General features: G+C 64.6%; 53 protein-coding genes (2 of these 53 cut by a window edge). 28 read left to right on the top strand and 25 right to left on the bottom strand.

Annotated elements, in window-relative coordinates; translation table 11 throughout:
• The 3 genes from ACODSU_RS01025 to ACODSU_RS01015 form a co-directional block, all read left to right on the top strand.
• On the top strand, positions 1–620 hold the 3' portion of the coding sequence (locus ACODSU_RS01025; RefSeq protein WP_488839391.1) for a response regulator. 37 nt of this gene lie to the left of the window's left edge; only the last 620 of its 657 coding nucleotides appear in the window; its start codon lies beyond the left edge, outside the window; it ends in the stop codon at positions 618–620.
• A complete protein-coding gene (locus tag ACODSU_RS01020) occupies positions 617–2,029 on the top strand; it encodes a sensor histidine kinase (protein WP_488839389.1) in 1,413 nt (470 codons plus the stop codon). Before ACODSU_RS01025 ends, ACODSU_RS01020 begins: the two co-directional genes overlap by 4 nt.
• Positions 2,030–2,128: 99 nt before the next feature.
• On the top strand, positions 2,129–3,340 hold the full coding sequence (locus ACODSU_RS01015; RefSeq protein ID WP_488839387.1) for a serine hydrolase domain-containing protein: 1,212 nt from the start codon (positions 2,129–2,131) through the stop codon (positions 3,338–3,340).
• A 24-nt stretch (positions 3,341–3,364) separates the two neighbouring features.
• Here ACODSU_RS01015 and ACODSU_RS01010 read toward each other — a convergent pair whose 3' ends face one another.
• Positions 3,365–4,300, bottom strand: coding sequence for an N-formylglutamate amidohydrolase (locus tag ACODSU_RS01010; RefSeq protein ID WP_488839385.1), 936 nt, complete (start codon positions 4,298–4,300; stop codon positions 3,365–3,367).
• Between the two features lie 164 nt (positions 4,301–4,464).
• The gene (locus tag ACODSU_RS01005; protein ID WP_056057580.1) at positions 4,465–5,430 is read right to left on the bottom strand and encodes a tripartite tricarboxylate transporter substrate binding protein BugE; all 966 of its coding nucleotides are present in this window, start codon (positions 5,428–5,430) and stop codon (positions 4,465–4,467) included.
• 107 nt (positions 5,431–5,537) lie between these two features.
• On the opposite strand from ACODSU_RS01005, the gene ACODSU_RS01000 reads away from it, so the two are divergent.
• A complete protein-coding gene (locus tag ACODSU_RS01000; RefSeq protein ID WP_488839383.1) occupies positions 5,538–6,461 on the top strand; it encodes a LysR substrate-binding domain-containing protein in 924 nt (307 codons plus the stop codon).
• Between the two features lie 9 nt (positions 6,462–6,470).
• Here ACODSU_RS01000 and ACODSU_RS00995 read toward each other — a convergent pair whose 3' ends face one another.
• Complete coding sequence (locus ACODSU_RS00995; RefSeq protein WP_488839381.1) at positions 6,471–6,992, bottom strand: MarR family winged helix-turn-helix transcriptional regulator; 522 nt, start codon at positions 6,990–6,992, stop codon at positions 6,471–6,473.
• Between the two features lie 140 nt (positions 6,993–7,132).
• Here ACODSU_RS00995 and recA point away from each other — a divergent pair, with 140 nt between their 5' ends.
• Both recA and recX read left to right on the top strand, forming a co-directional pair.
• Positions 7,133–8,209, top strand: a complete 1,077-nt coding sequence (gene recA, locus ACODSU_RS00990) for a recombinase RecA (protein WP_015016298.1) — start codon at positions 7,133–7,135, stop codon at positions 8,207–8,209.
• An 84-nt stretch (positions 8,210–8,293) separates the two neighbouring features.
• A complete protein-coding gene (gene recX / locus ACODSU_RS00985) occupies positions 8,294–8,752 on the top strand; it encodes a recombination regulator RecX (protein ID WP_476017950.1) in 459 nt (152 codons plus the stop codon).
• Positions 8,753–8,807: 55 nt separating this feature from the next.
• Here recX and argC read toward each other — a convergent pair whose 3' ends face one another.
• Positions 8,808–9,740 (bottom strand): N-acetyl-gamma-glutamyl-phosphate reductase, encoded by a 933-nt coding sequence (gene argC, locus ACODSU_RS00980; RefSeq protein ID WP_488839378.1) that lies wholly within the window; start codon positions 9,738–9,740, stop codon positions 8,808–8,810.
• 203 nt (positions 9,741–9,943) lie between these two features.
• On the opposite strand from argC, the gene sucC reads away from it, so the two are divergent.
• From sucC to ACODSU_RS00925, 11 genes are all read left to right on the top strand, one after another.
• The gene (sucC, locus tag ACODSU_RS00975) at positions 9,944–11,104 is read left to right on the top strand and encodes an ADP-forming succinate--CoA ligase subunit beta (RefSeq protein WP_015016295.1); all 1,161 of its coding nucleotides are present in this window, start codon (positions 9,944–9,946) and stop codon (positions 11,102–11,104) included.
• Between the two features lie 15 nt (positions 11,105–11,119).
• Positions 11,120–12,016 carry a succinate--CoA ligase subunit alpha gene (gene sucD, locus ACODSU_RS00970; RefSeq protein ID WP_015016294.1) on the top strand — a complete coding sequence of 299 codons (897 nt, stop codon included), beginning with the start codon at positions 11,120–11,122 and terminating at the stop codon, positions 12,014–12,016.
• 144 nt (positions 12,017–12,160) lie between these two features.
• Positions 12,161–12,847 (top strand): TerC family protein, encoded by a 687-nt coding sequence (locus ACODSU_RS00965; protein WP_015016293.1) that lies wholly within the window; start codon positions 12,161–12,163, stop codon positions 12,845–12,847.
• Between the two features lie 269 nt (positions 12,848–13,116).
• A complete protein-coding gene (locus ACODSU_RS00960; RefSeq protein ID WP_488839375.1) occupies positions 13,117–15,750 on the top strand; it encodes a CHASE2 domain-containing serine/threonine-protein kinase in 2,634 nt (877 codons plus the stop codon).
• 17 nt (positions 15,751–15,767) lie between these two features.
• Positions 15,768–16,556, top strand: coding sequence for a Stp1/IreP family PP2C-type Ser/Thr phosphatase (locus tag ACODSU_RS00955; protein ID WP_015016291.1), 789 nt, complete (start codon positions 15,768–15,770; stop codon positions 16,554–16,556).
• Positions 16,557–16,597: 41 nt separating this feature from the next.
• Entirely contained in the window at positions 16,598–17,248 is a 651-nt protein-coding gene (locus ACODSU_RS00950) for an FHA domain-containing protein (RefSeq protein WP_015016290.1), read from the top strand.
• A gap of 72 nt (positions 17,249–17,320) precedes the next feature.
• Positions 17,321–19,585, top strand: coding sequence for a CHASE2 domain-containing protein (locus ACODSU_RS00945; protein ID WP_488839373.1), 2,265 nt, complete (start codon positions 17,321–17,323; stop codon positions 19,583–19,585).
• 10 nt (positions 19,586–19,595) lie between these two features.
• Positions 19,596–20,384 carry an MBL fold metallo-hydrolase gene (locus ACODSU_RS00940; protein ID WP_488839371.1) on the top strand — a complete coding sequence of 263 codons (789 nt, stop codon included), beginning with the start codon at positions 19,596–19,598 and terminating at the stop codon, positions 20,382–20,384.
• A 319-nt stretch (positions 20,385–20,703) separates the two neighbouring features.
• The gene (locus tag ACODSU_RS00935) at positions 20,704–21,189 is read left to right on the top strand and encodes a pilin (RefSeq protein WP_488839369.1); all 486 of its coding nucleotides are present in this window, start codon (positions 20,704–20,706) and stop codon (positions 21,187–21,189) included.
• Positions 21,190–21,250: 61 nt separating this feature from the next.
• The gene (locus tag ACODSU_RS00930) at positions 21,251–22,963 is read left to right on the top strand and encodes an O-antigen ligase family protein (protein WP_488839367.1); all 1,713 of its coding nucleotides are present in this window, start codon (positions 21,251–21,253) and stop codon (positions 22,961–22,963) included.
• A complete protein-coding gene (locus ACODSU_RS00925; RefSeq protein WP_488839366.1) occupies positions 22,960–23,703 on the top strand; it encodes a hypothetical protein in 744 nt (247 codons plus the stop codon). The genes ACODSU_RS00930 and ACODSU_RS00925 overlap by 4 nt, the downstream gene beginning before the upstream one ends.
• 8 nt (positions 23,704–23,711) lie before the next feature.
• Here the strand turns inward: ACODSU_RS00925 and moaC are convergent, their stop codons facing one another.
• Positions 23,712–24,233: a cyclic pyranopterin monophosphate synthase MoaC gene (moaC, locus tag ACODSU_RS00920; protein WP_488839364.1), complete on the bottom strand. Its 522-nt coding sequence runs from the start codon at positions 24,231–24,233 to the stop codon at positions 23,712–23,714.
• A gap of 186 nt (positions 24,234–24,419) precedes the next feature.
• On the opposite strand from moaC, the gene ACODSU_RS00915 reads away from it, so the two are divergent.
• Positions 24,420–25,898 carry a M48 family metalloprotease gene (locus ACODSU_RS00915; RefSeq protein WP_488839945.1) on the top strand — a complete coding sequence of 493 codons (1,479 nt, stop codon included), beginning with the start codon at positions 24,420–24,422 and terminating at the stop codon, positions 25,896–25,898.
• On the opposite strand, the gene ACODSU_RS00910 is transcribed toward ACODSU_RS00915, so the two are convergent.
• From ACODSU_RS00910 to ACODSU_RS00900, 3 genes are all read right to left on the bottom strand, one after another.
• Positions 25,866–26,219 carry a phage holin family protein gene (locus ACODSU_RS00910; protein ID WP_060984484.1) on the bottom strand — a complete coding sequence of 118 codons (354 nt, stop codon included), beginning with the start codon at positions 26,217–26,219 and terminating at the stop codon, positions 25,866–25,868. The genes ACODSU_RS00915 and ACODSU_RS00910 overlap by 33 nt on opposite strands.
• Positions 26,220–26,288: 69 nt before the next feature.
• Positions 26,289–26,747 carry a hypothetical protein gene (locus ACODSU_RS00905; RefSeq protein ID WP_295936730.1) on the bottom strand — a complete coding sequence of 153 codons (459 nt, stop codon included), beginning with the start codon at positions 26,745–26,747 and terminating at the stop codon, positions 26,289–26,291.
• Positions 26,748–26,838: 91 nt separating this feature from the next.
• The gene (locus tag ACODSU_RS00900) at positions 26,839–27,594 is read right to left on the bottom strand and encodes a TerC family protein (protein WP_015016280.1); all 756 of its coding nucleotides are present in this window, start codon (positions 27,592–27,594) and stop codon (positions 26,839–26,841) included.
• A gap of 523 nt (positions 27,595–28,117) precedes the next feature.
• Here ACODSU_RS00900 and ACODSU_RS00895 point away from each other — a divergent pair.
• Both ACODSU_RS00895 and ACODSU_RS00890 read left to right on the top strand, forming a co-directional pair.
• Positions 28,118–28,564 (top strand): DUF3717 domain-containing protein, encoded by a 447-nt coding sequence (locus ACODSU_RS00895; protein WP_488839362.1) that lies wholly within the window; start codon positions 28,118–28,120, stop codon positions 28,562–28,564.
• Between the two features lie 47 nt (positions 28,565–28,611).
• On the top strand, positions 28,612–28,917 hold the full coding sequence (locus ACODSU_RS00890; protein WP_060984480.1) for a putative signal transducing protein: 306 nt from the start codon (positions 28,612–28,614) through the stop codon (positions 28,915–28,917).
• Positions 28,918–29,003: 86 nt separating this feature from the next.
• On the opposite strand, the gene ACODSU_RS00885 is transcribed toward ACODSU_RS00890, so the two are convergent.
• Together ACODSU_RS00885 and purB are read right to left on the bottom strand one after the other, a co-directional pair.
• Positions 29,004–29,564: a YaeQ family protein gene (locus ACODSU_RS00885; RefSeq protein ID WP_015016277.1), complete on the bottom strand. Its 561-nt coding sequence runs from the start codon at positions 29,562–29,564 to the stop codon at positions 29,004–29,006.
• A 101-nt stretch (positions 29,565–29,665) separates the two neighbouring features.
• Entirely contained in the window at positions 29,666–31,045 is a 1,380-nt protein-coding gene (purB, locus tag ACODSU_RS00880; protein WP_110960782.1) for an adenylosuccinate lyase, read from the bottom strand.
• Positions 31,046–31,176: 131 nt separating this feature from the next.
• Between purB and ACODSU_RS00875 the strand changes: the two genes are divergently transcribed.
• The 8 genes from ACODSU_RS00875 (at position 31,177) to ACODSU_RS00840 (ending at position 38,595) form a co-directional block, all read left to right on the top strand.
• A complete protein-coding gene (locus tag ACODSU_RS00875) occupies positions 31,177–31,791 on the top strand; it encodes a glutathione S-transferase N-terminal domain-containing protein (RefSeq protein ID WP_056643959.1) in 615 nt (204 codons plus the stop codon).
• 72 nt (positions 31,792–31,863) lie between these two features.
• A complete protein-coding gene (locus tag ACODSU_RS00870; protein WP_060985481.1) occupies positions 31,864–32,580 on the top strand; it encodes a TetR/AcrR family transcriptional regulator in 717 nt (238 codons plus the stop codon).
• A 213-nt stretch (positions 32,581–32,793) separates the two neighbouring features.
• Positions 32,794–33,378 carry a TRAP transporter small permease gene (locus tag ACODSU_RS00865; RefSeq protein ID WP_488839359.1) on the top strand — a complete coding sequence of 195 codons (585 nt, stop codon included), beginning with the start codon at positions 32,794–32,796 and terminating at the stop codon, positions 33,376–33,378.
• 27 nt (positions 33,379–33,405) lie between these two features.
• Positions 33,406–34,686 (top strand): TRAP transporter large permease, encoded by a 1,281-nt coding sequence (locus ACODSU_RS00860; protein WP_476017966.1) that lies wholly within the window; start codon positions 33,406–33,408, stop codon positions 34,684–34,686.
• A gap of 56 nt (positions 34,687–34,742) precedes the next feature.
• Positions 34,743–35,747 carry a TRAP transporter substrate-binding protein gene (locus tag ACODSU_RS00855; protein ID WP_488839357.1) on the top strand — a complete coding sequence of 335 codons (1,005 nt, stop codon included), beginning with the start codon at positions 34,743–34,745 and terminating at the stop codon, positions 35,745–35,747.
• A gap of 129 nt (positions 35,748–35,876) precedes the next feature.
• Positions 35,877–36,737 carry a shikimate dehydrogenase gene (locus ACODSU_RS00850; protein ID WP_043567043.1) on the top strand — a complete coding sequence of 287 codons (861 nt, stop codon included), beginning with the start codon at positions 35,877–35,879 and terminating at the stop codon, positions 36,735–36,737.
• 37 nt (positions 36,738–36,774) lie between these two features.
• Positions 36,775–37,674 carry a VOC family protein gene (locus tag ACODSU_RS00845; RefSeq protein ID WP_110960786.1) on the top strand — a complete coding sequence of 300 codons (900 nt, stop codon included), beginning with the start codon at positions 36,775–36,777 and terminating at the stop codon, positions 37,672–37,674.
• A gap of 15 nt (positions 37,675–37,689) precedes the next feature.
• Positions 37,690–38,595 carry a sugar phosphate isomerase/epimerase family protein gene (locus tag ACODSU_RS00840; protein ID WP_422848098.1) on the top strand — a complete coding sequence of 302 codons (906 nt, stop codon included), beginning with the start codon at positions 37,690–37,692 and terminating at the stop codon, positions 38,593–38,595.
• Positions 38,596–38,607: 12 nt separating this feature from the next.
• On the opposite strand, the gene ACODSU_RS00835 is transcribed toward ACODSU_RS00840, so the two are convergent.
• The 15 genes from ACODSU_RS00835 to glnE all read right to left on the bottom strand — a co-directional run.
• Complete coding sequence (locus ACODSU_RS00835) at positions 38,608–39,063, bottom strand: nuclear transport factor 2 family protein (protein ID WP_015016267.1); 456 nt, start codon at positions 39,061–39,063, stop codon at positions 38,608–38,610.
• 6 nt (positions 39,064–39,069) lie between these two features.
• Positions 39,070–39,852 carry an SDR family NAD(P)-dependent oxidoreductase gene (locus tag ACODSU_RS00830; protein ID WP_309828060.1) on the bottom strand — a complete coding sequence of 261 codons (783 nt, stop codon included), beginning with the start codon at positions 39,850–39,852 and terminating at the stop codon, positions 39,070–39,072.
• Complete coding sequence (locus tag ACODSU_RS00825) at positions 39,849–40,388, bottom strand: DUF3833 domain-containing protein (RefSeq protein WP_210436207.1); 540 nt, start codon at positions 40,386–40,388, stop codon at positions 39,849–39,851. The genes ACODSU_RS00830 and ACODSU_RS00825 overlap by 4 nt, the downstream gene beginning before the upstream one ends.
• A 20-nt stretch (positions 40,389–40,408) precedes the next feature.
• On the bottom strand, positions 40,409–41,701 hold the full coding sequence (locus tag ACODSU_RS00820) for an MFS transporter (protein ID WP_488839353.1): 1,293 nt from the start codon (positions 41,699–41,701) through the stop codon (positions 40,409–40,411).
• Positions 41,698–42,231 (bottom strand): chalcone isomerase family protein, encoded by a 534-nt coding sequence (locus ACODSU_RS00815; RefSeq protein ID WP_015016263.1) that lies wholly within the window; start codon positions 42,229–42,231, stop codon positions 41,698–41,700. Before ACODSU_RS00815 ends, ACODSU_RS00820 begins: the two co-directional genes overlap by 4 nt.
• Positions 42,232–42,292: 61 nt before the next feature.
• The gene (locus ACODSU_RS00810) at positions 42,293–43,516 is read right to left on the bottom strand and encodes a class I SAM-dependent methyltransferase (RefSeq protein ID WP_488839943.1); all 1,224 of its coding nucleotides are present in this window, start codon (positions 43,514–43,516) and stop codon (positions 42,293–42,295) included.
• Between the two features lie 23 nt (positions 43,517–43,539).
• Positions 43,540–44,343, bottom strand: coding sequence for a DUF1365 domain-containing protein (locus ACODSU_RS00805; protein ID WP_488839351.1), 804 nt, complete (start codon positions 44,341–44,343; stop codon positions 43,540–43,542).
• Positions 44,340–45,650: an NAD(P)/FAD-dependent oxidoreductase gene (locus ACODSU_RS00800; protein ID WP_488839349.1), complete on the bottom strand. Its 1,311-nt coding sequence runs from the start codon at positions 45,648–45,650 to the stop codon at positions 44,340–44,342. The genes ACODSU_RS00805 and ACODSU_RS00800 overlap by 4 nt, the downstream gene beginning before the upstream one ends.
• Before the next feature lie 244 nt (positions 45,651–45,894).
• Positions 45,895–46,479, bottom strand: coding sequence for a glutathione peroxidase (locus ACODSU_RS00795; protein ID WP_295936783.1), 585 nt, complete (start codon positions 46,477–46,479; stop codon positions 45,895–45,897).
• A 338-nt stretch (positions 46,480–46,817) separates the two neighbouring features.
• Positions 46,818–48,029 (bottom strand): HD-GYP domain-containing protein, encoded by a 1,212-nt coding sequence (locus tag ACODSU_RS00790; protein WP_488839347.1) that lies wholly within the window; start codon positions 48,027–48,029, stop codon positions 46,818–46,820.
• 105 nt (positions 48,030–48,134) lie between these two features.
• Positions 48,135–51,275: an efflux RND transporter permease subunit gene (locus ACODSU_RS00785; protein WP_488839345.1), complete on the bottom strand. Its 3,141-nt coding sequence runs from the start codon at positions 51,273–51,275 to the stop codon at positions 48,135–48,137.
• A 12-nt stretch (positions 51,276–51,287) separates the two neighbouring features.
• The gene (locus tag ACODSU_RS00780; protein WP_488839343.1) at positions 51,288–52,502 is read right to left on the bottom strand and encodes an efflux RND transporter periplasmic adaptor subunit; all 1,215 of its coding nucleotides are present in this window, start codon (positions 52,500–52,502) and stop codon (positions 51,288–51,290) included.
• Positions 52,503–52,612: 110 nt separating this feature from the next.
• Positions 52,613–53,995 carry an efflux transporter outer membrane subunit gene (locus tag ACODSU_RS00775; RefSeq protein ID WP_488839341.1) on the bottom strand — a complete coding sequence of 461 codons (1,383 nt, stop codon included), beginning with the start codon at positions 53,993–53,995 and terminating at the stop codon, positions 52,613–52,615.
• A 7-nt stretch (positions 53,996–54,002) separates the two neighbouring features.
• The gene (locus tag ACODSU_RS00770) at positions 54,003–54,686 is read right to left on the bottom strand and encodes a CerR family C-terminal domain-containing protein (protein ID WP_488839339.1); all 684 of its coding nucleotides are present in this window, start codon (positions 54,684–54,686) and stop codon (positions 54,003–54,005) included.
• A 256-nt stretch (positions 54,687–54,942) separates the two neighbouring features.
• Positions 54,943–55,766 carry the end of a bifunctional [glutamate--ammonia ligase]-adenylyl-L-tyrosine phosphorylase/[glutamate--ammonia-ligase] adenylyltransferase gene (glnE, locus tag ACODSU_RS00765; RefSeq protein ID WP_488839337.1) on the bottom strand. It continues 1,942 nt past the right edge of the window, so 824 of the gene's 2,766 nt are visible here — the last part of the coding sequence; the start codon falls outside the window, past its right edge; it ends in the stop codon at positions 54,943–54,945.

Below are 55,766 nucleotides of genomic sequence, written 5' to 3'. Positions count from 1 at the left end.
GCCAGGCCCTGCTGCAAGCCCTGCAGCAGGGCGGCTTCACGGTGCAATGGCTGCGCAGCGTGGCCGCCACGCCGCCCCTGCCCGACGCCAACGAGGTCGCCGCCGTGCTGCTGGACCTGACCCTGCCCGACGGCCAGGGCATGGCGTTGCTGCGTCGCTGGCGCCGCGCGGGCCTCAGCCTGCCGGTGATCGTGATCACGGCCCGCACCGCCTTGCAGGACCGGCTTGACGGCCTGGACGGCGGTGCCGACGACTACGTGCTCAAGCCCTTCGATGTGCCCGAGCTGCTGTCGCGCTTGCACGCCGTGCTGCGGCGCAGTGCCCGCCAGGCCAGCGAGGAGTGGACGCTGGGCGCGCTGCGCGTGGCGCCCCGGCGGCACGAGGCCTGGCTGGGCGACGAGCCCCTGGCGCTGTCGCCGCGCGAGTTCCGGCTGCTGGTGGAGCTGGCGCGCGAACCCGACAAGGTGGTGGCCAAGAACGTGCTTGCCCAGCGGCTCGAACCCCTGGGCGACGCGCTGGACGCCGCCACACTGGAGGTGCATATCTCCAACCTGCGCAAGAAGATCGGCGCAGAGCGCGTGGTCACGGTGCGTGGCGTGGGCTACCGGCTGCAGCCATGACACCACCGACCGAAACCACCGCGCCCCCACGCGGCTGGTGGGGCCCGAGCCTCATGCGCCGCACCCTGCTGGCGCTGCTCGCGGCCATGGCGCTGGTGTGGCTGGTGCTGCTGGGCCAGGCGGCCATCACCCACTACCGCGCCATGGACACCAACCCCGGCGTGCGCCAGCTCGCGCAGGGGCTGGCAGGGGCGCTGGCCACGCTGGAGCAACCCGCCGAGGCCCGCGCGCTGGTGCACGGCATGGCCCACACCCTCAACGCCATGCGCGCCGATGTGGACCTGCTGCAGGGCACCTCGGTGCTGCTGCAGCTGCAGGACCGCACAGGCCAGCTGCTGCACAGCAGCACGGCCGGTGTGCACGCGGTGGTGCTGGCGGGCGACGCAGGCCATGCCGCGATGGACGTGGCTGGCACACCCCATTGGGTGGCGTGGGAAAGCACGGGCCCCTGGCGCGTGGTGGTGGCCGAGCCCCGCCTGGCCGATGCGCGGCTGCTGGGCTTCATGGGCGAAGATCTGGCGGCCTCGGTGCTGCTGGCGCTGCCGCTGGTGGGCTTGCCGCTGTGGCTGGCCGTGCGCACGGGGCTGCGCCCGCTGGCGCGGCTGGATGCCCAGATCGCCGCGCGCTCGGCCCACGACCTGCGGCCGCTGCAGCACCTGCCGCCCCAGCGCGAGCTGCACGGCCTGGCCCAGTCGTTCGACCAGCTGCTGGCCCGCCTGCGCGCCCACCTGGCGCGCGAAAAGGCCCTGGTGCATGACGCTGCCCACGAGCTGCGCACGCCCATGGCCGTCATCGCCACCCAGGCCCATGTGCTGGCGCAAGCCCCCGAAGGCCCCGCACGCGCGCAGGCCAGCGAGGCGCTGATGCGCGCCGTGCAGCGCGCCGCGCACCTGAGCGAACAGCTGCTCACGCTGGCGGCACTGGAAGAAGCCCCCGCGCTGCACCCCGCCGCGTCCCAGGACCTGATGGCGCTGCTGCAGGACTGCCTGGCCGAGCGCGCGGACTGGGCCGAGGGCCTGGGCGTGGAGCTGTCGCTCGATGGCCCGGACACGCTGGACCTGCCGTTGGACCGCCAGCTGCTCTGGTCCGCCCTGGGCAATGTGCTGGACAACGCGCTCAAGCACGGCTGCGGCCCGGGTGCGGGGCGCGAGGTGCAGTTGCGGGTGCGGCAGGAGGGCGGCGACGTGGTGGTCTGGATTGCCGACGACGGCCCGGGCATAGCGGCCGGTGAGCAAGACCGGGTGTTCGAGCGCTTCTGGCGCTCGCCACGCGCGCGCAGCAGCGGATCGGGCCTGGGGCTCACCATTGCGCAGCAGGCCATCGGCCACCTGGGCGGGCAGGTCCGCCTGGGGCCTGGGCTGCACGGGCGGGGCGTAGGCTTTACGCTGCGCTGGCCGGTGGCAGGCTGACAAGTCGCGCCCGGCAGCCGCCCCTCTGCGCCAATCTTTGGGTTTGCCCAAGGTTGGCGTTTCAACAATCCCGGCATCTTCTTCACTTCACGAGATGCCATGAACCCTAACCGCCTTGTCACCCCGTCCACTGCGCGCAGCGCCCCCCTCCTCTCGCGCCGCCACTGGCTGGCCGCCGCAGGTCTGTCCACGCTGGGCAGTGTGCTCACCGCCTGCGGTGGGGGCGACGACGACGGCCCCCGCGAAGCCCACAAGCGGGTGCAGACCCTGGCCCAAGGGCTGGTGAAGCAGGGTGTGGTGGGCGCCGCAGCCGGGTGGGCGGACCCGCGCCAGATCCGCACAGCCGTCGCGGGGCTGCGCCGCCTGGCGGGCAATGCACCCCTGGCCACCGGCGACCTGATGGCCATCGGCTCCAACACCAAGGCCATGACGGCCTGCGCGGCCGCGAGCGTGGTGGACCAGGGCCTGCTGCGCTGGGACAGCACGCTGGCCCAGACGCTGCCCGAGCTGGCACGGAGCGCCCTGCCCGCCTACCAGCAGATCACGCTGCGCGACCTGCTGGACCACCGCGCCGGGGTGATGGGTTTTTCAGCCATCGAAGACGTGGACCTGTTCGTGAATGCAGTGGGCCCCGAGGTGCTGGCGCGCTGGCAGCAACCTGCGCAGGCGGAGGCGTTCTTCCTGCAGTGGCTGCTGCGCCAGCCGCCCGTTCGCGGGACAGGCGCGGACCCCGGCTTTGCCTACTCCAACGCAGGCTATGCGCTGGCGGCCCGCATGCTGCGCGCGGCCACGGGCCTGGGGTGGGCGGATCTGCTGCGCCAGCGCGTGGCCCAGCCCTTGGGCCTTTCGCTCTTTGTGGGAGAGCCGATGCGTGCGGGCAGCCAGCAGCCCGCCGGGCATGAAATCCTGGACGGGCGGCTGCAGCCCCTGCCGCTGGCTGAGGCGCCGGAACGTGTGTGGCTGGAGGTCTTGGACCCGGCAGGCGCCGTGAGCCTGACGGTGGACGAGGACGCACGGTGGCTGCAGTGGCATCTGCGGGCATTGCGCGGCGACGCCACCCCCTTGCCGCGAAGCTACCTGAAGGGTCTGCAGGACCTGGGGCACGCCCCCGCAGGCCGCTATGGCCTGGGTTGGCTGGTGCATGCGGCGCACGGCACAGGCTGGTTGCTGCACAACGGCCAGGACGCGGGCTTTCAGGCCATGTCGGTGGTCGCACTCGATGGCTCGCGCGCGGGCCTGGCCCACAGCAACATCGCCACGGCAGAGAGCATGGGCCTGCTCTACGAAGGGGTCGCCACGCTGGTGGCCTGAGCCCGCCAGGCCCGCGCCGGGTGCTCAGCGCGGGTCGTGCGCCAGCAGCTTGTGTACCAGGGCTTGCAGGTCGGCCTGCAGGCGGGCCATGCCCTCGGGGTGCTGGGCGAGCGTCTGCTCGTCCATGTAGAGCTTGCGGTTGATCTCGACCTGGATGCTGTGGCGGTGCTGCGCGGGGTTGCCGTAGCGGCGCACCAGCTCCACGCCCTTGTAGGGGTGGTTGTATTCGACGCTGTAGCCGCACGCGCGCAGGTGCTCGCAGATCAGCGCCGACAGCGCCGGGCTGGCGGTGGTGCCGTCCCGGTCGCCCACTACGAAGTCGGCATGCTCCAGCCCCGGAAACTCGGTGGCAAAGCGCCCGGCCACAGCGGGCATGGAGTGGCAGTTGAGGTGGATGCTGTAGCCATGCCGTGCGTGGGCGGCATCGATGGCCTGTGCCACGGCGGCGTGGTACGGGCGCCAGCAGCGGTCAATGCGCGCGCGCACCTCGGCCACGGTGAGCTGGCGCTGGTAGATGGGCTCGCCCTGGTCGGTGAACTTCCAGATCAGCCCCTTGCCCAGGCGCACCTTGCTGAGCACCTTGGGGTCGGTGGAGATGGGGTCGGGCCAGTCGCCGTCTAGCAGGCTGGTGTCCAGCTCGGTCGTATCGCGATTGGCGTCCAGGTAGATGCGGGGGAAGTGGGCCTCGACCCAGGCCACGCCGAGCGCGGGGGCAAAGGCGTAGATCTTTTCTACGTGGGTGTCTTCGGCCCGGCGCAGCGTGGCCAGGTCTAGGGCGGAACCAAATTCGTCGGGGTACTGGGTGCCGCTGTGGGGAGAGTCGAGCACCAGCGGGGTGCTGCCGGGCACCGCAGTGACGGTGGCGGTGCTGGAGGGTTGTGTGGCAAGCCCCGGCGAGCCGGTGACGCCGGGCTGGGCTTGCTGGAAGCGGTGGTGGATCAGTTTCAAGGCTGCATGCATAGGCAGAGTGTGCGCAAAGGAGGGCGGCTGGCCTAGCCGCCCAGACCGGGATGTGACTATGGTTATCCCTGAGACCTTGAGCAGGCCCGGGAAGCAGGCTTGCCTGCGTCGTCTCACCATCCCAGCTGTGGCCGTCCCCGGGCCCAGCGCCCGGGGAAATCAGGTCAGTCGAGCACCACCTTGGCGTAGGCCGCCACGCGCTTCATCTTGTCGATCTCGCTGGCGATCTGGGCCGTGAATTCCTTGGGTGTGGTACCCGAGGGGTAGAGGCCCTGGCCTGCCAGGCGCTCGCGCACGGCGGGCTCCTTCAGGGCCTGGGCGACGGCTTGCTGGATGCGCTCTGCCGCCGCCGGGGGCGTGCCCGCAGGGGCCACCAGGCCAAACCATGAAGGCTCGTTGGCCTGCTTGTAGCCCAGTTCGGCGTAGGTGGGCACATCGGGCAACACATCCAGCCGCTCGGGCCACGACACCGCCAGCGCCTTGAGCTTGCCCGATTTGACGTGCGGGAGCGACGAAGCCACCTGGTCAAAGTACACCGCCACCTGGCCCGCCAGCACGTCGTTGATGGCCGGGCCTGCACCACGGTAGGGGATGTGCACCATGGAGGTGCCGGTGCTGCTCTTGAACAGCTCGCCCCACATGTGGCCGATGGTGCCGTTGCCGGGGGTGGCGTAGGACACCTTGCCGGGGTTGGCCTTGAGGTACTTCACCAGCTCCGCAAAGTCCTTGACGGGCACCACGGCCGGGTTGATCACGATGACGCCCGGGGCCTTGACGATCTCGGTCACGCCGATGAAGTCCTTGGTCGGGTGGTAGGGCAGCTTGGTGTACACGGCGGGGTTCACGCCATGGGTGGACAGCGTGGCCACGCCCAGGGTGAGGCCGTCTGCCGGCGCGCGGGCAACTTCGGCCATGCCGATGGAGCCGCCTGCGCCGCCCCGGTTTTCCAGCACCACGGGCTGCTTGAGGATGCGCGCCAGCGACTCTTGCAGACTGCGGGCCGTGATGTCCGTGGCGCCCCCGGGCGGGAATGGAACGATGATGCGCAGGGGCTTCCCCTCTTGCGCCAAAGACATTCCGGGAGCGAAAGATACGGCGGCCAGCGCTGAGAGCAGGTGACGGCGTTGCATGGGCGTTTCTCCTATGGGTTGCATTGAGGTTACAGGATTCAATGCGCTCTACCAAGCAATGGATATGCCTGATAACATTCCTGTTTGGAATGATTTGATTGCTTACTATGTCATCCCTTCGCCGCCTCTCGCCACCCCTTCACCTGCTGCGGGCTTTTTCCACGGTGACGCGGTTCGGCGGGGTGTCCCGCGCGGCCGAGGCCCTGCACCTCACCCAAAGCGCGGTCAGCAAACAGGTCAAGGAACTGGAGACCTGGGTGGGCGTGCCGCTGTTCGAACGCAGCCGCAAGCGCCTGGCGCTCACCCCCGCCGGCGAGCGCTACGAAAAGGCGGTGCGTGGCGTGCTGGCGCAGCTGGAGGCCGCCACGCTGGAGCTGATCACCAGCGATGACGGTGGGGGGGCGCTGCACCTGTCCAGCCTGCCCACGTTTGCGGCCAAATGGCTCATCCCACGCCTGCCGCAGTTCCAGCAGCAGCACCCGCAAATCACGCTGCACTTTGTGCCCTATGTGCACAGCTACGACTTCACCCGCCCCGAGCTGGACTGCGCCATCCTGTTCGGCGACGGCCACTGGCCCGGTGCGCACGCCCACCACATCACGGGCAACGAGGTGGCGCTGATCGCCCCCCGCACCAAGGTGGCCGACTGGCCCATCCACACCCCGCGCGATGTGGCCCGCTACACGCTGCTGCGCCACGTGACCGTGCCCGAGGCGTGGTTGCGCTGGAGCGAGACGCACGGGGTGGAGGGCCTCATCGACCCGCTGGCCGGGCCGCAGTTCGACCAGTTTCAGACCATGATCCGCGCCGTGATGGCAGGCATGGGCCTGGCGCTGGTGCCGCGCTGCCTGGTGCAGGACGAAATCACGGCGGGCCTGGTGCGCGAGCCCCTGCCCGATGCCGACCTGCGCGGCGGCTACCGGAGCGATGTGGGTTACTGGTTCTGCTACCCCGAAGGCCGCACGCAGCTGCACGCGCTGCAGTGCTTCAAGGAATGGTTGCTGGCGTGCGCCGAGCCGATGGGGGCATAAAACCAGTTCTTAGACACCCGTATCTCCGCCCGCATAGGCTTCCAGCCCGATCGCCACCACGGTGGCCACGTCATGGCCCACCTCGGCGCGAAACTCTGCCTCGGCCTGCGCCACTGCATCCTGGAACGCTTGCAGCCACGCCAGGCCGGTGGGCGTGAAGCACACGCGGCGCGCCCGCGCATCCAGCGGGTCTGCCTGCCGTGTGACCAGCCCCCAGGCCTCGCACTGGTCCACCAGGTTGGCCATGGCCTGCTTGGTCATGCCCGCGCGCTGGGCCAGGTCGGTCAGCCGGTCGCCCTGCAAGGCCAGGTGCCGGGTGATGTGCACATGGGCGGCCGTCACCTGGTCGCGCGCCGCGAGGTTGGACAAGGCTAGAGGCACCTCCACGTTGCGCGCCATCAGCTGCAGCACCCGCGCGTCGAAGCGGCGCAATGCACTGCCCATCAGGCGGCCTAGGTGGGTTTGGCGCCAGCGGTCGTCCGCTCCCGGGGTGGGCGTGGCGGAGACGGTGGCAGGAGAAAAATCGGCCATGCGATATTGTCAGGCAAACTGACTAAAAATCGCTTTATCTGGATTTCATTGCTCGCATAAACTACTGTTCAAGCATCCAGCCTGTGATTAACCGCAGAGCGGTGCAAGCATCCAACCTGTTGTTTTTCAAGGAGTTTCTCATGGACGTCGCAGTCAAAGGCACCAACCCCGCATTGCCCGTGAACACCGAAAAGGCCAAGGCCCTGGCCGCCGCGCTCGCCCAGATCGAGAAGCAGTTTGGCAAGGGCACGATCATGCGCCTGGGTGAAGGCGAGGTGATCGAGGACATCCAGGTGGTCTCCACCGGCTCCCTGGGCCTGGACATTGCCCTGGGCGTGGGCGGCCTGCCGCGCGGCCGCGTGGTCGAGATCTACGGACCGGAGTCGTCGGGCAAGACCACGCTCACGCTGCAGGTGGTGGCCGAGATGCAAAAGCAGGGCGGCACCTGCGCGTTTGTCGATGCCGAGCACGCCCTGGATGTGCAATATGCCCAGAAGCTGGGCGTGCAGCTGTCCGACCTGCTGATCAGCCAGCCCGACACCGGTGAACAAGCCCTGGAAATCGTGGACAGCCTCGTGCGTTCCGGTGCTGTGGACCTGATCATCGTGGACTCGGTGGCTGCGCTCACCCCCAAGGCCGAAATCGAAGGTGAAATGGGCGACGCGCTGCCCGGCCTGCAGGCCCGCCTGATGAGCCAGGCGCTGCGCAAGCTCACCGCCACCATCAAGAAGACCAACTGCATGGTCATCTTCATCAACCAGATCCGCATGAAGATCGGCGTGATGTTCGGCTCGCCCGAAACGACGACCGGCGGCAATGCGCTGAAGTTCTATGCCTCCGTGCGCCTCGATATCCGTCGCACCGGCACCATCAAGAAGGGCGACGAAGCCATCGGCAACGAGACCAAGGTCAAGGTGGTCAAGAACAAGGTGAGCCCGCCCTTCAAGACAGCCGAGTTCGACATCCTGTTTGGTGAGGGCATCAGCCGCGAAGGCGAGATCATCGACATGGGCGTGAACGCCAAGGTCATCGAAAAGAGCGGCGCCTGGTACGCCTACAACGGCGAGAAGATCGGTCAGGGCCGCGACAACGCTCGCGAGTTTTTGCGTGAAAACCCCGACTTGGCCCGTGAAATTGAAAACAAGGTGCGCGAAGGGCTGGGCATTGCGCTGTTGCCTGGCGCACTGCAGGCCCCGGCAGCGGCTGCCGACGAGTGATTGACGGTTTTTGAAGCCAAATTGCCTGAAGGCGCACATTCCATATGCGCCTTCAGCTATTGAAAATATAGCGTTTGGTCAGCCATGGGATTCACTGCGCTCTCGCTCAAAGGCCGTGCACTGCGGCTGCTGAGCCAGCGCGAACATTCGCGGGCCGAGTTGCAGCGCAAGCTCAGCCCCCATGTGCAAGAGGGCGAAGACCTGGAGGCCGTGCTGGACGACCTGCAGGCCCGGGACTTCATCAGCGAGGCGCGGGTCGTGGAGTCGGTGCTGAACCGGCGCGCAGGGCGCCTGGGTGCATCGCGCATCCGACAGGAGCTGCAATCCAAAGGGCTGGGCGCCGAGGCCGTGCAGCAGGCAGTGGCCCAGTTGCAAGGCAGCGAACTGGAGCGTGCCCGCGAGGTGTGGCGCCGCAAGTTTGGCGAGCCCGCCACCGACCCGCAAACCCGCGCCAAACAGATGCGCTTCTTGCTGACGCGGGGGTTCTCGGGCGATGTGGTGCGGCGCGCCGTGCAGGGCGCCGACGATTCCGACGAGGGATGAGCGCACTGCTCACAAGCAGGGCTTTCGACCCACCTTCGCTAGGGCTGTGGTGTGCTTAGACGCCCAGCATCAGCTGCAGGTTCTGCACTGCGGCGCCACTGGCGCCCTTACCCAGGTTGTCCAGGCGCGCAATGACCACCGCCTGCCGGTATTGCTCGTTGGCAAACACGCGCAACTCCAGCTTGTTGGTGTCGGTCAGCGTGTCGGCCGCCAGCTTCAAATCGTCGGTGGGCGGCAGCACGCTCACCCATTGCTCGGGCGTGTTGGTGCGGCTGTAGTGGGCAGCCAGCGCGTCGTGCAGGTCGCTGGCCTTGGGGGCGCCGGGCAGCAAGTCCAGGTGCAGCGGCAACTGCACCAACATGCCCTGGCGGAAGTTGCCCACTGCAGGGATGAACACCGGGCGGCGCGTGAGCCCGGTGTAGCGCAGGATCTCTGGGATGTGCTTGTGCGACAGGCCCAGCGCATACGCTTCATAAGGTGCTGCCGTACCTGCCTCGTACGCTTCGATCATCGTGCGGCCACCACCGGAGTAGCCCGACACCGAGGGCAGGCTCAAAGGGTAGTCCGCAGGGATTAGCCCCGCATCGACCAGCGGGCGCAAGATGGCAATGGCCCCGGTGGCGTAGCAGCCGGGGTTGGATACGCGGCTGGCTTCGCGCACTGCTTGCGCCTGCGTTGCGGCGAGTTCTGGAAACCCGTACACCCAGCCATCGGCCGTGCGGTGCGCGGTGCTGGCATCGATGACCTTGACTTTGCGGCCCGAGCTGCGCTCGATCTCGTCCACCATGGCCACGGTGTCGCGCGCGGCGTCGTCGTGCAGGCACAGCACCACCAGATCCACCCCCGCGATCAGGTCGCGCTTGGCGGCAGGATCTTTGCGCAGCTCGGGCGCAATGCTGACCAGATCGATCTGCGGCATGGCCTGCAGGCGCTCGCGGATCTGCAGGCCTGTGGTGCCGGCTTCGCCATCAATAAAGACTTTGGACATGGAGGTGCTCCTGCAAAAAAGGACGGCAGCGTCTGCCGGCAAAAGGGATGGGAAAGGCTGCGACGCCAACCCTGGATGTAAGCCAGGCACAAGGATGGTGCGTTGCAGCATGATACAGTCGCGGGTTGCCATGTCCCAAGCCCGCGGCCAGACAACTGTTCATGGTAAACGGGTAACTACCACCCTTCCCTGAGAGAGACCTCATGAAGATTCACGAATACCAAGGCAAGGAAATCTTGCGCAATTTTGGTGTGCCCGTTCCGCGTGGCATTCCCGCATTCACGGTGCAAGAAGCCGTGGAAGCAGCCCAGAAGCTCGGCGGCCCCGTGTGGGTGGTCAAGGCCCAGATCCACGCCGGTGGCCGTGGCAAGGGCGGCGGCGTGAAGGTTGCCAAGACCATTGACGACGTGAAGGCTCGCGCCAGCGAAATCCTGGGCATGCAACTGGTCACGCACCAGACCGGCCCTGAAGGCCAGAAGGTCCGCCGCCTGTACATCGAAGACGGCGCCGACATCAAGAACGAACTGTACGTTTCGCTGGTCACCGACCGCGCCACGCAGAAGGTCGCCCTGATCGCTTCGAGCGAAGGCGGCATGGACATCGAAGAGGTGGCCCACTCCACGCCCGAGAAGATCGTCACCGAGATGATCGACCCGCTGACCGGCATCACTGAAGCGCAAAGCCGCAAGGTCGCTGCTGCCATCGGCCTGACCGGCGCTTCCATCGACCAGGCTGTGGACATCTTCGCCAAGATCTACAAGTGCTACATGGACACCGATGCGTCGCTGGTGGAAATCAACCCGCTGAACTGCGACTCCAAGGGCAACCTGATGGCCCTGGACGCGAAGTTCAACTTTGACGCCAACGCCCTGTTCCGCCACCCCGAAATCGTGGCCTTCCGCGATCTGGACGAAGAAGACCCTGCCGAGGTCGAAGCCTCCAAGTTCGACCTGGCATACATCAGCCTGGACGGCAACATCGGCTGCCTGGTGAACGGCGCGGGCCTGGCCATGGCCACCATGGACACCATCAAGCTGTTCGGCGGCGAGCCAGCCAACTTCCTGGACGTGGGCGGCGGTGCTACCCCCGAGAAGGTCACCGAAGCCTTCAAGATCATGCTCAAGAACCCCAAGGTCAAGGGCATTCTGGTCAACATCTTCGGCGGCATCATGAAGTGCGACACGATCGCCACCGGCGTGATCACCGCTTGCAAGGCCGTGAACCTGAACGTGCCGCTGGTCGTGCGCATGAAGGGCACGAACGAAGAGCTGGGCAAGAAGATGCTGGCCGAGTCCGGCCTGCCCATCATCGCTGCAGACACCATGGCCGAAGCTGCGACCAAGATCGTTGCTGCCGTCAAGTAAGCCCGGAGAACACACATGTCGATCTACATCAACAAAGACACCAAGGTCATCACCCAGGGCATCACGGGCAAGACTGGCCAGTTCCACACTGAAAAGTGCCAGGAATACGCGAACGGCAAGAACGCTTTCGTGGCGGGCGTGAACCCCAAGAAGGCGGGCGAGTCGATCTTCAACATCCCAATCTACGCCTCCGTCAAGGAAGCCGCCCAGCAGACCGGCGCCACCGTGTCGGTGATCTACGTGCCTCCAGCAGGCGCCGCAGACGCGATCTGGGAAGCCGTGGAAGCCGACCTGGACTTGGCCATCTGCATCACCGAAGGCATTCCCGTCAAGGACATGCTGATGGTGCGCAACAAGATGAAGGCCAAGGAAGCTGCTGGCGGCAAGAAGACGCTGCTGCTGGGCCCCAACTGCCCCGGCCTGATCACGCCTGACGAAATCAAGATCGGCATCATGCCCGGCCACATCCACCGCAAGGGCCGTATCGGCGTGGTGTCCCGCTCGGGCACGCTGACGTACGAAGCCGTGGCCATGCTGACCGAAGTCGGCCTCGGCCAGTCGAGCGCCGTGGGCATTGGTGGCGACCCCATCAATGGCCTCAAGCACATCGACGTGATGAAGGCCTTCAACGACGATCCAGACACCGATGCCGTGATCATGATTGGCGAAATCGGCGGTCCTGACGAAGCCGAAGCCGCCCAGTGGTGCAAGGCCAACATGAAGAAGCCCGTGGTGGGCTTCATCGCTGGCGTGACCGCTCCTCCCGGCAAGCGCATGGGCCACGCAGGCGCCCTGATCTCCGGCGGTGCTGACACGGCCGACGCCAAGCTCGCCATCATGGAAGAGTCGGGCTTCGTCATCACGCGCAACCCGTCTGAACTGGGCAAGCTGCTCAAGGCCCAGCTGAAGTAAGTTGCCTGGCCCCGCCGCGACCGTAAGCACAATTACGGACGCGGCGCTCGGCACAGACCGCTAGACTGGCGGCTCCAACAAAAAGAGAAGCGCTCGGAACCCCGGTTCCGGGCGCTTCTTGCATTCATAACAGTGGAGTCAGTCATGGAGTTTCTGCAAAGCGCCGATTTCTGGATCGGCCTGGTGAAGATCGTCTGGATCAACATCATTCTTTCGGGCGATAACGCGGTGGTCATCGCGCTGGCCGCCCGGTCCCTTCCCCCCCATCAGCAAAAGAAAGCCGTGTTCTGGGGCTCCGGCGCTGCCGTGGTCCTGCGGATCTTACTGACGGTGGTGGCGGCCAAGCTGCTGGAGCTTTCGTTCCTGCAGATCGTGGGCGGTTGCCTGTTGCTGTGGATTGGTTTTCAGCTGCTCAGCGACGACGAGGAGGAAGAGGGCGAGTCCAAGACCTATGGCAGCCTGATGGCCGCCGTTCGCACCATCCTCATTGCCGACCTGGTGATGAGCCTCGACAACGTGATCGCCGTGGCCGCTGCGGCCCAGGGCAATGTGGTGCTGCTGGTGCTGGGCTTGGCCATCAGCATTCCGCTGGTCATCTTTGGCAGCACCCTCATGATCAAGCTCATGGAGCGTTTCCCCATCATCGTGGTGCTGGGTGCTGCCCTGATTGGTTGGGTGGGTGGTGAAACCATCGCCAGCGATGCCATCTTGCACGACTATGCGGTGGCGCATCCCGCACTGCACTATGTGGCGGCCGCACTCGGCGCTGCGCTGGTCGTTGGCGTCGGCAAGTTCTGGCGCAAGGGGTCGAACAGCGCCTCCGCCACTTGACGGCTGGAGTTGCGGCCGGGGCTTGCGCGCAGGCCTCGGCTGCTGTGTCAGATACAACGTGTGACAAAAATGACACGGCAGTCACTTCCCATGGAAAGGCTGCGTGACAAGAACGGCACCTGACGCTGCCCCGGGGGCCGATTCGCCGCCCATCCCCTTGTCTCTGCTGTCCCGACTGCCTGAGTTTGCCTGGGCGCGGTTATTGCTTGAAACCCACCCAATACTGAGTGGAACAACAGCAAGTGGGACGAAAAACCTCGGCGCGGCGGATGGGTGGATGGCGTACCGATGGCTTGTGGGGCGGATTGGTGGCATTGGCTGTTGCAGGCCTGTGCGCAGTGACGGGCGCATCGCTCACGCTTGAACTCAAGCTATACGACGCGGCCATCCGTACTTCGTCACCCGCCCCGCTGGCCGACGTGGTGATTGTGGGCATCGACGATGCCAGCTTGGCTGCACTGGGCCCGTCGCCCTGGTCGCGCGACATCCATGCCCGCTTGATTGATCGCCTGTCCGCAGCCGGTGCCCAAACCGTTGTTTACACCCCCGCGTTCACGCAGCCCCAGAGTGACAGGGGGTTGGCCTATCTGCGCAAAATCCGCGACACCCTGTCAACTTCGACAGAAACAACCCCGCTGACAGCCGAACTGGGCCGCGTGGTGGGAGAGGCAGAAGCCGCACTCGACGGGGATGCGCGTCTGGCGGCATCCATCCAGCGGGCGGGTAACGTGTTCCTGGCCTCGCGGTATGAAAATGCGGGTGCTGCTGCCCCTCTGCCCGCGTACGTACGCCGCAGCACGGCACCCGACCCGGGTACGACTGCCACCACGCTGCAATCCGCGCAGCACCCCATCCCGTCGCTGGGAACGGTGGCTGCGGGAGTGGGGCATGTGTATGCAGAGCCCGACAACGACGGCCGTGTGCGCCAGATTCCTCTGCTGCTTCGCTACGACAGCGTCGGGGTGCCGTCCTTGGCGTTGCTGGCGGTACAACACAGCCTGCACCTGGGCCTGGATGACCTTCGGGCGCTGGATGCGTTGGAGGGCTTGCGCCTAGGCGGGTTGAACATTCCCAGCAATGCAGGAGTCATGCTGCGCCCTCGCTGGCAGGTGTCCGGTGACGGTGCAGGTACATTCCCAATGCTCTCAGCTGCAAATGTGCTCGACGGAACGGCTCCCACCGGCAGCCTCAAGGGCAAGATCGTGCTGGTGGGCGAAATGACAGACGTGCCAGGCGCTGCCGCTGTGAGGGTGGGAGAGCGTCTCGTCCATCCCGTGGAGGTGCTTGCGCAAGCCGTGTCATCCATGCGTCTCGGATTGGGGGTGGTCGAACCAGGCTGGGCCATGCCGGTCACCTGTCTGGTGTTGGCGCTGGCGCTGCTCTATGTGGTGCTGGTGGCGCCCCGTTTGGCGCGCCCCTGGGTGGTGGCGGTGGGTGCCGGGCTCGTGCTTGCGGGTGTTGTCACAGAGTGGACGCTTCTGCGTTACGGAGGCTTGTGGCTTTCGTTGCTGTTGCCCGTTCTGGCCGTACTGACCGGTACCACCGTCGTGGCACTTTTGCACCAGGGGCAGCGCAGCGAAACCTCCGCGCGCTCTGCCGAAGCCGCCGAAGCGGACCGCATGATGGGCTTGGCCCTGCAAGGCCAAGGGCAGCTGGACATGGCCTTTGAGCGCTTGCGCAAGGTGCCTGCCAGCGGCGCGCTTCTGGACAATCTCTATCATTTGGCAGAGGACTTCGAACGCAAGCGCCACTTCGGCAAGGCGCAGGCGGTATACGAACATATCCTGCGCCACGACCGACACTACAAGGACGCTCGCAGCCGCTACAAGCGTGCCAAGGCACAGGCCCAAGGGGGGGCGCAAGCTTCGTTAGGCGCTGCAGACTCTTTGCCAGGCGCCTCCGCCGGAACACCCCGCCTGCCCGGTGACGCGAGCGTGGGTGTGCCCATGCTGGGGCGCTACCAGATTGACCGCGAAATTGGCAAAGGTGCCATGGGGGTGGTGTATTTGGGACGCGATCCCAAGATCGGCCGCGTCGTGGCCATCAAGACGCTGGCCTTGGGACAAGAATTTGAAGGCGATGCCTTGATTGATGCGCGCGCGCGGTTTTTCCGCGAGGCCGAAACTGCGGGGCGATTGCAGCATCCGAACATCGTCACCATCTTTGATGCCGGCGAGGAGCATGACTTGGCCTACATCGCCATGGAGTTCCTTAAAGGCCAGGATCTGACCCATGCTTGCGGCCAGGACCGGCTGCTGCCAGTCCCCACCGTGCTCTCCATTGCGGCCAGGGTAGCCGATGCGCTGGACTATGCCCATGCCCACAACGTGGTGCACCGCGATATCAAGCCGGCCAACATCATGTTTGACCGCGGCACCGACGCGGTGAAGGTGACGGACTTCGGCATTGCGCGCATCACGGATTCGAGCAAGACCCGTACGGGGCTCGTTCTGGGGACGCCCAGCTTCATGTCCCCGGAGCAATTGGCCGGAAAGAAGGTCGACGGGCGTTCGGATCTTTATTCGCTGGGTATCACCCTCTTTCAGTTGCTGACGGGCACACTGCCGCTGCGGGGTGCGTCCATGACCGAACTGATGCACAAGATTGCGAGCGTGGAGGCACCCGATGTGCGACAGCTGCGCCCTGAACTTTCAGCGGCTGTGGCCAAGGTGGTGGCGCTGTCGTTGCAAAAGCGCCCTGAGGCACGCTATCAGACCGGGCGGCAGTTTGCGGCGGACCTGCGGCAGGCCCTGGCGGGCGACGCGCAATCCAGCCCTGAGGCAGTCGTCTATGATGCGGACCGCGATGCAACAGGGCAAGAAATGGCGGATTTTCAGGAAACCGTGATGGAGCCCCCCGCCGTGCGGGGTGCGGCAGCCCCGCCGATTTCGGGCGCCCCATGACGCACGCCTCCACATCCATGACCTACGAATTCACTGCGCGGACCGATAAGGGCCGCGTGCGTTCCAACAACGAAGACGCGGTCGCCGTTGACCGCGATGCGCAGGTCGCGATATTGGCCGATGGCATGGGCGGCTACAACGCGGGGGAGGTGGCCAGCGGCATGGCCACCACCTTCATCCGTACTGAGATGGCCCGCTGGCTGGCCCAAGCAGGTGCAAGTCCTCAGTCCACGGACGTGCGCCGGGCGCTGGAAATCTGTGTCGAGAATGCCAACCACGCCATTTTGGGTGCGTCGCTCTCCAATCCGCAGTACGCGGGCATGGGTACGACGCTGGTGGTGGCGGTGTTCCACGGCAGCCGCCTGATCCTGGGTCATATCGGCGATTCGCGCTGCTACCGCCTGCGCGATGGTGCTTTGCAGCAGATCACGCGGGACCATTCCTGGTTGCAGGAGCAGGTCGATGCAGGTCTGCTGACGGCGCAGCAGGCGGCCCTGTCTTCCAATCGCAATCTGGTGACCCGTGCCCTGGGTGTGGAGCCCAATGTGCTGATGGAAGTCAACGAGTTCCAGGTGGCGCCGAATGACCTGTTCCTGCTGTGTTCCGATGGGCTCACCGACATGGTATCCGATTCGGATCTGGCGGAGCTGGTACGGGCGCCCATGCCTTTGGAAGAAAAAGCGACACTGCTCATTGACACCGCCAATGCCAACGGTGGTCGTGATAACGTGAGCGTGCTGCTGGTGCAGGCTGCCGCAGGAGGCAAGAAGCGTGGCCTCATGTCCCGATTGCTAGGGGCCTCTTGAGTGGCCCGAACTACAACAATTCATCACATCAGGAGTGGATCATGCCGAGAATGATCGTTTCAATCGACGGCGTTGTTATCAAGGAAGTGCAGCTGACCAAGGAGCGGACTACGCTGGGTCGGCGCCCATACAACGACATCGTGATCGACAACCTCGCGGTGAGCGGTGAACATGCGGTGCTCCACATGGTGGGACACGATGTGGAGATTGAGGATTTGGGCAGCACGAACGGCACCTACGTGAATGCCAAGGCCGTCAAGCGCCAGGAGCTGCGCAATGGCGACACGGTCGAGGTGGGCAAGTACAAGATCCGCTTTTTGCAGGATGCCGAAGGCCAGAATTTCGAGAAGACCATGATCTTCAAGCCCGGCATGGTGCCGCCTGCAGTGGCCGCCGCCAGGCCCGCGCCAGCCGCACCTGCGCCCGCTCCGATTTCTGCGGTGATTCGTGTCATGTCGGGCGCTGCAGCGGGGCGCGAGGTGTCCTTGCAAAAGGTCGTGACCACCATTGGCAAGCCGGGCGTGGCCGTGGCGTCCATCACCAAGCGGCACCAAGGTTTTGTCTTGGCTCACGTGGAGGGGCCTGAAATGCCCCTGCTCAACGGTGCGGCCATTGGTGCTTCGCCCGTTCCTCTCAAGCACGGCGATCGCCTGGAACTGGCCGGCACCGAGATGCAGTTCGAACAGACTTGACCTCTGGCATGGGCCCGCGTCGTGACTGCGGGCCTCTGCTGACCTGAACCTTATCTCCTTGCGTGCGGACCCATGCTGCAGTCCCTGTCGCACCTGTTCCGCCGACGCTGGCGGCGCATTGCAGTCACGCTGATACCGCTGGTTTTTGCACTGTTGCATGTGGCCGATGTGCTCCACCTGCAGGTGTTGGAGAGACTGGACAACATCATCTACGACACCCGCCTGCGGGTGACCATGCCTCGAACGCTCGACGAGCGCATCGTCATCGTCGATATCGACGAGAAAAGTCTGGGGCGTGTGGGCCAATGGCCCTGGCGCAGGGACAAAATGGCCGCGCTGGTGCGCGAACTGTTTGAGCGCCAGCAAGTGTCGGTGATCGGGTTTGACGTTCTGTTTGCTGAGGCCGACGAGAGTTCAGGTCTCTCTACGTTGCAAGAGCTGGCCCAAGGCCCTTTGCGCAGCCAGCCGGCCTTCCAGGAGCAACTGAAAAGACTGGCACCGTCGCTGGACTATGACGCGCTTTTTGCGCAGTCCTTGCGTGGGCAGCCCGTGGTGCTGGGTTACTACCTGTCGGGCGAAGACCGCGATGGCATCACGAAAGGCATGCTGCCGGACCCTGCGCTCCCGTTGGAGCGCTTACGGGGCCTGCCGCTGGGAGCAACCACCTGGCGCGGTTATAGCAGTAATATCGAGGCGCTGACCCGCGCGGCGCCTGCTGCGGGGTTCTTCAACTCCATCACGGACGAGGACGGGGTCGTTCGCTCCTTGCCGTTGTTGGCCGAGTACCAAGGGCAGTATTACGAGTCGTTGGCGCTGGCCATGTTCCGCACAGCCATCGGGTTGCCAGAAATCCATCCGGGCTTTGTGAACCCCACACCCGTTGGGACGCATGATTTGCTGCAAAGCATCGTGTTGCGCCAGGACGGTCGCACGCTGGCACTCCCTGTAGACCAGCAACTGGCCACCCTCATTCCTTATCGGGGACCGGGAGATGCCAAAGGGGGCTCCTTTCGGTACATCTCAGCGTCGGACGTTCTGGATGGCGTGCTCCCACCGGGCCAGCTCAAGGATCAATTGGTGCTGGTCGGGTCCACCGCGCCTGGCTTGCTCGATTTGCGTGTGACGCCAGTGGGCAGAACCTACCCTGGCGTAGAAACCCATGCCAACGTGTTGTCGGCATTCCTGGATGGCAAAAGCATCGTCCGGCCCGACTATGCCGCCGGGTTCGATGTGCTGCAGCTCCTCTGCGCAGGGCTACTTTTAGCGGTGGCATTGCCGCTCTTGTCTGCATCGTCGGCGGTCTTGCTGAGCGCCGGCGTGGTTTCTGCGCTTGTGGGGCTGAACCTGTGGATGTACATCGCCCAGGGTTTGGCGTTGCCGCTGGCGACGGCGGTGGTGATGTCCATGCTGGCCTTCGCGCTCAACATGGCATACGGCTATTTTGTGGAGAGCCGGTCCAAGCGCGAACTCGCAGCGCTGTTCAGCGCCTATGTGCCTCCAGAGTTGGTGGCCGAAATGGTCAAGCAGCCGGAGCACTACAGCATGCAGGCCACGAACCGGGAGCTGACGGTGATGTTCTGCGACATGCGCGGCTTCACCGCCATGTCTGAGCGGATGGAGCCTTTGCAACTGCAGGGGTTGTTGAATGAAGTGTTCAGCAAGCTCACCCATATCATCCGCAGCCACCGTGGCACCATCGATAAATACATGGGCGACTGCGTCATGGCGTTTTGGGGGGCTCCTGTGGCTACACCAGACCACGCGCAGTTGGCGGTGACTGCGGCCCTGGAAATGTCGCAGGCCATTGGGCAAATCAACGCCAATCATCGACAGCGCGGCCTGCCCGAGATCGGAGTGGGCATTGGGCTCAATACCGGTGTCATGTGCGTGGGCGATATGGGCTCGGACATCCGGCGCAGCTACACGGTCATCGGGGATGCGGTCAACCTGGGCTCGCGCCTGGAGGGGCTGTCCAAACACTACGGCACGTCGATTGTGGTGAGTGAATCCGCCATGCAGCTTGCCCCTCAGTTTGTTTGGCAGGCCATGGATCGCGTTCGTGTCAAGGGCAAGGCGCAGGCCGTACCGATTTACCAGCCTCTAGCGCCCCGGGATCAGCTACCCGCCGAACTCGCCGAAGAACTGGTGGTATGGGAGGGTTTTCTGCGAGCCTATGCGGCCCAGGAATGGGCACAATGCGACAAGCTGATGGCGCAGTTGCGAGGCCTCAGACCTCGTTGCACTCTTTATGAGTTGTATGCTGCACGGGTCGAAGGCCTGCGTGGGTTGCCTTTCAATCCTGACTGGGACAGCGCCACCATTTTCGACACCAAGTAGAAGGCTCTACATGAAGGTTCGCGTGCTGGGGTGTTCCGGCGCTATCGCCAAGGACTGTCGCACGACATCGTTCTTGATTGGTGACAGCATCTTGATTGATGCCGGCACCGGCGTGGGCGACCTGACGCTGGAAGAGATGGGCAAGATTGACCATGTACTCCTGACCCATTCCCACCTGGACCACATCGCCGCGCTGCCCCTGATGCTCGACGCGGTGTCGTCACAGCGCCGGCACCCGGTGCAAGTGCATGCCCTGGCTGCCACCATCTCTGCGCTGCAGACGCATGTCTTCAATAACGTTATCTGGCCGGATTTCAGTGCGATACCGTCTGCTGCATCCCCATTTCTGCAGTATCAAGCTTTTGTATGCGGTGATTTACTGAGCATCGCAGGTGTGCAGATCGAGGTGCTGCCAGCCCACCATACCGTCCCTGCCGTGGGGTTTGCGGTGCAAGGCGATACTGGCTGGTGGGTGTTCAGCGGCGATACTGAACGCAATCCTGCCTTTTGGACTCGCGTCAACCTATTGTCAGTGGTTTGCTTGGTGATAGAGACGGCTTTCAGCGATCGCGAAAGCGACCTAGCCTGCCGCAGTCTTCATCTGTCCCCTGCCACCTTGGCGCAGGAACTGGCTAACGTCCCGGTAACACAGCGCTATCCTATCTACATTACGCACACGAAGCCTTCTGAGACATCGCTCATCATGAACGAGATCCGACAGCTTGAATGCACCGCCATCGAGCGTCATGGCCCCCATGACATTCGGTGGCTGGCTGCCGGGCAGACGCTGGAGATTTGATTCCGTTGCGCGCCGTTCTGACAATACTGAACGACAAAAATGTAAAACTATGAAAAGTCTTGGGTCGTTGACTGTGTGAATTCGGGCGGTCTAGGTGGGGGATGGAAGCTTTTTGCATCACCTAGACGCGAAGGAGGCGTTTTCCTGGGGAACGCATCGAAAATCGGCTTGACTTCCGATGCACCTGTACAAGGCGTGGAGGAGTTCTCGCCTGTTGCTACGGCCTTTGGCTGCTCAAGTCCGAAATAGTGCTTGTTTGGGCACCAGGCACAGCAATTGCATATCCACCTCGCATCTGCAATTTTTTTAGGAGTTCTTCATGAAGCGTTCTATCCAAAAGGGTTTTACCCTGATCGAACTGATGATCGTGGTTGCGATCATCGGTATTTTGGCTGCTGTGGCTCTGCCTGCGTACCAGGACTACACCATCCGAGCCAAGATGTCTGAGCCCACTTTGGCGTTGTCGGGCTGCCGCACCAGCGTCCAAGAACTGATCGAAGGCACCACCGCTGCAGCTCTGCCAGCTGCAGATGACGAAAAGTGGGGCTGCCCAATCGGTGCCAGCGCAGAAACAAAGTATGTTGACGAATTGCATGTAACAAACGCTGGCATTGTGCGGGTTACTGTTCAAAACATCGCTGCTGTTGTTGACTCGAAGATCGTGTCTTTGGCGCCTATGCTGGACGACACGACTGTTTTCGGTAACGGCGATGTGCGCAAGAAGGTGTACAAATGGCGTTGTGGTAACACTGCGGACGGTACTACTGTGAGCGCCAAGTATTTGCCTTCTTCTTGCCGCGGTTAATACCGGGCGGACAAAAAAACGGCGGTTTTACCGCCGTTTTTCATTTGGGCTTCTGTTTTCTATGCCGCAACTACTTTGGGCCTTTGCCCTGCTCTGTGCATTTGTCAGTTGGCACGCTAGCGATCTATATTACCCTTGGCTTAAGTTCCAGTCAGAGGGTTGGGCAGCTGTCAGCTTACTTTTCGTGGTAGTTGCATGTGCGTTGCAATCTCGAAAAAACTTACGGCAGGTTGGTAGCCCTCAAGATTATCTGAGTTGGTTTTTGTTGGCGCTGCCATTTGTTGCCAGCGGACATTTGCTGTTCAATCCTGAGGTGTTTTTGGGTGACGTAGCCTTAGTCAGTCTATATGCCGTAGGGGCCTTCGTTGCTTTAGAGCAAGGCCGTATTTCGGCGGCGCTGCATCGCAGTCGTGGCATCGAGGTCTTATGCTTGTTATTACTCGCGTCGGGCATATTCAGCGTCGCTGAAGCTCTGTATCAGTGGCTGCACCTCGACGGCTTGGGTTTCTGGGTGATTCAGTTGCCTGAGAATGTGCGCCCTTCGGGAAATTTTGCGCAAGCCAATCGCATGGCATTGCATACGGCAGTAGGCATTGCGGCGGCATTTTGTCTGAATCAGCGCGGCGTTCTGACCCATTGGGCTACGGCTCTGTTGGTGAGCTTTCTGGGATTGGGCGTGGCCCTAACGCAATCACGAGCAGGCTTATTGTCTGCTGTGCTGATTCTGGGTTTTTCAGTGTATTTTTGCAGAGGATGCCGTCGTTCCATGGTGTTCTATGGTGTCCTGCTTGCCGCGGTTTTTTCACTTTTCTGGGCACTGCCGACCATTTCGTCCGCGCTGGAATTGGGAGTGATCCGTACGAGTCGTCTGGCCATGGGCTCGCGAACTTCTCTGATGCTGGGTTTTGTAGACGGGGTGCTGCAGCAACCTTGGTGGGGCTACGGGCCTGGACAAATCGTGCAGGTGCAGGTGCAGCAGGCCGCTAACGCAATTCCCGTATTGGTCAGTTTTTGGTCGCATAGCATCGCGTTGGATATGGCACTTCTTTTTGGAGTGCCCGTCGCCATTATCTTCGTGTTAGTGATTGGGTATTTTACAATTCAATTGATTAAAAATAGCTGGATTCAGGATAATCAATTCGTAGTTCTTGCGGTGATACCATTTGCTGTTGCTTGCAATACTGAATACCCGCATGCGTACTTAAATAGTCTGTTGCTTTTTATGTATATCCTGGGCTTCGCCAGCTTTAAATTAATGGAGCAGGGGTCGGACTTGCAGAGTGAAGGGCGCGGTACGGGTGAGGTAAAGGCTAATATAAAAAAAATAGTTACATCACTAGTTGTTTTAAGCTTTTTTGCCCTTGGTGGCGTCGTGGTTGTGGACTATTACAGGCTAGCTTACTCTCTCCAAGTTGCAAGGTTTGAGGCGGCCCGTGCAGGTACGTTTCCTCCAGGCTATTCTTATCCGCAACCTCTGTTGTTGACTAATCTACAAGCCTTGATCTTCATGGTGAGGCAAAATGACTTTGCAACAATGAATTCGAAAGAAATTGAAGAATACCGGAAGGCAGCTTTCCGCAATCCCTATGAGGCTGCTTTGCGCGGCTATGCAGTTGCATCGGGACTGCATGGCGTTGCAGAAGGCTCTAAATACTCTGCAGATTCGGCATTAAAAATCCTGGAATCCTTTTACGGAAAGCACGCCAAAGATGTAGCATTGCGCAGAATAGAGTTATTGCGTAAGGAGATTCAGGAGTATGGGGGTGCTGAATGATTGCAGTCAAAAACCGCTGGCAGGCTTCTTTTTATCATTTGCTTTTTAGTCTGGTCTTATCCGTTTGTGCTGCAATCTTGGTATTTCAGGTTTGGTATCCTGGGCATTTTGCAAAAATATCCGGCGGCCTGCAGATGTTTACTGCCTTGATTGCAATCGATCTTGTCATGGGTCCATTGCTTACATTAATTGTATTTTCCAAAATAAAATCAAAAAAAGAAATACTTTTTGATGTTTCCATCGTCATTTTTTTGCAGATGGGAGCCTTGGTTTATGGCGTGTGGTCTCTGGCGTCCGCCAGGCCAGCCTACCTTGTCTATGAGTACGGACAATATTCCGTAGTTCGGGAAATGGATTTGGAGGGGGCTTTTGCTAAAAAAATCCCTGCTGAATTAACAAGGGGAATTTTTTCAGCGCCCCGCTATGTGGCTTTACGCCCTTTTGGTGACTCTAAGGAGCAATACCAGTACACCATGGACGCATTGTCGGGCATACCATTGGCATTCAGAACCGAGCTTTGGAGGTCCTATCAAGAGTCGCAATCTAGCGTGCTCTCCGAGGCAAAATCAGTGGCCAGCGCGCCCAATTTGCTGGAGATTTTGATTGAGAAAAAAATCTACCACGATGGTGATGTTTTATATTATTTACCGTTGCAAGGTGTTAAGGGGTTTTGGTCGGTCATTCTGAATGGTGATGCAGAAATCATTGATTTTGTAGAATGGGATCCATTGGGGGGATGATATAGCCATCAGGCAGCATAGTCTGATTTTCCTCCCCGCTTCTCCCTAACTTTTACTTCCGTGATTACCATTCCCCGATCTGCCGCCTTGCACATGTCGTAAATCGTTAAAAGGGCAATTTGTACGGCCGTCAGTGCTTCCATCTCGACCCCGGTTTGTCCTACCGTTTCCACAGTGGCTGCACATAATATGCACGAAGTGCCCGTTGTGGGGACGTTATCAGTCTCAAACTCAATAGCAACCCGCGTTATTGCAAGGGGGTGGCACAAGGGTATTAAATCGCTTGTTTTCTTGGCGGCCATGATGCCGGCGACACGGGCGATTCCCAGGACGTCACCTTTTTTGGTGGTACCCGATTCGATTAATGCTAAGGTTTCAGGCCGCATTTCGATGCGACCGGTAGCCACTGCTAATCGATGCGTAGTGGCTTTAGCGCCAACGTTAACCATGTGGGCTTTGCCTTGAGCGTCGAAGTGGGTAAGAGGCGAGGCATTGGCTGTTTCAGGGAGGACTGATGTTTTGGGGCTCATGATCTTGGCGCGCGAGCTGGGTTGCAAGCCTGTGTGAAACAATTAGAAAGTCAGTGCATCATAAGGTGATCCACCACCAAACAGCGTGTTGGGTGATGGATGACAGCAGGGAGTCCCCGAGTGTGGATATTGAATAAAAAAAGCCCGCGGATGCGATGTCTTTCTGTGTTGACCGCTCTTTCTTTCATGGCGTGCGGCGCTTTTGCTCCTGCAAGAGTTAAGGCTCAGGCTGAGCTTCCTACCCTCGGCGACTCCAGCGACCTCACCACCAGCGCCGAGCGCCGTCTGGGCGACCGCATCATCCGCGAGCTGTACAGGGACCCCGACTACGTCGATGACCGCGTTGTGGCCGACTATGTACAGGGAATCTGGCAGCCTCTCCTCTCCGCAGCCAAGTCACGTGGTGAACTCAGCGCCGAGCTTGATGAGCGCTTTGCCTGGGAAATCCTGCTGGGTCGAGACCGCACGGTGAATGCATTTGCCCTGCCCGGCGGCTACCTAGGGGTGCATCTGGGACTAATCGGTGTGGTGGCGACCCGTGATGAACTGGCCTCTGTGCTGGCGCACGAACTGAGCCATGTGACCCAACGCCACATCTCGCGGCTGATCACGCAGCAGAGCAAGCAGACGCCTTTATTGCTGGGGGCCATGGTGTTGGGTGCACTTGCAGCCAGCAAAAATCCGGGCGCCACGCAGGCCCTGGTCGTGGGAGGCCAGGCCTTGGCCATTCAGAATCAGCTCAATTTCTCGCGGGACATGGAGCGTGAGGCGGACCGCATTGGCTACGGGCTGATGGCCCCGGCAGGCTTCGCGCCCCAGGGCTTTGTGAGCATGTTTGAAAAGCTGCAGCAAGCCAATCGACTCAATGACAATGGGTCGTGGCCTTATTTGCGCAGCCACCCGTTGACCACGGAGCGTATGGCAGACATGCAGTCGCGCATCCCTCCGGGGGCAGCATCTGCGCCGGGCGCAGCAATGCCGGCTTCCAGTGAACACGCCATCGTGGCTGCGCGGGCGCGTGTGCTGTCTAACCCCGGAGTGGATACCTTGCGCCAGTGGATCGCGGAGCCCAAGGGCTCAGGGTTTCAGTCACAGCCGCTGCCGCGACGGGCCGCCGCGCTGTATGCGGCGGCGCTGGCAAGCAGCCAGCTGCGTGATGCAGCCAATGCGCGTCTGGTTGCCCGCCAACTGGATGACCTGGTGCTGCAGGACCCCGCCGCTCACCGCCTGTCACGCCTGTTGGCGGCGGAGATCGAGCTGGCAGCGGGCGATGCCTCTGCAGCCCTTGCGTCCATGCCAGAGGGCAACAACGCACGCAGGCCAGAGCTTGTGTTGCGTACCCAAGCCCTGTTGCGCGCCAACCGGCCCGCGGATGCCACGCAGGCCTTGCAAACCTGGGTGGCAACCCACCCCAAGGATGCGACCGTGTGGCAATTGCTGGCGTCAACCTGGCAAGCGCAAGGCCAGGCGTTAAGGGGGATTCGCGCGGAGGCCGAAGCGCAGGCCGCGCGGTATGACTATGCTGCTGCGGTGGACCGGTTCAAGGCCGGCCAGGAGATGGCCCGCCGAGGTGGGCCTGCGGTGGACCACATCGAGGCTTCCATCATCGACACCCGCTTGCGCGCGATGGAGTCACTTCTTCGCGAACAGGCCGCCGAGCGCTGATTCAATGATCACGCCAAGCACCGAGTAGATCAGCGAACCCAGTAGCGCAGCGCCAAACCCTGCGACATGGAAGCCATCCAGCACGCTGGCCGCTGCCCAGAACATGAGTGCGTTGATGACGAAAAGAAAGAGCCCGACCGTGACGATGGTGACGGGCAAGGTGAGCACGACCAGCACCGGCCGCAACACCACATTGAACAGGCCGATCACGAAGGCCGCGATCAATGCCGAGGTGAAGCTCTTCACCTCCACACCGCTGTAGATGTAAGCCACAAACAGCAGCGATGCAGCGCTGAGCAGCCATTTCAGAAGAAGTCGCATGGCCGGAGAATAGCACTGGCCTGCACCAGTGCCATCGCTGGATGTGGCGAGCTTGCCCTCCTCAGCGGATTATTCGAGCGCCAGCACCCACAACACGCCAAAGCCGGTGAGCACGCTGCCCAGCGTGCCCGACAGTGACGACCAGCGCCCATCCAGACGGCCGGCGGGCTGCACGGGCTCGGACTTGGGGCGACGTGCATCCACCACGGGTGCGGCCACTGCGCCACCGGCCTCTGCCTGAATTTGGGCCGTGAGTTCGGCCAGCGGGCCCTTGGCCACTACCGTGGTCACAGCGCCCGAAGGTGCATGCAACGTCGGGACAATTTGTGCGAACAGCTTGTCCGCCCATTTGGTGCGCCAGTTCTCACGGGTGCTGTGGCTCACCCATTTGCTGACGCGGTGGGTCATGCGGGGTGCACACGCCACCAGCACCCAATGGGTGTTCGCGCTGGCGGGGCGCCCGCACAGGGGGGCCAGCACTTGCTGCGCGTACGCTGCGTCGTCCACATACACGATGACTTTGTCCATACCCACCTCCAGATGTACGGCAGGCCACAGGGGCGCGGTATGGCCCCCTGTGCTGCCTCAGATGCAATGCAATCCGCGCGAAACGGTCAGGTCAGTGCCCAGCCGGTGCAGAGCCGGCACTGGCGCGGCGAGCCAGAATGATCTTGCCCGCCAGCAAAACCAGCAGCGCGCCAGCCACACTCGCCCCGTACTTCACGACATCGGTCACTTCGCCGGTCACGCTATCGACGGGCATCTTGAGCATCCACTGCCACTTGTCGGGGTTGGCGAGCGCCGGGTCGGTGACCAGCATGCCGCCCGCAATCCAGCCCAGCAGCATGCCGCCCAGCGTGATGATGAGGGGAAACCGCTCCATGAGCTTGATGACCAGCTGACTCCCCCAGACGATGATCGGGATAGAGATCAGCAGACCCAGCACCACCAGCAGGAACGAATGGTCGCCCGCATTCTGGGCCGCACCGGCAATGGCGATCACGTTGTCTACGCTCATGACCAGGTCGGCCACGATGATGGTCTTGATGGCGGCCAGCAGCTTATCGCTGCCTTGCACGTCGCCATGGCCTTCTTCATCGGGGGCCAGTAGCTTCACGCCAATCCACACCAGCAGCAGTGCGCCCACGAACTTGAGGAAGGGCAGTGCCAGCAAGGTCATTGCGAAGGCGATCAGGATCACACGCAGCACAATGGCACCGGCCGTGCCCCAGATGATGCCTTTGGTACGTTGCGCGGGAGGGAGCTTGCGGCAGGCCAGGGCAATGACCACCGCGTTGTCGCCCCCCAGCAGGATGTCGATGATGATGATCTGGCCGAGTGCGAGCCAGAATTCGGGCGAAGCCAAAAAGTCCATAAATTCCTCAATGTCAGTGGCGCGAAACGAGGATCCTGGCGCCACTGTAGCGCCGAGTCCCCCGCAGGGATAGGGGGCTTTGGGTGACCTGGTCAAGGAAGGCTTGCCCCAGACAGGGGTGCGTTGGCAAGCGAAGGGACGGCCTTGATCAGCCCACGGTGGGCCCATCAAAGGTCTTGCTCAGTTCCACACAGGCTGGTTGTGTGTGAACCCGGATTGCCGGAAGCATGGCTTCGTATTGACGACAAATCCGATGCCTTGCGCTGGCACGGCCCGAGTGATGGCGGGTCGGCTGGCAAGGCGGGAGCTACTCCCCTTCGAGACAGCGATTGGAACATCCTCGGCGTGGCAGCGCAAGGGCTGGGGCGTTGTGGTTACTGCGTACGTCTGTGTGGCTGGTGAGGTGGCTGGGGCGGACAGACGATGGATACCACCACTGCCAGCGTCCCTTGTGGCGGACCGCTATGATCCAGCCCCCTTCTCCTGCTGTACCGCTGCGCTTCTGCCCTCTCGCCCCGTTCCCATGGCTGCCATCCACATCACCGACATCGAAGCTGCCATCAATTACTGGCGCCACCGCGCGCCTGCATCGGCCGAGGGGCTGGGCCTGGCGCCTGAGGTCCAGGCCCTGGGGGAGGTCTACGCGCTCATGGTCTACGGCCACACCACGGAGATCGACGAGGACAGCCTGCCTCCCGCCGCCATGGCCGCATGGCAGACCTGGTACGACACGACACCCGACACACCCTGCATCGCCATTTGTTCCACCAGCCAGGGCGACGACCTGTGCAAAGGCTGCGGACGCACGTTCGACGAGGTGCAATTCTGGCTCTCGTTCACGCCAGCAGAAAAGCGGGGGGTGTGGCGCCGCATCACCCTGGAGCATTCGGCCTGGCGGTTCAACCGGTATGCCGAGCGGGCGGCCGAGGGGGTGACGATCCCAGGCGCCGCCAGCGGCAAGGTGGTTTAGCGCGTGGCGGGCTATGCGCCGGCCCGGCAAACCGCTAAGGTGGTGCCATGCAGCGTCTGACCCAAGCCCCGAATATCGCCATCGCCACCCTGTGGGCGGACCTGCTGTGCGAGGCGGGCATGACAGCCTCCGTTCAGCGCCAGTACCTGGGCGCCGCTGCGGGCCACCTGCCGCCCGACCAGTGTCTGCCCGAGATCTGGCTGGACCATGAAGAGCATGTCACCCGCGCCCGGGCCTTGCTGCAGGAGCTGCAAGACCTGCCACAGCGCCACTGGACCTGCCGCTGCGGCGAGATGGTGGAAGGCGGTTTTGAGCAGTGCTGGAATTGCGGCGCGTTCATGCCGCGCGACTGACGGCACAGGACTCGTTTGCTATACGTTTAATAGCTATTGAGGCATGTTGCACTAGCGCTAGCGGGCACTTTGGCTCCAAAACCCCCTTACTTCCAGCGCACCGGCTCCACATGCACGCTGCCCTGCGTGCTGCTCAGGGTGATGGCCCCTTCCTGCACGGTGGCCTGCAGCTGCATGCTGCGTTCGGCCAGTTGCGCCAGGGCCTGGGAGGCTTCGGTGGGAATGCGCCAAACCTGCAGCTTGTCCAGGCGCGAGAGCTTGCTTTCGATGCCTTTCCACCAGATTTCTGCGGCGTGGTTGAAGCAGTAGACGATCACGGAGTCCGCCTTGCTGCAGGCCTTGGTGAGCGGCTTGTCCTCGGGCTGGCCCACTTCGATCCACAGGCGTTTGCGGCCCGTGAAGTCGGTCAGGGAGGCATCCGGGTCGTCCGGGTCCGACAGGCCCGCGCCAAACGCCAATGTGGCGTCGCCATTGCAAAGGTCGTTGAGCTGGTGCGCCTGCATGGCCAGGGCCGCGAGCCGCACCATCATGCGCTCGTCGGTTTCGCTGGGGTGGCGGGCCAGGGTGAGGGCATGGTCGGCGTAGTACCCGTGGTCGATGTCGGCGATCTGCAGGTTCGCCTTGAAGATGGTGGATTTGATGGCCATGGATGTATCAAAAACAAGAGCTGCCAGCGCAAGTGGTTGCTTGCTTTGGCAGCTCCAGAGGTTTTAAATGCCCACGCATTAAGCACGGGCGGCTATCATTTTTATACGCGGCGTGCCAGCTCGGCTGCCTTGCCCACATAGCTACCGGGCGTCATGGCCAGCAGGCGGTCTTTTTCAGCCTGGGGAATTTCCAGCGACTGGATCAGGCCGTGCAGCGCCTCGGCCGTCACGGTCTTGCCGCGGGTCACTTCCTTGAGCTTTTCGTAGGCGCCTTGCACGCCAAAGCGGCGCATCACCGTCTGGATGGGCTCGGCCAGCACTTCCCACGAGGCATCCAGGTCTTCGGCCAGGGCTTCTTCGTTGATTTCGAGTTTGTTCAGGCCGGTGAGCAGCGAGGCATAGGCCAGCGTGGCGTAGCCCAGGGCCACGCCCATGTTGCGCAGCACGGTGCTGTCGGTCAGGTCGCGCTGCCAGCGGCTGATGGGCAGCTTTTCGGACAGGTGCTTGAGCAGTGCGTTGGCCAGGCCCAGGTTGCCTTCGGCGTTCTCGAAGTCGATGGGGTTGACCTTGTGCGGCATGGTGCTGGAACCAATTTCGCCAGCCTTCAGGCGCTGCTTGAAGTAGCCCAGGCTCACATAGCCCCAGATGTCGCGCGAGAGGTCGATCAGGATGGTGTTGGCACGGGCGACGGCATCGAACAGCTCGGCCATGTAGTCGTGCGGCTCGATCTGGATCGAGTAAGGCTGGAAGGTCAGGCCCAGGCCCAGCGGTTCGGGGGTCTCGATCACCTTCTTGCTGAAGGCTTCCCAGTCAAACTCGGGCCAGGCGGACAGGTGGGCGTTGTAATTGCCCACGGCGCCGTTCATCTTGCCCATGATCTTGACGGCGGCGATCTTCTCGCAGGCCGTTTGCAGGCGCATCAGCACGTTGGCCATTTCCTTGCCCACGGTGGTGGGGCTGGCCGTCTGGCCGTGCGTGCGGCTGAGCATGGGCACGTCGGCAAACGCGTGGGCCATTTCGCGCAGCTTGAGCATGATGCGGTCCAGGCCCGGCAGGATGACCTGGTCGCGGCCCGAGCGCAGCTGCAGAGCGTGGCTGGTGTTGTTGATGTCTTCGCTGGTGCAGGCAAAGTGCACGAATTCGGAGGCCTTTTCCAGCTCAGGACGGGCTTCGAACTTGCTCTTGATCCAGTATTCCACGGCCTTCACGTCGTGGTTCGTGGTCTTCTCGATCTCCTTGATGGCGGCAGCGTCGGCTTCGGAGAAGTTCTTGACCAGGCCCAGCAAGTAAGCACGCGCTCCGGTGGTGAGGGGCTTGAATTCAGCAAAACCTGCGTCCGACAGCGCAATGAACCAAGCCACTTCCACCTGCACGCGGCGGTGCATGTAGCCGTGTTCGCTCATGATCGGGCGCAGGGCGGCAAGTTTGGGGGCGTAACGGCCGTCAAGCGGCGACAGGGCGGTGATGGTGGACAGGCTCATGGCGCGCCATTGTAGGCGGGGCGGGTTGGCGGGGTTTGTGGGGGCGGCGCATCAGTCAGCCTCACGCCGGGTCGCTGTCGATAGAATCAAACCCGAATTGTTCAGCATCCCCGCGCACTGGAAGACACACCATGAAATTGATCGGAGCCACCACCAGCCCCTACGTGCGCAAAGTACGTATCGTGATGGCTGAGAAAAAGCTCGACTACCAGTTCGTGCAAGAAAACGTCTGGGCAGACGACACCCACATCTCCGCCTCCAACCCCCTGGGCAAGGTGCCCTGCCTGGTAATGGAAGGCGGCGAGGCCGTGTTTGATTCGCGTGTCATCGTGGAATACCTCGACACCCTGTCGCCCGTGGGCAAGCTCATCCCCACCCAGGGCCGCGAACGTGCCGAGGTCAAGACCTGGGAGGCCCTGGCCGACGGCGTGATGGACGCCGGCATCCTGGCCCGCCTGGAAGCCACTTGGGTCCATCGCAAGGACAGCGAACGCAGCCAGGCCTGGATCGACCGCCAGTTGCTCAAGGTGAACGATGGTCTCAAGTCCATGAGCCAGGGCCTGGGCGACAAGCCCTATTGCAGCGGCATCCACCTGAGCCTGTCCGACATTGCGGTGGGCTGTGCGTTGGGCTGGCTGGAGTTCCGTTTTCCCGAGATCGCCTGGCGCAACGAATACCCCAACCTGGGCAAGCTGCTCGACAAACTGATGCAGCGCCCCAGCTTCGCTGACACCAAGCCTGCCTGATCCTGTCCTGCCGCAGCGTGCGGCGGGGCTTTGTGCCGTTCGACCCTCCGCTTGCCGTATGCTCCCGGGCGTATGAACGAGATGGTTCAAAACCCACCCCCAGGAGCTGGTACCAGGGCGACCCGCCAGCGCGCCGCACGCGAGGCCGCAGCCACCCCGGGCGCCGACCGGGTGCGCGTGAACGACCCGGACCGCACCATGGCCAACATCCTGCAGGTGGCCACGGCAGAGTTTGCGGACAAGGGCCTGGCAGGGGCGCGCATCGACGAGATTGCGGCACTGACCAGCACCAGCAAGCGCATGATCTATTACTACTTCGGTAGCAAGGAAGGTCTGTACGTGGCGGTGCTGGAGGATGCCTACCGGCGCATCCGCCGCATCGAGTCCGAACTGCACCTCGAAGACCTGGCGCCCGAGCAGGCGCTGCGCACCCTGGTCGGCTTCACGGTGGACTACCAGCTCGCCAACCCCGACTTCATCCGCCTGGTGATGAACGAGAACATGCACCGGGGCGAGTACATCACCCAATCGGCCACGATCCAGGAACTGAACATCCCGGTCATCCATGCCGTGCGCGATGTGTACCAGCGCGGCGTGGCGGCGGGGGTTTTTCGTCCGGATGTGGACCCGGTCGATCTGCACATGTCGATCTCCGCCCTGTGCTTTTTCAACGTGGCCAACCGCCACACCTTTGGCGCGATCTTCAAGCGCTCGCTGGACACGCCTGCCGCCACGGCGCAACGCCGTGAATCGATCATTGAAATGATCGTGCGCTTTCTGCGGCCCTGATTCGCATTTCTCCGACGCATTGCGCGCCTTGACCGTGCGGTGCTCCCGGACATCGGAGCCGGGGGCGCTCTGCGTCTGGCGCCGTGCGTCCCTGCATTGCAGCCTTTCCCGCATGGCCTGACCGCCGCCAACCAGCAGGGTTTGCACCTAGATCAAATACTAACCAGTTCGTACAAAATTTAAAAACAGCAACCGATAACGACTGGAGACACCATGCTTGCACTGGCCGACCGCTGGCTCGGGCGATACACCCGCGCACTCGACATGCTTTCCGGCCTGTGCCTGGCCATCATGGTGGTGCTGGTGTTTGGCAATGTGGTGTTGCGTTACACCGCGAACTCGGGCATCACGGTGTCCGAAGAGCTGTCGCGCTGGCTGTTCGTGTGGCTGACGTTCATGGGAGCCGTGGTGGCTTTGCGGGAGCACGGACACCTGGGTACCGACGTGCTGGTGTCTCGCCTGCCTGCCGCGGGCAAAAAGGTTTGTCTGGTTCTGGCGCAGGTCGCCATGCTGTATGTCTCCTGGCTGCTGCTCAAGGGCAGTTGGGCGCAGATGGTGATCAATGCCGATACCGAGGCGCCGGTCACGGGGGCGTCCGTGGGCATCTTCTACGCCAGCGGCGTGCTCATGGGCGGGTCCGCCATTGCCATCTTGCTGCGTGATCTGCTGCGCACGCTGTTTGTGCCGCTGAACGACAACGAACTGGTCATGGTGCAGGAGAGCGAAGAACTCGCGGCGCTGCAACACCGCGCGGAAGATGCCAGTGCCACCCCTCCCTCGGTAGGCCCGCGCCGCTGATCCCCCCTTTGCACTGGAACGCGCACCATGACCGTCACCATCTTCCTGGGCTCCCTGCTGCTTGCCATGGCGATCGGCATCCCCATCGCTTACGCGCTGCTGATCTGCGGCGTGGCGCTGATGTGGCATCTGGACCTGTTCGACGCGCAGATCCTGGCGCAAAACGTGATCAATGGCGCGGACAGCTTTCCGCTTCTGGCGGTGCCCTTTTTCATGCTGGCGGGCGAGATCATGAATGTGGGCGGGTTGTCCAAGCGCATCGTGAAGCTGGCGCTCACCGTGGTGGGCCATGTCCCCGGTGGCCTGGGCTATGTGGCCATCATGGCGGCCGTGATCCTGGCGGCAGTGTCGGGCTCAGCCGTGGCGGATGCGGCGGCACTCGCGTCGCTGTTGCTGCCCATGATGGTGGCGGCTGGGCACAACAAGGAGCGCTCGGCGGGCCTGATTGCCTCTGCCGGGATCATCGCGCCGGTGATCCCGCCGTCCATCGGTTTTGTGATCTTTGGCGTGGCCGCCAACGTGTCCATCAGCAAGCTGTTCCTGGCGGGCATTGTTCCTGGCGTGCTGCTGGGGCTCTCGCTGGCCGTGACGTGGTGGTGGCTGGTGCGGCGCGAGAACGTGGCGCCGCCCAAGCGGGCCACGCGCGCCGAGTTGCTGCTGGCGCTGCGTGAGGCCGTGTGGGCCCTGGGCCTGCCCATCATCATCCTGGTGGGCCTGCGCATGGGCGTATTCACGCCGACAGAAGCCGCTGTGGTGGCCGCCGTCTACTCGCTGTTTGTCGCGATGGTCGTGTACCGCGAGCTGAGCCTGCGCCAGCTGGTGGAGATCTTCCAGACCTCCGCACGCACCAGTGCCGTGGTCATGTTCCTGGTCGCAGCTGCCATGGTGTCGGCGTGGCTCATCACCGTGGCCGATCTTCCGTCCGCTGTCATCGGCATGCTGGAGCCTTTCATGGGCAACCAGACGCTGCTGCTGATCGCCATCATGGTGCTGGTCATGGTGGTGGGCACCGCGATGGACATGACGCCCACCATCCTCATCCTCACGCCCGTGCTGATGCCGGTGGTCAAGGCCGCAGGCATCGACCCGGTGTACTTCGGCGTGCTGTTCATCATCAACAACGCCATTGGCCTCATCACGCCGCCCGTGGGCACCGTGCTCAACGTGGTGGCCGGGGTGGGCCGCATTTCCATGTCGCAGGTCACCCGGGGCGTCATGCCCTTCATGGTGGCGCAGTTCATCGTCATGTTCCTGCTGGTGCTGTTCCCGTCCATCGTTCTCGTGCCCTTGCGCCTGCTGGGGGGCTGACCCGCCCCTACTCGCCTACCGTTTCTGCCTGCCCAAAAAACCAAGGAGACCATTCCATGAAGCTGCTCAAAACCCTGCTCGCTACGGCCCTCATCGCCGCATCGCTGCTGCCCGCCGCGCACGCGCAGGAGCGCACCATCAAGTTCGCCTTCCAGAACCAGAAGGACCACCCCCAGGCCCAGGGGGCGCAAAAGTTGGCCGACCTGGTGGCGGCCAAGACCAACGGTCGCATTGCGGTCAAGCTCTTCCCCGGCGGCACGCTCGGCGGCGACCTGCAGACGGTGTCGGCGCTGCAAGGTGGCACGGTGGAGATGACGGTGCTCAATGCAGGCATTCTCTCGGCCCAGGCCAAGGAATTCGGCATCTACGACTTCCCGTTCCTGTTCGCTACGCCCCAAGAGGCTGATGCCGTGACCGACGGCCCCTTCGGCAAGAAGCTGCTCGACAAGCTGCAGGCCAAGAACCTGATCGGCCTGGGCTACTGGGAGCTGGGCTTTCGCAACCTCACCAACAGCAAGCGTCCCATCACCAAGGCCGAGGACATTGCGGGCCTCAAGATCCGCGTGATCCAGTCGCCCATCTACATCGACATGTTCAACGCGCTGGGCGCCAACGCCGTTCCCATGCCGTTCCCCGAGCTGTACACCGCCATGGAGCAGAAGGCCGTGGACGGCCAGGAGAACCCGTTCTCCACCATCCTGTCGTCCAAGTTTGCGGAGGTGCAGAAGTACCTGACCGTCACGCGCCACATGTACAACCCCCAGGCCGTGATCGTGAGCAAGAAGTTCTGGGACAGCCTGAACCCTGCCGACCAGAAGGCGCTCACCGACGCCATGGCCGAGGCCACCACCTTCCAGCGCGGTGTGTCGCGCGTGCAGGCCAACGTGGCGCTGGAGGACCTCAAGAAGGCCGGCATGCAGGTGTCCGAGTTCTCGCCCGCCGAGCTGGACAAGCTGCGCGCCAAGGTCAAGCCCGTGGTCGAAAAGCACAGCGAAAAAGTCGGCGCCGAGACGGTGAAAGAGGTCTACGCCACGCTGGCCAAGCTGCGCGGCGGCAAGTAAGCCCCACGCTGTCCTCCTCGCACGGCCGCCCATGGCCTGGCCACGCCCGGCCGTGCATTCACCCCGCATTCCGCCCGCCCCATGAGCACCCAGCTGCTTGATCCCCCGGTCACCACACCCATGTCCACCATGTCCTCCACAAGCCCCCGCAAGGTGCTGATCGGGCTGATCGGTGCCGGCATCCAGAAGTCGCTGTCGCCCGCGCTGCACGAAGAAGAAGCACGCCACCACGGCATGCGCCTGCACTACCAGCTCATTGACCTGGACCGCTCGGCGTCCTCGGTGGAGCATCTGCCCACGCTGTTGTCAGCGGCGCGCATCATGGGCTATGCGGGCTGCAACGTGACCTACCCCTGCAAGCAGGCAGTGATCCCGCACCTCGACAGCCTGTCCGAAGAAGCGCGCGCTATGGGCGCCGTGAACACCGTGGTTATCCGTGATGGACAACTGGTGGGGCACAACACCGATGGATCGGGCTGGGCCTGGGGCTTTACCCGCGCGCTGCCCGGCGCCGACCTGCGCCGCGTGGTGCTGCTGGGCGCAGGCGGTGCGGGCGCTGCAATTGCACACGCCGTGTTGCGCCTGGGCGCCGAGCACCTGAGCATCGTCGATGCACAGCCCGAGCGCGCAGCGCAACTGGCGGCCGACGTGAATGCGCTCTACGGCGCCCGGGCCGAAGCGGCTGACATCCAAGCGGCCATGGCACAAGCCACCGGCCTGATCCACGCCACGCCCACGGGCATGGACAAACTGCCCGGCCTGCCGCTGGACGTGGCGCTGCTGCGGCCCGCGATGTGGGTGTCTGAGGTGGTGTATTTCCCGCTCGACACCGCGCTGGTGCAGGCCGCGCGCGCACTGGGCTGCCGCGTGTCGGACGGCGGCGGCATGGCCGTGGGCCAGGCTGTGGGCGCGTTCGAGCTGTTCACTGGCGAGGCGCCCGATGCCGCACGCATGGACGCGCATTTCCGCCGCCTGGTCAGTACCCGCTGATGCCAACGCCCGCAGCAAACCACAAGGAGCCAACCCCATGAGCACCCCGATGATGGCCGCCCGCGAAGCGCTGGGCGAACTGCCCAACCCCCTGGGCTTGCAGGGCGTGGAGTTCATCGAATACGCTACCAGCCGCCCGCAAGCGCTGGGCCAGGCGCTGGAGCGCATGGGCTTCCAGCCCGTGGCGCGCCACCGCTCGCGCGAGGTGCTGCTGTACCGCCAGGGCGACATGAACATCATCGTCAACGCACACCAGGATGCCGAGCGCACGGGCCTGCATGCACCGCCTGCGCTCACCGAAGCCCCCGTGCTGGCGGCCGTCGCATTCCGCGTCAGCAACGCCGCCGCAGCGTTTCGCCGTGTACTGGAGCTGGGCGCCTGGGCCGTGCACACCGAGGTCGAGGTGATGGAGCTGAACATCCCCGCCATCCACGGTGTGGGCGCGAGCCGCATCTACTTCGTGGACCGCTGGAAAGAGTTCTCCATCTACGACGTGGACTTTGTGCCCATCCCCACCGTCCACCCGCGCCCGCCCGCGCTGCAGGGCCTGCGCCTGTTCGGTGTGGTGCAGTACATCGGTCTGGGTCGCGCGGCAGACTGGATCCACTTCTACAGCGAGCTGTTCGGCTTTGCCGAGCTGGCGCCCAACCAGTCGTTTGGCGTGCTCACCCATGGCCGCATCCTGTCCAGCCCGTGCGGCACATTGCACTGGCAACTGATTGAGCCGCAGGTCGATGCACTGGATGCCGACCCCGAGGAGCTGCTGCAGCGCGTGGCCTTTGGCACGCCCGACGTGCTGGCCACTGTGAATGCACTGCGTGCGCGGGGCGTGGAGTTTGTGGAGTCGCCCACGGGCGTGCACACCGGCACGCGCGGCGCCCTCACGCGTGCCGATGCAGCATCGCCCAGCTTCGAGCTGGTGCTCGACGCGCGCTGAGCCTGGAGACCGCCCATGCGCCGATCCACCATGCAACGCAACGTCGCCGACTTCGGCATGGACACCATCAGCCTGGCCGGGCCGCTGGAGGCCAAGCTCGCTGCCGTCCAGGCCGCAGGCTTCGGTCAGATCATGCTGGCCGCGCGCGACATCGTGGGCCACCCTGCGGGCATCGAGGCCGCCGTGCACGCCGTGCGCAACAGCGGCCTGCGCGTGACGGGCTTTCAGGTGCTGCGCGATTTTGAAGGCCTCTCAGGCCACCTGCACAGCTACAAGGTGGACATTGCCAAGCAGATGATCCTGATGGCGCGCGACCTGGGTGCGCCCGTGCTGCTGGCCTGCAGCTCCACATCGTCACACGCCACGGCCGACGCCGATGCCATTGCACGGGACCTGCGCAAGCTGGCCCTGCTGGCGTTGCCGCACGGCATTCGCGTGGCGTTTGAAGGCCTCTCGTGGGGCCGCCACATCAACGAGGTGCACCAGGCCTGGGCGGCCGTGGAGCAGGCCGATTGCCCCAACCTCGGGCTGGCCATCGACTCGTACCACCAGTTCGCCACCAGCACGCCGCTCTCGGCCCTGGAGAATGTAGACCCGGCCAAGATCTACCTTGTGCAGTTGTCGGACTTCATGTGGCAGGAGACGCGCACGGTGCAGGAGCGCATCGAGACTGCGCGGCACTTTCGCGTGTTCCCCGGCGAGGGCGTGCACAGCCAGGCGCTGGCTGAGCTGGTGCGCACGCTAGACGGCATGGGCTACCAGGGCGACTACAGCTTCGAGGTCTTCAACGACGACTACCAGCAGCTGCCGCTGCCCTATGTGGCGCAACGCGCATGGAACAGCGCGCTGTGGCTGGCCGAAGGCGTGTTGCAGCGTGCCGTGCCGCTGCCGGGGCACCCGCGCATCCGTGCAGCCGCATGAAGGCTTGCACTGTTAGCTATTGGCGCGCTTCTTGAGCCAGCGCATCAGTGCTCCGACCACGGGCAGCTTCTCGTACAGCTCTTCGGCGGCATCCCAGTAGTCGCGGTGCAAGGTCACCTGGCCCTGGGCGTCCAGCACCAGGTGCGAGGCGCCGCGCACCGTCTGCGTCACGCCCTTGTGGAAGTCCTTGAAGGCGAACAGAAAGTCCCAGGTCAGAAAACACTGCTGCCCCTGCACCACGCGGCCCGTGACCACAAAACGCGGCTGCTCCAGGGCCTCGAACATGTGGGCAAAGATGCCCTGGATGGCAGGCACGCCCACCACCTCGTTGAACGGATCCTTGAAGCGCGCCTGGGGCGCGTAGAACTGGCCGATCGTCGCCACATCGGCGGGCGACAGGTTTTCGAAAAACGCAATGACGCGCGTGACGGCTTCTTCGGTAGCGGGGGCGGTGTAAGGGGGTTGCATGGAAACTCAGAGTCCCGTGAACTTGCGGACGGCTGGAAAGTACCACCGGTAGGGCAGCAGCCGCAGCAGCTTCATCACGCGCGTAAAGCGCTTGGGGAAGTGAATATCGAACTGCCCGCGCGCCCAGCCCTGCAGGATGGCGTCGGCTGCCGCTTCGGGGGAGATGAGCGCAGGCATGGTGAAGTCGTTGCCCGCCGTGAGCGGCGTGGCCACAAAGCCGGGGTTGATCACGCTCACGCCCAGGCCCAGGTCGTGCAGGTCCAGGTACAGCGCCTCGGCCAGGTTGATGAGCGCGGCCTTGGTGGGCCCGTAGGCCAGGCTCTTGGGCAGGCCCCGGAACCCCGCCACGCTGCTGATCAGGCTCACATGCCCAGGGTGCCCCGTCTGGGCCGCAGTGAGCATGGCGGGCAGCACGGCGGCCAGCACATGCAGTGCGCCGTTGTAGTTGATCTGCTCGTGGCGCAGCATCACGGTCAGGTCGAAGTCGGTCGCGCGCATGTCGCGGTAGTAGCCCGCGCAGTAGCACACCAGGTCGGGCACGCCGTCCGCCAGCACCTGCGCGGCGGCGGCTTGTACCTGGGCAGGTTCAGCCGTGTCAAAAGCCAGCGCGGTGCTGCCGGGGTGCTGCACCACAAAGGCGTTCAGCGCATCGCTGCTCCGGGCCGAGACGATGACTTGCGCGCCGCGCGCATGCAGCGCTGCCGCCGTGGCCCGGCCAATGCCGCTGCTGGCTCCGATGAGCCAGGCCCGGCGACCCTTCCAGTCGCGCAAGGGAGGGTTGAGTTTCATGGTGCGCGCTTGGTGAAGGACAGGGTGATCTCGCCCAGCCGCACGCCGAACTTGCTCATGGTGGCGCGGTTGAGCATCACGCGATCATCGATGAGGTACATCCAGTCGTCCAGGTCCACGTTGTAGACCTTGCCGTCCACGGGCAGGGCCAGCGTGTAGTTCCAGCGGAAGGCGTTGCCGCGCGTCTGCCCGTTGGCCGTGCCCACCACATCGTCGGCGGTGCCGGTGTAGCGGCCGTCGGCATGTTTGGTCAGGCGCCAGATGCGGCGCTGCGTGGTGCCGTCGGAATAGGTGAAGGCTTCGTCCAGCACGCCCTCGTTGCCCTTCCAGCTGCAGTCCATCACCACGGTGAAGCGTTTGACGATCTGCCCGCTGCGGTCCTGGAAGATTCCGTAGGCGTCGATCTTGCCGTTGAAGTACTGGGCCAGGTCCAGCACCGGTTTTTCGCTGGCGTAGCCATCGAGGTTCTGGCTGGCGCAGCCGGACAAGACCACAGGTGCGGCCACGGCGGCGGAGAGGAGAAGGCGTCTTTGCATGTTGGGCATCCCTTGAAAAATCAGGCACTGGCCGCGCCGCGCGCAGGCCGAAGCACCAGCCAATACAGCGCCGCCGCTGCCAGCAGCTTGAGCGCGCTGGGCAGCACGGCGTAGGCCAGCCCCAGGGTGTGCAGGCCGTCGTCGCTGCGTGTGCCTGGCGTGTAGCCCCACCAGCCCAGCAGCGGCAGCGCCAGGCCTGCGGCCAGCGCCAGGTTGAGCTTGGTGGCAAAGTTCCACCAGCCGAAGTAAGCGCCCTCGTGCCGGCCGCTGTCGCCCTCGGCGGCAATCACGCCAGCCAGCAGGGCGCTGGGCAGGGCCAGGTCGGTGCCAAGGGCCACGCCCGACAGCGCACAGACGATGAGGAATGGCACCACATCGCCCGCACCCAGGAACGCCGTCCACACAAACACCGCAATCGCCAGCAGCATGCCGGCCAGCCAGGTGCGTGCCAGACCCCAGCGGGCGACGGCGCGCAGCCACAGCGGGATGGACAGCGCCGCGCAGACGAAATAAGCGGCCAGGAACATCGGCTCCTGCGCGGGCGGGGCCTGCAGGCGGTCCTGGATGAAGAAGAGTACCAGCGTGGCCGGGATGGCGCTGGCAATGCCGTTGAGCATGAACACCGCCAGCAGGCGGCGGAAGGCGGGCCGCCCCCAGGGCCGCCACAGGCTGGCACGTTGGGGCGGGCGGTACACGCCGGCCACGGCGCCCGCGTGGCCTGTGGGGCGCGGCGCGCGCGTCCACGCCCACCAGCCCAGCAGCAAGGTGAGTGCAAACACGCTGAGCATGACTGGCAGGCCCAGCAGTGCGGGCAGCACCGAGGCGGTGACTACTCCCACCAGCGCTGCGCCCTCGCGCCAGGCCACGATGCGGCCGCGCTGCAGCTCGTCGCCGCCCAGCCGCGCGCCCCAGGACTGGTGCGCAATGCCCAGCTGGCTGTAGGCGGTGTAGGTGATGAGCAGCGCCACCAGCGCCCAGGCGATGAGCGCATCGGCCCCGCGCACCTGCGGGAAGAACAGGCTGGTCAGCCCCAGTGCCAGCACCACGGCAGACACCGCGCCCACCGCCAGCACGGCGCGCACCGAGCGGCCAAACAGGTAGTCCGACAGGCGGCCCAGCAGCGGGTCGGACACCGCATCCAACAGCCTTGCCGCCAGCAGCACCGACCCCAGCGTGGCCAGCGGCATGCCGAACTCGCGCGCGTAGTGGTTGGGCAGCAGCACGTACAGAGGCAGCGCCACAAAAGCCAGCGGCAGGCCCAGCAGCCCATAGGCCAGGCCTTGGCCGGCGCGAATGGGCGGGGTGGTGGTCATTGCTGCCCTTGGCCCGCCGTGCGGGTGGCGGCGATCAGCTCTTGCCGCAGTCCGGGCTCGGAGGTCTGTGGCGACAGCCAGATGCCGAAGAACAGGCGCGAGAACTCGGCGTCGGGCACCTCGCCCACCACACGCCCGCCCATCTTGAACACGGCGCCCGCGCCGGGCTGGTACAGGCCCAGCAGCCGGTCGCCCGCCTTCACATCTGGCAAGGCGGCGGCCAGCGCCTGCTGCCAGCGCGCGGCCTGCTGGGGCGTGAAGCTGCCCACGCGGCGCATCTCCTCGATGGAGCGCTTGGCGATGGCGTCGGCCGAAAAATCGCGGTGGTAGGTCAGCTCCAGCGCCAAGGGGTGGGCTGCATAGTTGTCGGCATCAAAGCCGGGCTGCACCCACAGCCGCGCGCGGTAGATCTCAAACCCCAGAAAGCGCAGCACGCCCTGCCCCACCAGCCGCGCACCCGACAGCGGGGCTGCAGCGGCGGCGCTGGCCTCTGCCACCTGCGCCAGCGCGGTTTGAGGGCCAAAAGCCATCAATGCGATAGTGAATATTGTGGCAATAGCTATGTTTTTCATAGCAACTCTCGGTCCTTGATCAGTCCTTGGCCAGCGTGTACTGCACCAGGTCGATGTTGCTCATCGCAAAAGCCGCTTCGCAGTACGCGAGGTAGAACTCCCAGATGTGCATGAAGCGCTGGTCAAAGCCCAGCTGCAGGATCTGGGTGCGCTGCGCCAGAAAACGTTCGCGCCAACGCTTGAGGGTTTCGGCGTAGTCCTGGCCGAACGCGAATTCGTCCACCACACGCAGGCCCGCCGTCTCGGCCTCGCGGCGGAACTCGCGCGGGCAGGGCAGGCAGCCGCCGGGGAAAATGTATTGCTGGATGAAGTCGGTAGAGCTGATGTAGCGGTCGAACAGGCTGTCGTCGATGACGATGCTCTGGATGCAGGCCTTGCCACCGGGCTTGAGCAGCCGGTTCACCGACTGGAAGTAGGTGGGCCAGTATTCGCGGCCCACGGCCTCGACCATCTCGATGGAGCAGATGGCGTCGTACGGGCCGTCCTGGATGTCGCGGTAGTCCTGCAGGCGCAGGTCGGCACGCTCGGCCACCCCCTGCTGCGCCATGCGCTTTTGCGCAAACGCGAGCTGCTCGGTGGACAGCGTCACCCCCGTCAGGCGGGCGCCGAATTCGACGGTTGCCATCTCGGCCAGCGCGCCCCAGCCGCAGCCGATCTCCAGCACGCGGTCGCCCGCCTGCACGCCGGCCATACGCAACGCGCGGCGCACTTTGGCGTGCTGGGCCTTGCGCATGTCGCCGCCCGCATCGCCCTCGAACCAAGCGGACGAATAGTTCATCGTGTCGTCCAGCCAGAGTTCGTAGAACGCATTGCCCAGGTCGTAGTGGGCGTGGATGTTCTTCTGGCTGTTGGCGCGGGTGTTGCGGTTGAGCAAATGCTTGATGCGGTACAGCAGGCGGCCCGCCCAGGTGCCGTAGATCACGCCTTCAACTTGTTGGCGGTTCGCGATGAAGAGCTTGAGCAGGTCGGTGAGGTGCGGCGTGGTCCAGTCGCCCGCGATGTAGCTCTCGGCAAAGCCGATGTCGCCCGACTTGAGTGCGGCGCTGCACACATTCCAGTTCTTGAGCGTGATCGCGGCCGAGGGACCGTTCCCGTGGCCGAAGTGCTGCAGGGTGCCGTCGGGCAGTTGCACCGTGAGGTGACCGTGCTGCAGCTTGTGCAGCAGCTTGAGCGCTGTGCGTGCGGCTGCGGGGGTGCCGGCGGGCAGGGTCTGGGCAGAGCGGGGGGCGGTGGTGGAGTTCATGGCGGTCTCGTTCGTCATGGAAATCAACGGCTCACGGCGGCGGCGGGCGCCTCGGGCTTGCGGTGGAAACGCACGCGCTTGAGCCACAGCTGCAGCGCGTGCCAGTGAATGCGGGCAATGATGGCCAGCGTCATGGCGGGGTAGCCCCACAGTGCCTGGCGCAGGGTCTCTGGGGTAATGGCCTGCAGGGTGCCGCTCACGCTGGTCTGGATGAGGGGGCCGGTATCGTCGTCGTGGTCGATGCGCACCACGGTGCGGCCCGCATCCTGTGCACCGGCCTTGGTACTGGCCTCGGTGCGCATGAAGCGGAAGCGATAGCCGCCGCTCACCTCGCAAAAGGGAGACACATGGAACACCTTGCGCGCCCGCTGTTCCACGCCGTACTGCGGCGCGTCCAGCAGGTAGCAGTGGCGCTCGCCAAAGGTGTTGTTCACCTCGACCACGATGGCGCGCAGGTGGCCGTCCGCACGGTGGCAATACCAGAAGCTCACGGGCTTGAAGGTGTAGCCCAGCACGCGGGGGTAGCAGTGCAGCCAGACCTCGCCCGTGGCGTCGGTGATGCCTTCGGTGCGCAGCAGCTCGTCCAGCCACGCCAGCGCCCCGCCCTGTGCGGCGCTGCGGCCGTCGCCGTGGTCCACATCATGGAAGCTGATGGCACCGCCGCGGTTCACCGCCAGCGGCGTGTGTGTGCCGCTCAGGCTGCGCATCGGCAGCATGAGGAAAAACGTGGGGTAGGCAAACGCGTGCCGCCGGGGCCGCAGCCGCGTGTGGCGCACCTGGCCGAAGCCGATGAGGGGCGCTGCGGATGGGGCTGGGGCGTGGCTCACGCGGCCTCCGCCAGGGGGGCTGGCAGGGCTGCCCGCAATTGTTCGGCCACGGCCAGGCCAGATTTGAGCCCGTCTTCGTGGAAGCCATAGCCCGTCCAGGCGCCGCAGAACCAGGTGTGCTGCTGCCCTTGCAGCTTGCCCACCTGCTGCTGCGCGCGGATGGCGGCCATGTCGAACACCGGGTGGGCGTATTCGTAGCTGCCGATCACATGCTCGGGCGCAATGTCACGCACCGGGTTGAGGGACACCACCACGGACTGCGCAAACGGCAAGGGCTGCAGCTGGTTGATGAGGTAGTGCAGGCACACGCGGGCCGACTCGCGGCTGCGCTGTTGGGCGCGCTCATAGTTCCAAGCGGCCCAGGCGGCGCGGCGCTGGGGCAGCACCGACGTATCGGTGTGCAACACGGCGCGGTTGGCCTGGTAGCGGATGGCGCCGAGCACGGCGCGCTCCTGCGTCGTGGGCTGGGCCAGCAGCGCGAGCGACTGGTCGGAGTGTGTGGCCAGCACCACCTTGTCAAAGTGTTCGGTGCGGTCTGCAGTCACCACGCGCACACCGGCGGCATCGCGCTCAATGCGGCGCACGGGGGTGTTCAGGCGCTTGTCGGCAATGCCCGCCACGATCTTGTCCACATAGTGGCGCGCGCCGCCGGACACCGTCCACCACTGCGGCCGGTTGCTCACCTGGATCAGGCCATGGTTGTGGCAGAACCGGATCATGGTGGCCACGGGGAACTTCAGCATCTGGTCGGTGGGGCAGCTCCAGATGCAGCCCAGCATGGGCAAGAAGTACCAGTCGCGGAACGCGTCGCCAAAGCGGTGCTCGCGCAGGAAGTCTCCCAGGGGCTGCATCAGCGCGGCCTCCGCCTGCTTTTCGGCAATGCGCGTGCATAGCTTGTTGAAGCGCAGCAGGTCGCGCAGCATGCCCAGAAAACGCGGGTTGACCAGGTTGGAGCGCTGGGCAAATACGGTGCTCAGGTTGGTGCCACTCCATTCCAGCGCGCGGCCACCGCCCAGGGCGGCAGGCACCTGCACCGAGAACGACATGTCGGATTTGGCCGTCTCCACGCCCAACTCGGCCAGCAGGCGGATCAGGTTGGGGTAGGTGCGCTCGTTGAACACCAGAAACCCGGTGTCCACGCCGTGGGTGACGGGGGTGCCCGACGCATCGGGCAAGGTGACATCGACGGTGTGGGTGTGCCCACCGAAGTAGTCGCCCGCCTCAAACAGGGTGATGTCCGCCTGGCCGCGCAGCTGGTGCGCGACGGAGAGCCCGGAGATGCCGGAGCCGATGATGGCAATTTTCATGGCCGGCCCCCTCTGGCCGGCGCCTGGAATAAAAAGGTTGCGAAGCGTCCCGAAACGAATAAGAGAGGGAGGGAGGAGAAGCGCTCCAGGAGGTCAGTCGGAACCCAGGGGCCCGAAAGGCTTCGCAACGTTAAAACTGTACGCCGCGCAATCGTCTTGCGCAATGGATAGAGTGGGGCCGCTCCGGCGAAGTTCCAGAGGGCGCCTGTATTTTTTTTCAAGAAATGTAAAGAAGTCATGGCGCTTACCGGGGAGTAGGCAGGGCGAGCTGCTGTTCGATGGCACGCACCAGGCCCTTGTTGTCCGGCCCGGTCAGGCTGGAGTAGTTGTCCACCAGCTTGCCGTCGCGGCCCAGCAGGTACTTGTGGAAGTTCCAGCGGGGCGCCGTGCCCGACAGCTGGGCCAGCTGCTGGTACAGCGGCGAGGCCTCCGGTCCTTTCACGCTGCTCTTGGCAAACATCGGAAATTTCACCCCGAAGGTGTTTTCGCAGAAGTCGGCGATTTCCTTGTTGCTGCCTTTTTCCTGGGCAAAGTCGTTGGACGGGAAGCCCAGCACCACCAGCCCCTTGTCCTTGTAGCGGGCATACAGCTCTTCCAGCCCCTTGTACTGGCCGGTAAAGCCACAGAAGCTGGCCGTGTTGACCACCAGAACCACCTTGCCGCTGTATTGGCACAGCGACTGGGGCTTTTCGTCCTGCAGGCGCGGGAAGGTGTGCTGCAGCGTGGCCGGGCACCCGGCAGGCGCATCGGCCGCCTGGGCGGCGGGCGCCAGCAACAGCCAGGCCCCCAGGGCGGCGGCGGTCGAGAGGAGTCTTGTGAGGCGTTTCATAGGACTTTGGGCAGTGAGTGCAGCCAATTTAACCATTTCATCATTTTTTGTCCACATGAGTTTTTATTTGTACTGAATGGTTTACGTGGCGCGCACGCATTTGGATTCAGATTTCGGGAGGAAACGGGACGCGGGGGGCAAAAAGCGGCCGCGCAGTGCCACCAGCACCAGCCCATGGCCAGCAGGGAAAGGAGGGGATACAGCGTCAGCCCCAGTGACGGACGGCAGGAGCCACGCATGGGGCGACGCTCCATGCACGTATCAGAGGGGAGGCGTAGCGCTCCGCAGACAGCGGCGGCGCGCGGAAACTGGGAGGGATTTCAGCGCCCTCCCAGGCGTCAGACCATCTGCAGCAGGCGGTCCAGCGACAGGTTGACGCGCACGTCCTTGAACGCCACCACGCCGGTGACCTTCCAGGGCGGCATGCCCGTGTCGCGGGGGATGGGCTCGCCCGTGGCCATGCCGTCGCGGTTGGTCACCACGGCCACACGGGGGGTGGTGGCGGTGGGGCCCCGGCGGATGACCACGCCCACTTCACGGCTGGCCAGGCGCACAAAGGCACCCGGGGGGTAGACCCCCAGCGTTTTGACGAGGGCGGCGCCGGCCTCGTCCACCTGGTGTTCTTCGTCGTAGTAGCTGGCCTGCATGGCGGCGGTGACGGGCATGGGCAGCCGCGCCGCACGGGGAGCCAGGCGGGCGCCAAAAATGTCGGCACGCTGCAGCAGGCGCGCCATCTGCTGGGCTTCGGTCTTCTTGGACAGCGGCCCGGGCGTGCGGTGGTGGTGGCAGCGCACGGCCTCCAGCCACACCGGGTCGGCCACGCCCAGGTGGCGCAGCAGCGCCTCGGACCGCGCCGCGTGGTCTTCCACGGCCGCGATCTGGGTCGCGGTGAGGGGTTGGGTCTGCAGCACCAGCTGGTCCTGCAGCTCGGTCATGGCGATGTTCATGCTCAGCGCCGCGTGCCCCAGTTGCTGCACGCGGCTGCTGGGCCAGCGCAGCATCTCGCGGGCGACCACCATGCACACGCAGCTGACCAGCATGGAGTGGGTGGCGCTGTACATGCGCGTTTCCTGGGCCGAGAGGTAAATCAGGCCCAGCAAGGTGGCGTCGGGGGTTTGTTCGCAATGGCGCGCCAGCTCGTCGTGCAGCGCCTGAAAGCGCCCGCCGAAGTCGCTGGGCGACGGAGCGCGCAGCAGCTGCGTGGCGCGCAACTGCAGCTCGGGCCAGTCGGGCAGGGTCTTGCCTGCACGCGCGGCGGCTGCAGCGGCGGCCTGCTCGCCCGCCGTCATCTTCATGGCGGCGATCTCGCCCAGGTTGGTGTCGGCGATCAGCATGCGCTGCAGCTGCGCCAGGTAGGCGCGGTGGCTGCCGCCGGATTCGTCGGTATCCACGCACAGCTCGCGGCCCCGTTCGACCAGCTTGGCCAGCTCGTCGCGGGTGCGGATCACATAGCCTTTTTGCGCCAGCAACACGCCATCCGCCCCCCGCAGCACAAAAGGCAAGGGGTGGCCCAGCTGGATGGATTCGATGTTGAGGCTGACGAGGTTCATGGTGCGCGTTGCATTATCCGACGGCTACCTCCCGCCAAAGCCCGCGCGACCCCCGTGATTGCCCTGCTTTTTGGGCTCACGCCGGGGGCGCGCCAAGATTCGGCGTCAGGGGGCGGAGGGAGGTGCTGGTTGCGCCGTGGCGGCGGCTGTGGCTGTGGGGGCCGCCGGTGCGCCCGGGGCATGGCGCCCCCCGCGCAGGCGGCGGGCCAGCCGGCCGAACCCCTGTCCCAGGTCGTCCACCCCGGTGAACACCGCCGGAATCACCAGGAGGCTCAGCAGCGTCGAGGTGATGAGCCCGCCAATCACCGCCACCGCCATGGGCGAGCGAAAGCTCGCGTCCGCAGCCCCCAGGCCGATGGCGATGGGCAGCATGCCTGCACCCATGGCCAGCGTGGTCATGATGATGGGCCGTGCGCGCTTGTGGCAGGCGTCGATCAGCGCCTCAAAACGCGTCATGCCATGCTCGCGCCGCGCCAGAATCGCGTACTCCACCAGCAGGATGGAGTTCTTGGTGGCAATGCCCATGAGCATGATCAGCCCGATGAGCGAGGGCATCGAGAAGCTCTTCTGCGCAATCAGCAGCCCCACAAACGCGCCACCCAGCGACAGCGGCAGCGCCGCCAGGATGGTCACCGGGTGCAGGAAGTCCTTGAACAGCAGCACCAGCACGATGTAGATGCACAGCACGCCGGTGAGCATGGCCAGGCCGAAGCTGGCAAACAGCTCGCCCATCATCTCGGCATCGCCAATGGTGATCTGGCGCACGCCGGCCGGCAGGTTCTGGATGGAGGGCAGCGCTTCCACCGCCTTGGTCACGTCGCCCAGCGGCTGGCCCGAGAGTTCGATCTCGAAGTTCACGTTGCGCGCGCGGTCGTAGCGGTCCACCACGGCCGGGCCGCCGCTGAACTCCAGCGTGGCCACCTGGCCCAGCATCACCGGGCCCTTGGCGCCGGGCACCGGCAGGCGTTCCAGCAGCGACAGGTCCTTGCGCGCGTCGTCCTGCAGCTTGACGACGATGGGCACCTGGCGTGCGGCCAGATTGAGCTTGGGCAGCGACACGTCGTAGTCGCCCACGGTGGCAATGCGCAGCGTTTCGGCAATCGCGCTGCTGGTCACGCCCAGGTCGGCGGCGCGGGCAAAGTCGGGGCGCACGGCAATTTCGGAGCGCACCAGGCTGGCGGTGGACGAGATGCTGCCCAGGCCGGGGATGGTGCGCAGGTCTTTCTCGACCGCCAATGCGGCCGTGGTCAGCGCCTGCGGGTCGTCGCCCGTGAGCACCAGCACGTACTTCTCGCCCGAGCCGCCCAGACCCACCTTGCTGCGCACACCGGGCAGCGTCTCCAGCGCGGCGCGGATCTGGTTCTCGATGCCCTGCTTGCGCGGCCGGTCGCCGCGCTCGGACAGCAGGATGGTCAGCGTGGCCTTGCGCGTTTCGGTGCTGGCACCTCCCATGAAGGGGTCAGTGCCGGCCGAGCCGCCGCCGATGGTGGTGTACACACTTTGCACATGCTCCACCTTGGCGATGCGCTGGCGCGCGTCTTCGGCCACGGCACGTGTCTGCGCCAGCGTGGCGCCGGGTGGCAGCTCCAGGTACACCTGGGTCTGCGAGTTGTCGTCCGGCGGGATAAAGCCCGTAGGCAGCAGCGGGATCAGCGCCAGCGAGCCGATGAAAAAGGCCGCCGTGGCAATGAAGGTCATCCACCGGTGCTTGATGCACCACGCGGCCCAGCGCAGGTACACCGTCATCCAGCGCGGCTCCTTGTGGTCACCCACGATGGGCTTCAGTATGTAGGCCGCCATCATGGGCGTGAGCAGGCGCGCCACCACCAGGCTGGCAAACACCGCGAGCGACGCCGTCCAGCCAAACTGCTTGAAGAACTTGCCCGCTATGCCGCTCATGAACGCCGTGGGCAGAAACACCGCGATCAGCGTGAAGGTGGTGGCGATCACGGCCAGGCCGATCTCGTCAGCCGCCTCCATGGCCGCCTGGTAGGGCGTCTTGCCCATGCGCAGGTGGCGCACGATGTTCTCGACTTCCACGATGGCGTCGTCCACCAGGATGCCCACCACCAGCGACAGCGCCAGCAGCGTGATCACGTTGATCGAGAAGCCCAGCCAGTACATGCCGATGAACGCCGGGATCACCGACAGCGGCAGCGCCACGGCCGACACGAAGGTGGCGCGCCAGTCGCGCAGGAAGAGCCACACCACCAGCACGGCCAGCAGTGCGCCTTCGTACAGCAGGTGCATGGAGCCGTCGTATTCCTCCTGCACGGGCTGCACGAAGTTGAAGGCCTCGGTGATTTCCAGGTCCGGGTGCTGCGCGCGCATCTCCTGCAGGGCCGTCTGTACGGCAGCGCCCACTTCGACTTCGCTCGCGCCCTTGCTGCGGGCCACCTCGAAGCCCACCACCGGCTTGCCGTTGAGCAGGGCCAGCGCGCGGGGCTCGGCGATGGTGTCCGTCACCGTGGCCACCTGGTCCAGCCGCACATGGCGGCCGTCCGACAGGGCCAGCGTCAGGCCCGCCAGCTCCTGCGCCGACTGCACCGTGGCCAGCGTGCGCACCGGCTGCTCGCTGCCGCCCAGGTCGGTGCGGCCGCCGGCGCTCTCGGTCTGCACCAGCCGCAGCTGGCGCGACACATCGGCCGCCGTGGCGCCCAGGGACTGCAGCTTGACCGGGTCGAGCGCCACATGCACCTCGCGCTGCACGCCGCCCACGCGGTTGACGGCGCCCACGCCACGCACGGTGAGCAGCTTCTTGGCCACGGCGTCGTCCACAAACCAGGACAGCGCCTCATCGTCCATGCGTGCCGACGCGATGGTGAAGGCCAGCACGGGCTGCGCAGCCAGGTCCATCTTGGTCACGATGGGGTCGCGCACGTCGCCCGGCAGGTCGCCGCGCACGCGGGCCACGGCCGAGCGCACATCGTCCAGCGCCTCCTGCGTGGGCTTCTCCAGCCGGAACTCGGCGGTGATGGTGGCGCCGCCGTCCTGCACCTTGGTGTAGATGTGCTTGAGGCCTTGCAGCGTGGCGATGCTGTTCTCGATCTTGCGCGCCACGTCGTTCTCCAGCTGCGCGGGCGAGGCGCCCGGCAGCGCCACCGTGACGGAGATCGTGGGCAGGTCGATGTCGGGAAAATTTTGAACCTTCATGGCGTTGAAGGACAGCAGGCCGCCGAAGGTCAGCAGCACAAACAGCATCAGCGCCGGTATGGGGTTCTTGATGGACCAGGTGGACACATTCATGTGGAATGCTCCTTAATTGATAGCTGCTTGCGCATGATCCACCAGCGCTACAGGCACTTTTTGCATGAAATGCTGGCTGGAGGACTGCTTGCCAGCCGCTGGCGCCGCTGCAGGGGCCGCCACCCGCACCAGGTCGCCATCGTTCAAAAAGCCCGCACCGCGCACAGCGACGGAGGCTCCAGCGTCCAGGCCCGACAGCACCTCGACCCGGTCGGCCACGCGGCGGCCGGTCTGGACCTTGCGCATCTGCACGCGCTGGTCGCCGCCCACCACAAACACGTACGAGAACCCGTCGCGCACCACCAGCGCCTCCTGCGGCACAGTGAGCGCATCGCTGCTGCCCAGCGCGAACTCGCCCCGCGCAAACATCCCGGCGCGGAAGTCGGTGTTGGCGGGCAGGTCCACGTAGACCAGCGCATTGCGCGTTTGCGGGTCCACCGTGGGCGCGACCATGCGCACGGTGCCCTCGGCCGCGGCGCCGCTGGCAGCCGTGACGCTGACCTTGGCGCCGGGCTGGATGCGCCGCAGCTCGGTGGACGTGACCTCGGCGCGCCACTCCAGGCGGCCCTTGCGCACCATGCGGAACAGCTCCGTGCCTGCCCCCACCACCGCGCCCACGGTGGCCGTGCGGGCCGAGATCACGCCGCTGTCAGGCGCCAACACCTGCGTGTATTTGAGGCGCAGCTGCTGCGCGTTCAGCGCGGCCTTGGACGCTTCCACGCGGGCCTGGGCGGTTTGCTCGGCCGTGGTGAACTGCTGGATCTGCTGCTGGCTGAGTGCGCCCGTGGCCTGTAGCGAGCGGGCGCGATCGGCATTGGCGGCGGCCTCGGCCGCATTGGCCTGGGCTTCGAGCAGGCTGGCGCGGCTCTGGGCCACATCGGCCAACACCGTGTCGGCCGAGAAGGTGGCCAGCACCTGCCCGGCCTTGACCAAATCGCCCACGTTCACGCGCACGTCGGTCAGGCGCAGGCCGTTGCTCTCGGCCCCAATGCTCGCCTCTTGCCAGGCCGCGATGTTGCCGTTGGCGGCCAGGCGCAGCGGCACCTGCATGCGCTGCGGTTGCGCCGTGCTGACGGTGAGCGCAGGCCGGGGCTGGCCCGCCTTGGGTTCATCGGCGGCACGCGATGCACCCGAGAAAACCAGCGCACCGCCCGTGGCCAGCACGCAGGCGGTAATCACGGCGAAGGCGGTGGGGGAAAACTTGAAGGAGAAGGAGGAGTGTTGCATGTGCATCTGTCCTGAAAAATTCATATCAGCTGTGCATGGTGTTGGGCGTCGTCCACTGCGCTTGAAACCGGCGATGCGCAGGAGAGGCGCAAAGCGCCTCAGGGGGTGTCTCATAGCTTCCAGCCGCCGCCAGCGGCGCGGTACAGCGCAATCCAGGCGGTCTGGCGCTCGTGTTGCAGCGCGACCAGCGCGTTCTCGGCGGCCAGTGCTGTGCGCCGGGCATCTTCCAGCTCCACCAGACTGGCCAGGCCGCCACGCCAGCGCGCCTCGGTCGCGTCGAACGATGCGCGGTAGCCGTCGGCGGCAGTGCGCGCGCTGGCGCTGCGCTCGGCCGTGCTTTGCAGGCGCACCAGGGCTTGCTCGACCTCGCTCACGGCCTGGCGCACCTTGGCGCGGTACTGCGACGCGGCCTCGTCGTAGCGGGCCTGGGCCGCATCGGTCTGCGCGGCGCGGCGGCCCCCGTCAAAGATCGGCACGCTGAGCGCCAGCGGGCCGATGGTCCAGGTGTTCAGGTCGGTGGTCACGCCCCCCGTGAGCACCTGGGCTGCACCCACGCTGCCGCTGAGGGTCAGACGTGGGTAGCGCTGGGCCTGGGCGCTGGCGACGTCCGCGCTGGCGGCCGCCACTTCGCGCTCGGCGTTGTACACGTCGGGGCGCTGGGCCAGCACCTGGGCGGGCAGTGCGTCCACGGTAAACAGCGTGTCCGGGGCCGCAGCCACCGGCTGGGCCAGCCGGGTGCGCAGGGTGGGTTCTTCCCAGCCGGTGAGCGCCACCAGAGCCTTGACCTCCACATCGCATTGCATGCGCTGCTGCGAGGCGCGGGCCTGGGCATCGGCGGCGCTGGCACGGGCCAGTGCGGCCGTGGCGGGCGCGGTGAAGCCCGCGCGCTCACTCAGCTGCGACAGGCGGGACGTTTCACCACGGGACTGTGCGTCGCGCTCGGCCACCTGCTGCTGGGCCAGGCAGGTGCGGATGCTGCTGGTCTGCTGCGCCACCTCGGCCGCCACGCTCACGCGCGCCTCGTGCCACAGGGCTTGTGCGCCCGCCAGCCGCTCATCGGCCGCAGTTTTGGCGGCGCGGTTAGCGCCAAACAGGTCCACCTCCCAGCTCGCCTGCAGTCCGGCTTGCGAGGTAGTGGCCACGCGGGCTAGCTGGTCGTTGAAGCCCCGGCTGGCGCTGGCCTGTGCGTCGAGCGCGGGCAACAACGCCGCCTGGCTGCCCACCTGCGTGGCGCGGGCCTGCGCAATGCGCGACTGTGCCTGCGCGATGCCCGGGCTCACGGCCTGGGCGGCGTCGATCAGCTCGACCAGCAGCGGGTCTTGCAGCTGGGTCCACCAGCGGGCCATGTCCGTGAGGGAGCCCTGGTGCGGCAAGGGCGCCTGCCAGCCCATGGGTACGGGTGTTGCGACCTGGGCTGGGGGTGCGGTGGTGGAGCAGGCCACGAGTGGCAGGACCAGCGCCAGCCACAGGGGTTTGTGTGAGATCAGTCGCATGTGCAAGTCACTCTGGGGTACGGGAAGAGGAGGTTTTTTTGGCGGGGGTGGCAGCGCGGGCCGTAGCGCGGCGCTGGCGCTCTCCGTCCACCATGAACTGGGCAAAGTCCACCAGCCGTGATGTGGTGGCGGCCAGCCCCCGTGGCGTGGCGGTGAGTCCGGGGCGCACCGCCTGCACCACGTCGCGGCCCACGTAGTACTGCAGCGCCAGGGCGGTGATGGCCATGGCCAGGCGGTGTACGTCGTCATCGGCGGTTTTCAGGCCGAACTCCTTGCACAGCAGACCCACGAGCGCGGCGTGCGCGGGCTTGATCTCGCACTCCAGCTCCTGCTGCCACAGCCCGGTCGGGTCCAGCATTTCGCGAAAGTGCAAGCGCATGCACAGCTCGACCAGATCGCCTTCGTGCAGGGGTTGCATGAAACTCTGGATCAGCAGCTCGATGAACGCAGGCAAGGTGTCCGGCCAGGCATCCACGGCGATGGGACTGCCCATGGGTTCGGTGAACGCCGCGCGGTACAGCCCGTTCTTGTCGCCAAAGTAGTAGCTGATGGAGGCCGGGTTGACCCCCGCCGCCTGGGCAATGTCGCGGATGGATGCCTTGGCAAAGCCGTTTTCTGCAAAGAGGCGCAACGCTGCGTGCAGCAGTCGTGCACGGGCCTGCGGTCCTTCCGTCGGCGGTGGTGGGGGCATGGAAGGCCGGGGCGACCTGGAAGCTGAATCTGGCATGGAGCCGGATTACAGCACTATTTAATCAAACGATTGATTAAATTTTTGTTTCAGAAAATGTCGGAGGTGTTTCGGCTTTGCCTCTGCCAGTGCGGAGCGGCTGTTTGGAGCGGGGGCTGGGCAGATCGGATGGAGGTTTTGCACCATCCGAATATAGGGTGTGGAAGGGGAAGGCGACCCCTCCAGAAGTCGGCCGTCCCTTGCGCTGTGCGCCCGCCGATCAGGCTGATGCGGCAGCAGAGCCGAAGACCGCCGTCCACAGCGCCAGCACGGCATCGCGCTCTGTCTGCAGTGCGGGGGGCGTGACCTGGGTGGGCGCCTCGTCCAGGCGCGCCACGTGCTGCACCCGGCGCAGTTCGCGGTACGCGTCGGCGGCTGCGTGGCCCACACCGGCAGGTAGCAGGCCCACTTGCTCGGCGCGCTGCAGCAGCGCAATGTTGCCCAGGTTGCCGCGCAACTCGGGGTGGGCGGCAGACTGCGACAGCACCAGGTACTGCACGGCAAACTCGGCGTCCACCATGCCGCCCGGGCTGTGCTTCACATCGAAGCGGCCGGCGGGCGTGGGGTGGGCCGAGCGCACCCGCTCGCGCATGGTCACGATCTCGTCTTTCAACGCCAACGGGTCGCGGGCGGAGGTGATCACGGCCTCGCGCACGGCGTCGAAGCGCTCGCGCAAGGCCTCGCTGCCCATCACAAAGCGCGCACGGGTCATGGCCTGGTGTTCCCAGGTCCAGGCGGTGTTGCTGCCGCGCTGCTGCTGGTAGTTGGCATAGGCCTCAAAGCTCGTGACCAGAAGGCCCGAGTTGCCGTTGGGCCGCAGGGCGGTGTCGATCTCGTACAGGTCGCCCTCGCCCGTCTTGACGGTCAGCCAGTTGATGAGCTTGCGCACAAAGGCCGCGTACACCTCGGGGGCGCGCTCATCGTCGTCGTCGAACACAAAGACGATGTCCAGGTCGCTGCCGTAGCCCAGCTCCTTGCCGCCCAGCTTGCCGTAGCCAATGATGGCGAACTGGGGTTCGTCGCGGTGGCGGTTCTTGAGGCGGC

It is taken from the genome of Acidovorax sp. FG48 (assembly GCF_057809085.1).
Note: the sequence above shows the minus strand (reverse complement) of the source record. Positions and strands in the feature narration are given on the sequence as shown.

Coding starts and splice junctions, on each gene's coding strand:
- ACODSU_RS00870 (WP_060985481.1), top strand. CDS start 31,864: ATGAACGAGATGGTTCAAAACCCACCCCCAGGAGCTGGTACCAGGGCG.
- ACODSU_RS00825 (WP_210436207.1), bottom strand. CDS start 40,388: ATGCAAAGACGCCTTCTCCTCTCCGCCGCCGTGGCCGCACCTGTGGTC.
- ACODSU_RS00910 (WP_060984484.1), bottom strand. CDS start 26,219: ATGCGACTTCTTCTGAAATGGCTGCTCAGCGCTGCATCGCTGCTGTTT.
- argC (WP_488839378.1), bottom strand. CDS start 9,740: ATGTCCAAAGTCTTTATTGATGGCGAAGCCGGCACCACAGGCCTGCAG.
- ACODSU_RS01010 (WP_488839385.1), bottom strand. CDS start 4,300: ATGCATGCAGCCTTGAAACTGATCCACCACCGCTTCCAGCAAGCCCAG.
- ACODSU_RS01015 (WP_488839387.1), top strand. CDS start 2,129: ATGAACCCTAACCGCCTTGTCACCCCGTCCACTGCGCGCAGCGCCCCC.
- ACODSU_RS00785 (WP_488839345.1), bottom strand. CDS start 51,275: ATGAATGTGTCCACCTGGTCCATCAAGAACCCCATACCGGCGCTGATG.
- ACODSU_RS00830 (WP_309828060.1), bottom strand. CDS start 39,852: ATGAAACTCAACCCTCCCTTGCGCGACTGGAAGGGTCGCCGGGCCTGG.
- ACODSU_RS00840 (WP_422848098.1), top strand. CDS start 37,690: ATGCGCCGATCCACCATGCAACGCAACGTCGCCGACTTCGGCATGGAC.
- ACODSU_RS00995 (WP_488839381.1), bottom strand. CDS start 6,992: ATGGCCGATTTTTCTCCTGCCACCGTCTCCGCCACGCCCACCCCGGGA.
- ACODSU_RS00965 (WP_015016293.1), top strand. CDS start 12,161: ATGGAGTTTCTGCAAAGCGCCGATTTCTGGATCGGCCTGGTGAAGATC.
- ACODSU_RS00955 (WP_015016291.1), top strand. CDS start 15,768: ATGACCTACGAATTCACTGCGCGGACCGATAAGGGCCGCGTGCGTTCC.
- ACODSU_RS00925 (WP_488839366.1), top strand. CDS start 22,960: ATGATTGCAGTCAAAAACCGCTGGCAGGCTTCTTTTTATCATTTGCTT.
- ACODSU_RS00945 (WP_488839373.1), top strand. CDS start 17,321: ATGCTGCAGTCCCTGTCGCACCTGTTCCGCCGACGCTGGCGGCGCATT.
- ACODSU_RS00865 (WP_488839359.1), top strand. CDS start 32,794: ATGCTTGCACTGGCCGACCGCTGGCTCGGGCGATACACCCGCGCACTC.
- ACODSU_RS00940 (WP_488839371.1), top strand. CDS start 19,596: ATGAAGGTTCGCGTGCTGGGGTGTTCCGGCGCTATCGCCAAGGACTGT.
- purB (WP_110960782.1), bottom strand. CDS start 31,045: ATGAGCCTGTCCACCATCACCGCCCTGTCGCCGCTTGACGGCCGTTAC.
- ACODSU_RS00875 (WP_056643959.1), top strand. CDS start 31,177: ATGAAATTGATCGGAGCCACCACCAGCCCCTACGTGCGCAAAGTACGT.
- ACODSU_RS00780 (WP_488839343.1), bottom strand. CDS start 52,502: ATGCAACACTCCTCCTTCTCCTTCAAGTTTTCCCCCACCGCCTTCGCC.
- ACODSU_RS00900 (WP_015016280.1), bottom strand. CDS start 27,594: ATGGACTTTTTGGCTTCGCCCGAATTCTGGCTCGCACTCGGCCAGATC.
- ACODSU_RS00895 (WP_488839362.1), top strand. CDS start 28,118: ATGGCTGCCATCCACATCACCGACATCGAAGCTGCCATCAATTACTGG.
- ACODSU_RS00835 (WP_015016267.1), bottom strand. CDS start 39,063: ATGCAACCCCCTTACACCGCCCCCGCTACCGAAGAAGCCGTCACGCGC.
- recA (WP_015016298.1), top strand. CDS start 7,133: ATGGACGTCGCAGTCAAAGGCACCAACCCCGCATTGCCCGTGAACACC.
- ACODSU_RS00890 (WP_060984480.1), top strand. CDS start 28,612: ATGCAGCGTCTGACCCAAGCCCCGAATATCGCCATCGCCACCCTGTGG.
- ACODSU_RS00860 (WP_476017966.1), top strand. CDS start 33,406: ATGACCGTCACCATCTTCCTGGGCTCCCTGCTGCTTGCCATGGCGATC.
- ACODSU_RS00850 (WP_043567043.1), top strand. CDS start 35,877: ATGTCCTCCACAAGCCCCCGCAAGGTGCTGATCGGGCTGATCGGTGCC.
- ACODSU_RS00935 (WP_488839369.1), top strand. CDS start 20,704: ATGAAGCGTTCTATCCAAAAGGGTTTTACCCTGATCGAACTGATGATC.
- ACODSU_RS00915 (WP_488839945.1), top strand. CDS start 24,420: ATGGCGTGCGGCGCTTTTGCTCCTGCAAGAGTTAAGGCTCAGGCTGAG.
- moaC (WP_488839364.1), bottom strand. CDS start 24,233: ATGAGCCCCAAAACATCAGTCCTCCCTGAAACAGCCAATGCCTCGCCT.
- ACODSU_RS00960 (WP_488839375.1), top strand. CDS start 13,117: ATGGGTGGATGGCGTACCGATGGCTTGTGGGGCGGATTGGTGGCATTG.
- recX (WP_476017950.1), top strand. CDS start 8,294: ATGGGATTCACTGCGCTCTCGCTCAAAGGCCGTGCACTGCGGCTGCTG.
- ACODSU_RS00885 (WP_015016277.1), bottom strand. CDS start 29,564: ATGGCCATCAAATCCACCATCTTCAAGGCGAACCTGCAGATCGCCGAC.
- ACODSU_RS00905 (WP_295936730.1), bottom strand. CDS start 26,747: ATGGACAAAGTCATCGTGTATGTGGACGACGCAGCGTACGCGCAGCAA.
- ACODSU_RS00930 (WP_488839367.1), top strand. CDS start 21,251: ATGCCGCAACTACTTTGGGCCTTTGCCCTGCTCTGTGCATTTGTCAGT.
- ACODSU_RS01020 (WP_488839389.1), top strand. CDS start 617: ATGACACCACCGACCGAAACCACCGCGCCCCCACGCGGCTGGTGGGGC.
- ACODSU_RS01000 (WP_488839383.1), top strand. CDS start 5,538: ATGTCATCCCTTCGCCGCCTCTCGCCACCCCTTCACCTGCTGCGGGCT.
- ACODSU_RS00950 (WP_015016290.1), top strand. CDS start 16,598: ATGCCGAGAATGATCGTTTCAATCGACGGCGTTGTTATCAAGGAAGTG.
- ACODSU_RS00810 (WP_488839943.1), bottom strand. CDS start 43,516: ATGAACTCCACCACCGCCCCCCGCTCTGCCCAGACCCTGCCCGCCGGC.
- ACODSU_RS01005 (WP_056057580.1), bottom strand. CDS start 5,430: ATGCAACGCCGTCACCTGCTCTCAGCGCTGGCCGCCGTATCTTTCGCT.
- ACODSU_RS00815 (WP_015016263.1), bottom strand. CDS start 42,231: ATGGCTTTTGGCCCTCAAACCGCGCTGGCGCAGGTGGCAGAGGCCAGC.
- ACODSU_RS00770 (WP_488839339.1), bottom strand. CDS start 54,686: ATGCCCCCACCACCGCCGACGGAAGGACCGCAGGCCCGTGCACGACTG.
- ACODSU_RS00775 (WP_488839341.1), bottom strand. CDS start 53,995: ATGCGACTGATCTCACACAAACCCCTGTGGCTGGCGCTGGTCCTGCCA.
- sucD (WP_015016294.1), top strand. CDS start 11,120: ATGTCGATCTACATCAACAAAGACACCAAGGTCATCACCCAGGGCATC.
- ACODSU_RS00800 (WP_488839349.1), bottom strand. CDS start 45,650: ATGAAAATTGCCATCATCGGCTCCGGCATCTCCGGGCTCTCCGTCGCG.
- ACODSU_RS00855 (WP_488839357.1), top strand. CDS start 34,743: ATGAAGCTGCTCAAAACCCTGCTCGCTACGGCCCTCATCGCCGCATCG.
- sucC (WP_015016295.1), top strand. CDS start 9,944: ATGAAGATTCACGAATACCAAGGCAAGGAAATCTTGCGCAATTTTGGT.
- ACODSU_RS00820 (WP_488839353.1), bottom strand. CDS start 41,701: ATGACCACCACCCCGCCCATTCGCGCCGGCCAAGGCCTGGCCTATGGG.
- ACODSU_RS00790 (WP_488839347.1), bottom strand. CDS start 48,029: ATGAACCTCGTCAGCCTCAACATCGAATCCATCCAGCTGGGCCACCCC.
- ACODSU_RS00795 (WP_295936783.1), bottom strand. CDS start 46,479: ATGAAACGCCTCACAAGACTCCTCTCGACCGCCGCCGCCCTGGGGGCC.
- ACODSU_RS00845 (WP_110960786.1), top strand. CDS start 36,775: ATGAGCACCCCGATGATGGCCGCCCGCGAAGCGCTGGGCGAACTGCCC.